This is a genomic window from Sphingomonas sp. PP-F2F-A104-K0414 (assembly GCF_004340945.1).
Lineage (GTDB): Bacteria > Pseudomonadota > Alphaproteobacteria > Sphingomonadales > Sphingomonadaceae > Sphingomonas.
The window spans coordinates 171,855-226,649 of sequence record NZ_SLYD01000003.1; the positions used below are offsets into that span (position 1 = coordinate 171,855).

The 54,795-nt window shown below is 65.8% G+C and carries 56 protein-coding genes and 1 tRNA gene (2 of these 57 running past the window's edge); 26 read left to right on the forward strand and 31 right to left on the reverse strand.

Features of this window, described 5'->3' with window-relative positions; genetic code table 11:
* The 3 genes from hisA to hisB all read right to left on the reverse strand — a co-directional run.
* Window positions 1-122, reverse strand: the 5' end (the start) of a protein-coding gene (hisA, locus tag C8J46_RS07905; RefSeq protein WP_120301399.1) for a 1-(5-phosphoribosyl)-5-[(5-phosphoribosylamino)methylideneamino]imidazole-4-carboxamide isomerase. It extends 613 nt beyond the left edge of the window; the window shows 122 of its 735 coding nt (coding positions 1-122); it begins with the start codon at window positions 120-122; its stop codon lies off the left edge, out of view.
* A complete protein-coding gene (gene hisH, locus C8J46_RS07910) occupies window positions 119-724 on the reverse strand; it encodes an imidazole glycerol phosphate synthase subunit HisH (protein ID WP_132737259.1) in 606 nt (201 codons plus the stop codon). Before hisH ends, hisA begins: the two co-directional genes overlap by 4 nt.
* Window positions 725-848: 124 nt before the next feature.
* Window positions 849-1,436 carry an imidazoleglycerol-phosphate dehydratase HisB gene (hisB, locus tag C8J46_RS07915; protein WP_120301289.1) on the reverse strand — a complete coding sequence of 196 codons (588 nt, stop codon included), beginning with the start codon at window positions 1,434-1,436 and terminating at the stop codon, window positions 849-851.
* Between the two features lie 71 nt (window positions 1,437-1,507).
* On the opposite strand from hisB, the gene C8J46_RS07920 reads away from it, so the two are divergent.
* The 5 genes from C8J46_RS07920 (at window position 1,508) to gmk (ending at window position 4,851) form a co-directional block, all read left to right on the forward strand.
* Window positions 1,508-1,993, forward strand: a complete 486-nt coding sequence (locus C8J46_RS07920) for a ClpXP protease specificity-enhancing factor SspB (RefSeq protein WP_056489744.1) — start codon at window positions 1,508-1,510, stop codon at window positions 1,991-1,993.
* Between the two features lie 189 nt (window positions 1,994-2,182).
* A complete protein-coding gene (gene fumC / locus C8J46_RS07925) occupies window positions 2,183-3,571 on the forward strand; it encodes a class II fumarate hydratase (RefSeq protein WP_132737262.1) in 1,389 nt (462 codons plus the stop codon).
* Between the two features lie 147 nt (window positions 3,572-3,718).
* Window positions 3,719-3,931, forward strand: coding sequence for a hypothetical protein (locus tag C8J46_RS07930; protein WP_132737264.1), 213 nt, complete (start codon window positions 3,719-3,721; stop codon window positions 3,929-3,931).
* Window positions 3,928-4,128 carry a hypothetical protein gene (locus tag C8J46_RS07935; RefSeq protein WP_132737267.1) on the forward strand — a complete coding sequence of 67 codons (201 nt, stop codon included), beginning with the start codon at window positions 3,928-3,930 and terminating at the stop codon, window positions 4,126-4,128. Before C8J46_RS07930 ends, C8J46_RS07935 begins: the two co-directional genes overlap by 4 nt.
* 72 nt (window positions 4,129-4,200) lie before the next feature.
* Entirely contained in the window at window positions 4,201-4,851 is a 651-nt protein-coding gene (gmk, locus tag C8J46_RS07940) for a guanylate kinase (RefSeq protein ID WP_132737269.1), read from the forward strand.
* A 127-nt stretch (window positions 4,852-4,978) separates the two neighbouring features.
* On the opposite strand, the gene C8J46_RS07945 is transcribed toward gmk, so the two are convergent.
* Genes C8J46_RS07945 through C8J46_RS07955 form a run of 3 tightly spaced genes read right to left on the reverse strand, consistent with a single transcriptional unit; the run spans window position 4,979 to window position 6,530 of the window.
* Window positions 4,979-5,659, reverse strand: a complete 681-nt coding sequence (locus C8J46_RS07945; RefSeq protein WP_132737272.1) for an ATP12 family protein — start codon at window positions 5,657-5,659, stop codon at window positions 4,979-4,981.
* Window positions 5,656-5,874 (reverse strand): hypothetical protein, encoded by a 219-nt coding sequence (locus C8J46_RS07950; RefSeq protein WP_056489735.1) that lies wholly within the window; start codon window positions 5,872-5,874, stop codon window positions 5,656-5,658. Before C8J46_RS07950 ends, C8J46_RS07945 begins: the two co-directional genes overlap by 4 nt.
* The gene (locus tag C8J46_RS07955) at window positions 5,871-6,530 is read right to left on the reverse strand and encodes an HAD-IA family hydrolase (protein ID WP_132737274.1); all 660 of its coding nucleotides are present in this window, start codon (window positions 6,528-6,530) and stop codon (window positions 5,871-5,873) included. The genes C8J46_RS07950 and C8J46_RS07955 overlap by 4 nt, the downstream gene beginning before the upstream one ends.
* Before the next feature lie 114 nt (window positions 6,531-6,644).
* Between C8J46_RS07955 and C8J46_RS07960 the strand changes: the two genes are divergently transcribed.
* Window positions 6,645-7,139: a DUF1440 domain-containing protein gene (locus tag C8J46_RS07960; RefSeq protein ID WP_165886488.1), complete on the forward strand. Its 495-nt coding sequence runs from the start codon at window positions 6,645-6,647 to the stop codon at window positions 7,137-7,139.
* A gap of 341 nt (window positions 7,140-7,480) precedes the next feature.
* On the opposite strand, the gene C8J46_RS07965 is transcribed toward C8J46_RS07960, so the two are convergent.
* The 3 genes from C8J46_RS07965 to C8J46_RS07975 form a co-directional block, all read right to left on the reverse strand.
* Entirely contained in the window at window positions 7,481-8,776 is a 1,296-nt protein-coding gene (locus C8J46_RS07965) for an RluA family pseudouridine synthase (protein ID WP_132737279.1), read from the reverse strand.
* Window positions 8,773-9,147, reverse strand: coding sequence for a fluoride efflux transporter CrcB (gene crcB / locus C8J46_RS07970; protein WP_056489728.1), 375 nt, complete (start codon window positions 9,145-9,147; stop codon window positions 8,773-8,775). The genes C8J46_RS07965 and crcB overlap by 4 nt, the downstream gene beginning before the upstream one ends.
* A 327-nt stretch (window positions 9,148-9,474) precedes the next feature.
* Window positions 9,475-10,203, reverse strand: coding sequence for a hypothetical protein (locus C8J46_RS07975; protein WP_243643280.1), 729 nt, complete (start codon window positions 10,201-10,203; stop codon window positions 9,475-9,477).
* Window positions 10,204-10,438: 235 nt separating this feature from the next.
* Between C8J46_RS07975 and C8J46_RS07980 the strand changes: the two genes are divergently transcribed.
* Window positions 10,439-10,660 (forward strand): hypothetical protein, encoded by a 222-nt coding sequence (locus C8J46_RS07980; RefSeq protein WP_132737284.1) that lies wholly within the window; start codon window positions 10,439-10,441, stop codon window positions 10,658-10,660.
* Window positions 10,661-10,715: 55 nt separating this feature from the next.
* Here C8J46_RS07980 and C8J46_RS07985 read toward each other — a convergent pair whose 3' ends face one another.
* From C8J46_RS07985 to C8J46_RS07995, 3 genes are all read right to left on the reverse strand, one after another.
* Window positions 10,716-11,315 carry a glycine zipper 2TM domain-containing protein gene (locus C8J46_RS07985; protein WP_132737287.1) on the reverse strand — a complete coding sequence of 200 codons (600 nt, stop codon included), beginning with the start codon at window positions 11,313-11,315 and terminating at the stop codon, window positions 10,716-10,718.
* A gap of 123 nt (window positions 11,316-11,438) precedes the next feature.
* Window positions 11,439-11,864, reverse strand: a complete 426-nt coding sequence (locus tag C8J46_RS07990; protein WP_132737289.1) for an OsmC family protein — start codon at window positions 11,862-11,864, stop codon at window positions 11,439-11,441.
* Window positions 11,865-11,970: 106 nt separating this feature from the next.
* The gene (locus C8J46_RS07995) at window positions 11,971-12,276 is read right to left on the reverse strand and encodes a glycine zipper 2TM domain-containing protein (protein ID WP_132737292.1); all 306 of its coding nucleotides are present in this window, start codon (window positions 12,274-12,276) and stop codon (window positions 11,971-11,973) included.
* A gap of 197 nt (window positions 12,277-12,473) precedes the next feature.
* On the opposite strand from C8J46_RS07995, the gene C8J46_RS08000 reads away from it, so the two are divergent.
* Window positions 12,474-13,112 carry a TRIC cation channel family protein gene (locus tag C8J46_RS08000; protein ID WP_132737295.1) on the forward strand — a complete coding sequence of 213 codons (639 nt, stop codon included), beginning with the start codon at window positions 12,474-12,476 and terminating at the stop codon, window positions 13,110-13,112.
* A gap of 339 nt (window positions 13,113-13,451) precedes the next feature.
* Here the strand turns inward: C8J46_RS08000 and C8J46_RS08005 are convergent, their stop codons facing one another.
* Window positions 13,452-14,039 (reverse strand): GNAT family N-acetyltransferase, encoded by a 588-nt coding sequence (locus tag C8J46_RS08005; protein ID WP_132737298.1) that lies wholly within the window; start codon window positions 14,037-14,039, stop codon window positions 13,452-13,454.
* Window positions 14,039-15,982, reverse strand: a complete 1,944-nt coding sequence (sppA, locus tag C8J46_RS08010) for a signal peptide peptidase SppA (protein WP_132737301.1) — start codon at window positions 15,980-15,982, stop codon at window positions 14,039-14,041. Before sppA ends, C8J46_RS08005 begins: the two co-directional genes overlap by 1 nt.
* Window positions 15,983-16,464: 482 nt before the next feature.
* Here sppA and groES point away from each other — a divergent pair, with 482 nt between their 5' ends.
* The 6 genes from groES (at window position 16,465) to C8J46_RS08040 (ending at window position 21,336) form a co-directional block, all read left to right on the forward strand.
* The gene (gene groES, locus C8J46_RS08015; protein ID WP_056052039.1) at window positions 16,465-16,752 is read left to right on the forward strand and encodes a co-chaperone GroES; all 288 of its coding nucleotides are present in this window, start codon (window positions 16,465-16,467) and stop codon (window positions 16,750-16,752) included.
* 99 nt (window positions 16,753-16,851) lie between these two features.
* Window positions 16,852-18,495, forward strand: coding sequence for a chaperonin GroEL (gene groL / locus C8J46_RS08020; protein ID WP_056052034.1), 1,644 nt, complete (start codon window positions 16,852-16,854; stop codon window positions 18,493-18,495).
* A 200-nt stretch (window positions 18,496-18,695) separates the two neighbouring features.
* A complete protein-coding gene (locus C8J46_RS08025) occupies window positions 18,696-19,265 on the forward strand; it encodes a Uma2 family endonuclease (RefSeq protein ID WP_132737304.1) in 570 nt (189 codons plus the stop codon).
* 172 nt (window positions 19,266-19,437) lie between these two features.
* Window positions 19,438-20,385, forward strand: a complete 948-nt coding sequence (locus C8J46_RS08030) for a sigma factor-like helix-turn-helix DNA-binding protein (protein ID WP_132737307.1) — start codon at window positions 19,438-19,440, stop codon at window positions 20,383-20,385.
* A gap of 34 nt (window positions 20,386-20,419) precedes the next feature.
* Complete coding sequence (locus C8J46_RS08035; RefSeq protein ID WP_132737310.1) at window positions 20,420-20,878, forward strand: hypothetical protein; 459 nt, start codon at window positions 20,420-20,422, stop codon at window positions 20,876-20,878.
* A gap of 20 nt (window positions 20,879-20,898) precedes the next feature.
* Entirely contained in the window at window positions 20,899-21,336 is a 438-nt protein-coding gene (locus C8J46_RS08040) for a winged helix DNA-binding protein (RefSeq protein WP_132737313.1), read from the forward strand.
* A 74-nt stretch (window positions 21,337-21,410) separates the two neighbouring features.
* Here the strand turns inward: C8J46_RS08040 and C8J46_RS08045 are convergent.
* A tRNA-Gly gene (locus C8J46_RS08045) sits at window positions 21,411-21,484 on the reverse strand.
* A 116-nt stretch (window positions 21,485-21,600) separates the two neighbouring features.
* Between C8J46_RS08045 and C8J46_RS08050 the strand changes: the two genes are divergently transcribed.
* Window positions 21,601-22,875, forward strand: a complete 1,275-nt coding sequence (locus C8J46_RS08050) for a DUF1295 domain-containing protein (protein ID WP_132737316.1) — start codon at window positions 21,601-21,603, stop codon at window positions 22,873-22,875.
* A gap of 110 nt (window positions 22,876-22,985) precedes the next feature.
* Here C8J46_RS08050 and C8J46_RS08055 read toward each other — a convergent pair whose 3' ends face one another.
* The 3 genes from C8J46_RS08055 to C8J46_RS20770 form a co-directional block, all read right to left on the reverse strand.
* Window positions 22,986-24,359, reverse strand: coding sequence for a glutamate--cysteine ligase (locus tag C8J46_RS08055; protein WP_132737319.1), 1,374 nt, complete (start codon window positions 24,357-24,359; stop codon window positions 22,986-22,988).
* A 78-nt stretch (window positions 24,360-24,437) separates the two neighbouring features.
* Window positions 24,438-25,208, reverse strand: coding sequence for a 16S rRNA (uracil(1498)-N(3))-methyltransferase (locus C8J46_RS08060; protein WP_132737322.1), 771 nt, complete (start codon window positions 25,206-25,208; stop codon window positions 24,438-24,440).
* Window positions 25,209-25,444: 236 nt separating this feature from the next.
* Complete coding sequence (locus C8J46_RS20770) at window positions 25,445-25,606, reverse strand: hypothetical protein (RefSeq protein WP_165886489.1); 162 nt, start codon at window positions 25,604-25,606, stop codon at window positions 25,445-25,447.
* Between the two features lie 83 nt (window positions 25,607-25,689).
* Between C8J46_RS20770 and ubiA the strand changes: the two genes are divergently transcribed.
* Genes ubiA through C8J46_RS08075 form a run of 3 tightly spaced genes read left to right on the forward strand, consistent with a single transcriptional unit; the run spans window position 25,690 to window position 28,798 of the window.
* Complete coding sequence (ubiA, locus tag C8J46_RS08065) at window positions 25,690-26,631, forward strand: 4-hydroxybenzoate octaprenyltransferase (RefSeq protein ID WP_132737326.1); 942 nt, start codon at window positions 25,690-25,692, stop codon at window positions 26,629-26,631.
* Window positions 26,632-26,640: 9 nt separating this feature from the next.
* Window positions 26,641-27,987 (forward strand): TldD/PmbA family protein, encoded by a 1,347-nt coding sequence (locus C8J46_RS08070; RefSeq protein WP_132737329.1) that lies wholly within the window; start codon window positions 26,641-26,643, stop codon window positions 27,985-27,987.
* A 46-nt stretch (window positions 27,988-28,033) separates the two neighbouring features.
* A complete protein-coding gene (locus C8J46_RS08075; RefSeq protein WP_132738213.1) occupies window positions 28,034-28,798 on the forward strand; it encodes a 3'(2'),5'-bisphosphate nucleotidase CysQ in 765 nt (254 codons plus the stop codon).
* A 9-nt stretch (window positions 28,799-28,807) separates the two neighbouring features.
* On the opposite strand, the gene C8J46_RS08080 is transcribed toward C8J46_RS08075, so the two are convergent.
* From C8J46_RS08080 to C8J46_RS08090, 4 genes are all read right to left on the reverse strand, one after another.
* Window positions 28,808-29,941, reverse strand: coding sequence for a hypothetical protein (locus tag C8J46_RS08080; RefSeq protein WP_132737332.1), 1,134 nt, complete (start codon window positions 29,939-29,941; stop codon window positions 28,808-28,810).
* 80 nt (window positions 29,942-30,021) lie between these two features.
* Window positions 30,022-30,189: a hypothetical protein gene (locus tag C8J46_RS20775; RefSeq protein WP_165886490.1), complete on the reverse strand. Its 168-nt coding sequence runs from the start codon at window positions 30,187-30,189 to the stop codon at window positions 30,022-30,024.
* Between the two features lie 4 nt (window positions 30,190-30,193).
* Window positions 30,194-30,901, reverse strand: coding sequence for a hypothetical protein (locus tag C8J46_RS08085; RefSeq protein ID WP_132737335.1), 708 nt, complete (start codon window positions 30,899-30,901; stop codon window positions 30,194-30,196).
* A gap of 5 nt (window positions 30,902-30,906) precedes the next feature.
* Window positions 30,907-32,118 (reverse strand): toxic anion resistance protein, encoded by a 1,212-nt coding sequence (locus C8J46_RS08090; RefSeq protein WP_056051998.1) that lies wholly within the window; start codon window positions 32,116-32,118, stop codon window positions 30,907-30,909.
* Window positions 32,119-32,270: 152 nt separating this feature from the next.
* On the opposite strand from C8J46_RS08090, the gene C8J46_RS08095 reads away from it, so the two are divergent.
* The 3 genes from C8J46_RS08095 (at window position 32,271) to typA (ending at window position 36,629) form a co-directional block, all read left to right on the forward strand.
* The gene (locus C8J46_RS08095) at window positions 32,271-33,284 is read left to right on the forward strand and encodes a zinc-binding alcohol dehydrogenase family protein (RefSeq protein ID WP_132737338.1); all 1,014 of its coding nucleotides are present in this window, start codon (window positions 32,271-32,273) and stop codon (window positions 33,282-33,284) included.
* Between the two features lie 432 nt (window positions 33,285-33,716).
* Window positions 33,717-34,694: a DUF2268 domain-containing putative Zn-dependent protease gene (locus C8J46_RS08100; RefSeq protein ID WP_132737341.1), complete on the forward strand. Its 978-nt coding sequence runs from the start codon at window positions 33,717-33,719 to the stop codon at window positions 34,692-34,694.
* Between the two features lie 90 nt (window positions 34,695-34,784).
* Window positions 34,785-36,629, forward strand: a complete 1,845-nt coding sequence (gene typA, locus C8J46_RS08105) for a translational GTPase TypA (RefSeq protein WP_056051990.1) — start codon at window positions 34,785-34,787, stop codon at window positions 36,627-36,629.
* 427 nt (window positions 36,630-37,056) lie between these two features.
* Here the strand turns inward: typA and C8J46_RS08110 are convergent, their stop codons facing one another.
* Window positions 37,057-37,722: a L,D-transpeptidase family protein gene (locus C8J46_RS08110; protein ID WP_243643281.1), complete on the reverse strand. Its 666-nt coding sequence runs from the start codon at window positions 37,720-37,722 to the stop codon at window positions 37,057-37,059.
* Window positions 37,723-37,944: 222 nt separating this feature from the next.
* On the opposite strand from C8J46_RS08110, the gene C8J46_RS08115 reads away from it, so the two are divergent.
* Both C8J46_RS08115 and C8J46_RS08120 read left to right on the forward strand, forming a co-directional pair.
* Complete coding sequence (locus C8J46_RS08115; protein ID WP_132737344.1) at window positions 37,945-38,349, forward strand: hypothetical protein; 405 nt, start codon at window positions 37,945-37,947, stop codon at window positions 38,347-38,349.
* A gap of 108 nt (window positions 38,350-38,457) precedes the next feature.
* Window positions 38,458-38,778, forward strand: a complete 321-nt coding sequence (locus C8J46_RS08120; protein WP_132737347.1) for a DUF3297 family protein — start codon at window positions 38,458-38,460, stop codon at window positions 38,776-38,778.
* Between the two features lie 278 nt (window positions 38,779-39,056).
* On the opposite strand, the gene C8J46_RS08125 is transcribed toward C8J46_RS08120, so the two are convergent.
* The 6 genes from C8J46_RS08125 to ligA form a co-directional block, all read right to left on the reverse strand.
* Complete coding sequence (locus C8J46_RS08125) at window positions 39,057-40,925, reverse strand: ABC-F family ATP-binding cassette domain-containing protein (RefSeq protein ID WP_132737350.1); 1,869 nt, start codon at window positions 40,923-40,925, stop codon at window positions 39,057-39,059.
* A 326-nt stretch (window positions 40,926-41,251) separates the two neighbouring features.
* Window positions 41,252-42,271 (reverse strand): cell wall hydrolase, encoded by a 1,020-nt coding sequence (locus C8J46_RS08130; RefSeq protein ID WP_132737354.1) that lies wholly within the window; start codon window positions 42,269-42,271, stop codon window positions 41,252-41,254.
* 219 nt (window positions 42,272-42,490) lie between these two features.
* Window positions 42,491-43,288 (reverse strand): LytTR family DNA-binding domain-containing protein, encoded by a 798-nt coding sequence (locus C8J46_RS08135; RefSeq protein WP_031393111.1) that lies wholly within the window; start codon window positions 43,286-43,288, stop codon window positions 42,491-42,493.
* Window positions 43,285-44,415 (reverse strand): histidine kinase, encoded by a 1,131-nt coding sequence (locus C8J46_RS08140; RefSeq protein ID WP_132737357.1) that lies wholly within the window; start codon window positions 44,413-44,415, stop codon window positions 43,285-43,287. The genes C8J46_RS08135 and C8J46_RS08140 overlap by 4 nt, the downstream gene beginning before the upstream one ends.
* Window positions 44,416-44,553: 138 nt before the next feature.
* Window positions 44,554-47,853: a carboxypeptidase regulatory-like domain-containing protein gene (locus C8J46_RS08145; RefSeq protein ID WP_132737360.1), complete on the reverse strand. Its 3,300-nt coding sequence runs from the start codon at window positions 47,851-47,853 to the stop codon at window positions 44,554-44,556.
* Window positions 47,854-48,062: 209 nt separating this feature from the next.
* The gene (ligA, locus tag C8J46_RS08150) at window positions 48,063-50,186 is read right to left on the reverse strand and encodes an NAD-dependent DNA ligase LigA (protein ID WP_132737363.1); all 2,124 of its coding nucleotides are present in this window, start codon (window positions 50,184-50,186) and stop codon (window positions 48,063-48,065) included.
* Between the two features lie 115 nt (window positions 50,187-50,301).
* Between ligA and C8J46_RS08155 the strand changes: the two genes are divergently transcribed.
* Window positions 50,302-51,273 (forward strand): SDR family oxidoreductase, encoded by a 972-nt coding sequence (locus C8J46_RS08155; RefSeq protein WP_132737366.1) that lies wholly within the window; start codon window positions 50,302-50,304, stop codon window positions 51,271-51,273.
* Window positions 51,274-51,432: 159 nt separating this feature from the next.
* Here C8J46_RS08155 and C8J46_RS08160 read toward each other — a convergent pair whose 3' ends face one another.
* Window positions 51,433-52,101: a Crp/Fnr family transcriptional regulator gene (locus C8J46_RS08160; protein WP_132737369.1), complete on the reverse strand. Its 669-nt coding sequence runs from the start codon at window positions 52,099-52,101 to the stop codon at window positions 51,433-51,435.
* A 97-nt stretch (window positions 52,102-52,198) separates the two neighbouring features.
* Between C8J46_RS08160 and C8J46_RS08165 the strand changes: the two genes are divergently transcribed.
* Both C8J46_RS08165 and C8J46_RS08170 read left to right on the forward strand, forming a co-directional pair.
* Complete coding sequence (locus C8J46_RS08165; RefSeq protein WP_132737372.1) at window positions 52,199-52,978, forward strand: class II aldolase/adducin family protein; 780 nt, start codon at window positions 52,199-52,201, stop codon at window positions 52,976-52,978.
* 199 nt (window positions 52,979-53,177) lie between these two features.
* Window positions 53,178-53,474: a hypothetical protein gene (locus C8J46_RS08170; RefSeq protein WP_165886491.1), complete on the forward strand. Its 297-nt coding sequence runs from the start codon at window positions 53,178-53,180 to the stop codon at window positions 53,472-53,474.
* A 91-nt stretch (window positions 53,475-53,565) separates the two neighbouring features.
* On the opposite strand, the gene recN is transcribed toward C8J46_RS08170, so the two are convergent.
* Window positions 53,566-54,795 carry the 3' portion of a DNA repair protein RecN gene (recN, locus tag C8J46_RS08175; protein ID WP_132737378.1) on the reverse strand. Its footprint extends 435 nt past the window's final position, so the window shows 1,230 of its 1,665 coding nt (coding positions 436-1,665); the start codon falls outside the window, past its right edge — the gene reads right to left on this strand; it ends in the stop codon at window positions 53,566-53,568.

Consider the following 54,795-nt stretch of genomic DNA (forward strand, 5'->3'; position numbering starts at 1 on the left):
AACAGCATCGCCTGCGCCGCGGGATCGTCGCCATAGACGGTTGCGCGGTCCATATCGCCCTCGGCGAGACGCACCACCTGACCCGCCTTGAGGTCGATCGCGGGGAAAATGATAAGGCTCACGGCCGCCACTCCAGGAATCGTTCGAGCAAGGCCAGGCCATAGCGCTGGCTCTTCTCAGGGTGAAACTGCACGCCGATCATCGTGTCGCGACCGATCGCCGCGGTGACGGGACCGGCATGGTCGGTGGTCGCGAGCACGTCGGCGCCCTCGAAGGCAAAGCTATGCAGGAAATACGCCTCGCCTGGCTCGATCAGCGGGTGCGCGACGGACAGAACGACGTCGTTCCAGCCCATATGCGGCACCTTGGCCTCCATCGTACCCGGCTCCAACCGCCGCACGCGCCCGGGCACCCAGCCGAGTCCGGCATGCGTTCCCATCTCCTCGCCGGCCTCGGCCATCAACTGCATGCCGACGCAGATCCCGAGAAACGGTGTACCCTCGTCGCGCACCCGCCGGTTCAAAGCCTCGACCATCCCCGGCACCGCGCGCAACGCCGCTGCGCAAGCACCGTACGCGCCGACTCCAGGCAGGACGATCCGGTCGGCCTTCGCGACGACGTCGGCGTCCGACGTCACGACCAGATCGACACACCCAGCCGTCCGCAGCGCGTTCTCGACCGAATGCAGGTTCCCTGCGCCGTAATCGATGAGCGCGAGCGTCATGCTGTATCCCCGCGACCCGGTACAAGAAGTCCGTCACCCCAGCGGAAGCTGGGGTCTCGTTGTAACGGGGATACCCCAGCTTTCGCTGGGGTGACGGGCTTTTGAGCTGACGGAGTCAACGCGCTCACAGCATCCCCTTGGTCGACGGGATCGCATCGGCCTTGCGCGGATCGATCTCGATCGCGGTGCGCAGCGCACGCGCGACGCCCTTGAACGCCGCCTCGGCGATGTGGTGGTTGTTCGACCCGTACAGCGTCTCGACGTGCAGCGTGATCCCCGCAGCCTGTGCAAAGCTGTGGAAGAAATGCTCGAACATCTCGGTGTCCATGCCGCCCAGGCGCTTCTGCGAGAACAGGTCCTTCCACACCAGCCAGGGCCGCCCGGAAATATCCAGCGCCACCCGCGTCAGCGTCTCGTCCATCGGCGACAGCGCATCGCCGTACCGCGCAATCCCGCGCTTATCGCCGAGCGCCTGCGCGAACGCCTGGCCGATCGCGATCCCGGTATCCTCGACGGTGTGATGCTCGTCGATGTGCAGGTCGCCCTTGGTCCGCACGCGGATGTCGATCAGCGAGTGGCGCGAGAGTTGCTCAAGCATGTGATCGAAGAAACCGACCCCGGTCTCGACGTCGTATACGCCGGTCCCATCGAGGTTCACGGTGACGTCGATCGCCGTCTCGGCGGTGGAGCGGGTGATCGTGGCGGTGCGCATGCCACCTCCCATAACGCGCTGACCGACGCATGCAATCTTGACCGGCATCCGAATGGCGCTACCCAAGGGATATGACCGATGGACTGCCCGATAGCCTGATTCCGTACGATGAGATCGTACAAGAAGCCCTGCGTGCCGTGGTCGGCCGCGTGCTCGGCTCGGTCGCGGAGGCCGGCGGGCTTCCCGGCGAGCATCATTTCTACATCACGTTCAAGACGCAGGCCCCCGGCGTCGACATCCCCAAGCGGCTGATCGAGCGCTTCCCGGACGAGATGACGATCGTCATGCAGAACCGCTACTGGGACCTGATCGTCGACGACGAGCGCTTCTCGATCGGGCTGTCGTTCAATCAGGTCCCGTCGAAGCTGGTGATCCCATATTCGGCGATCACCGCGTTCCAGGATCCCGCGGTCAGCTTCGAACTCCGCTTCCAGGCGCAGGAGGGTGCGGAAGACGCGCTCGGCGACCACGACGAAGCCGAAAACGACGGCCCGACTGCGGTGCCAATCGAAGACGGATCGAACGTCGTAGCTGTGGATTTCAAACGGAAGAAGTGAGCCGATAAACTCCCTCGCCCCTTCGGGGAGAGGGAAGGGGCCCGCCGCACTTGCGGTGGGAAGGGAGAGGGGCGTGAGGCTAAGGCCGCTTCCTCCCAAAGCCCCTCACCCTTCCGTCGCCTGCGGCTCCTCCCTCCCTCTCCCCGAAGGGGCGAGGGACCCACGCACGCCCCGGAAGGTTCTCCTCCCATGACCACTCGCACAGAAACCGACACGATCGGCCCGATCGAAGTCCCCGCCGACGCCTATTGGGGCGCCCAGACCGAACGCAGCATCGAGAATTTCCCCTTCGCCACCCGCGAACGGATGCCGATCGAGATCGTCCACGCGCTAGCCCTCGTCAAGCAAGCCGCCGCCCGCGTAAACCGCTCGCACGGCCTCGACCAAACCATCGCCACCGCGATCGACTCCGCCGCGCAGGAAGTCATCGACGGCAAGCTCGACGACCAGTTCCCGCTCGTCATCTGGCAGACCGGCAGCGGCACGCAGTCGAACATGAACGCGAACGAGGTCATCGCCGGCCGCGCCAACGAAGTCCTCACCGGCACGCGCGGCGGCAAGTCACCCGTCCACCCCAACGACCACGTCAACATGAGCCAGTCGTCCAACGACAGCTTCCCGACCGCGCTCCACATCGCCGCCGCGATCGCCACCACTAACCGACTCATCCCCGCGCTCGACAAGCTCCATGCGGCGCTCGACGCGAAGGCCAACGCCTGGGACGACATCGTCAAGATCGGCCGCACCCACCTCCAGGACGCGACGCCGCTGACGCTCGGCCAGGAATTCTCCGGCTATGCGAACCAGCTCTACCGCTGCCGTCACCGTATCGAGCCCGCGATCAGCCACGGCATGGTCATCCTCGCGCAGGGCGGCACCGCAGTCGGCACCGGCCTCAACGCCCCCGCCGGCTTCGGCGACGCGATCGCGCACGAACTGGCCGAGATCACCGGCCTGCCGTTCGTCAGCGCGCGCAACAAGTTCGAGGCGCTCGCGTCGAACGACCCGCTCGTCCACCTGTCCGGCACGCTCAACACGCTGGCGGTCGCGCTCACCAAGATCGCCAACGACATCCGGCTGCTCGGGTCTGGCCCCCGCTGCGGCTTCGGCGAGATCGACTTGCCCGCGAACGAGCCCGGCAGCTCGATCATGCCCGGCAAGGTCAACCCAACGCAGTGCGAGATGCTGACGATGGTCGCGGGGCAGGTGATGGGCAACCACGTCGCGGTCACCGTCGGCGGGATGCAGGGCCATCTCGAATTGAACGTTTTCAAGCCGCTGATCGGCGCCAACGTGCTGCGCTCGATCGACCTGCTCGCCACCGCGATGGAAGGGTTCGCTGAACGCTGCGTCAATGGCATCGAGCCTAATCGCGGCCGTATCGCGGAATTGCTCGACCGCTCGCTGATGCTGGTAACGGCACTGGCCCCCGAGATCGGCTACGACGCCGCCGCAAAGATCGCCAAATACGCGCACGCCGAAGGGCTGACGCTGAAGGAAGCCGGCCTCGCGCTAGGCCTCGTCGACGCCGAAACCTTCGACCGCGTCGTCAAACCCGAATCGATGCTCGGCCGCTAACCTTCCGTTCTCCTGCGAACGCAGGAGCCCAGGGTACCAACCGAACCGCCCGCGACCCTGGACTCCTGCGTGCGCAGGAGAACGCGAGCGCGCGGGAACCCAAACGCCCCTCGCGCGCTAACCCGCCACACGGACAGGAGAAATTACGTGGGCGCAACGACCATAGGCGCGCTGATCGGCGCAGGCATCGACTCGCTCAGCGGCGACGACGGCAACGCGGACGGCGCGATCATCGGTGCGATCACCGCCAACGTACTCAAGATCGTCGTGCCGCTAGCCGTGACCTACGCGATCGGCTGGGCAGTGCTGCGCGGTGCAGCGGAACTCAAGGACCAGGTTTTCGGGGAGCGAGAAGCATGATCGGACGTATTATCAGCGCATTGGTTGGCCGCGAGATGGGCCGTCGCGAAGGCAGCGGCGGTACGTCGGGTGCCATCAAGGGTGTCGTGGCGATGAGCCTGATGCGCCGCATGGGCCCGCTCGGCATGATCCTCGGCGGCGGTTATGCAGCAAAGAAGGCGTATGACCGCAACAAGGCCCGCAAGGCCGGCTATTAATCCGCCTTCGTAATACCACGCGCGGGCCGCGCATGGGTTGACGCCCATATGCGGTCCGCGGCAAGGGCGCGCATGCCCCACACACTTCCGTCCGACCCACATGGTTTCCGTCGTCGCGGAGTCCTGTTCGTCCTGTCCTCGCCGTCCGGTGCCGGCAAGTCGACGATCGCACGCAGATTGCTCGCGGACGAGCACGAACTCGAGATGTCGGTCTCGGTCACGACCCGGTCGATGCGACCCGGCGAAGTCGATGGGAAAGATTACCATTTCACCGACCTCGAGGGCTTTCGCGACATGGTCGCGAAGGACGAGTTCCTCGAATGGGCGCACGTCTTCAACCACCGCTACGGCACCCCGCGCGCGCAGGTCGAGGAGATGCTGGCCGCCGGCAAGGACGTGCTGTTCGACATCGACTGGCAGGGGGCGCAACAGCTGTTCCAGATCGCCGGTGGCGATGTCGTTCGCGTCTTCATCTTCCCGCCGTCGATGGAGGAGTTGCACCGCCGCCTCACCAGCCGCGGCACCGATTCGGAAGAGGTGATCGAAGCCCGCATGTCGCGCGCGGCGAACGAGGTCAGCCACTGGGACGGCTATGATTACGTGCTGGTCAACGACGATGTCGACAGCTGTATCCGCGGCGTGAAGACGATCCTGGCCGCGGAGCGCCTCAAGCGCTCGCGCCAGACCGGGCTGATCGGTTTCATCCGCAGGCTGACGCGCTAACCCATCCCAACCGTCATCCCAGCGAAAGCTGGGATCTCCCCGTTCCGGGTCGCGGCATTCGCCAACCGGGATACCCCAGCTTTCGCTGGGGCGACGGATGTGGAAGAGGGTAGGTAGGCTTCTAAAGCTAAAGCAGTCCCAGAAACTCTACCCCGACCCCGAACTCCTTGCGCTTCAGCTCGCGCAACTGAGTCGCCTGCCAATCCTCGCCCCACATCTCGACCGACCAGTCCTCGTCGATCCCCGCCGCGGCCCAGGCCGCATCGGCATCGATCTCGCCCTCGATCAGCGCCAGCCCGATCACCAGAGACCCGGTCAACGTCACCACCGGCGACAAGCCCGCCAGCCGGAAATCATCATACGCCGCGACCGCCTCATGCAGCCGCGCGATCGTCGCCGCCGGTTGCGCGACGTGCATCACGCCGGTGGTGACCGCGAACGTCACGTCATACCGCCCCCGCGCCCACGCCAGCAGCGGATCCCAAGACGCCGCCTGCCGCTCGACGAGCAAAGGCGGCCCCTCGGCGCGGTAGCAGAGCAGGTCGCTCTCGCCATACGCCGCCAGCCGCGCGGCGAACTGCGCAGGATCGTTCGCGATCGGATCGGTCGCCGCGTTCGCCAAGCCCGTCAGCGGCATCGTTCGCGGATCGATCGTTTCGCCGACCGCACGCCATTCCGCCGCGACCGCCTCGGCCAGCGCATCGCTCGGCAACGCCAGCGGCCGCCGCCCGGGCGTCCGCACCGGTTTGCCATCGAGTGTCACCACCCGGTCGGCATCGATCGCGACGTCTTTCCAGAACCGCTTCACGCGTCAGGACTCCGCCAGCGATGCGCCAGACTGCGCGGCACGATCGCGATCATCGCCATCGCCGACAGCACGATCGCCGTCCCCAGTATCTTCGGCCCGAGATCATGCGCGCGCGCGATCAGGATCAGCCCGAGCAGCGCACCCGCGACCCCCGCCAGCCGCACGCCGACCAGCACGAACCATCGCCGCTGCGCTAATTTGTCAGCATCGGTCATCGTGCAGCCACCATGTGCAGCAGGTCCGGCACGGTTGTCGCAACGACATCCGCCCCCGCATCGGAGAGTTCGTGCACGTCATGATACCCCCACGCGACCCCGACCGCGCGCACCCGCGCCGCGCGCGCCATCGCCATGTCGAAGCTCGTATCGCCGATCATCGCGGTCGTCTCCACGGCAGCACCTGCCTCGGCGATTGCCGCGAGCAGCATCGCCGGATCGGGCTTCGACGGATGCCGGTCAGCGGTCTGAAGCGTCACGAACCGATCGGTGATCCCGTGCGCGGCGAGGATATGCGCGAGACCCCGGTCCGACTTCCCCGTCGCCACGCCGAGCAGCCAGCCGTCTGCGGCGAGTGTCTCGATCACCTCGGCAATCCCCTCGAACAACGGCTCGTCGGCCAGTTCGCCACTCGCGCGCATCGCATGGAACGCGTTCTTGTAGTCGGTAGCGAGCGACCGGTGCAGTGCCTCGTCCGCTGTCGGCAGCAAGACCTGCATCGCCTCGACGAGACTCAAGCCGACGATCCGCCGAATGTCGGCGCGCGGCGGCGGGGTCAGTCCGGCCGCCTCGAACGCGCGTTCGCACGCGACGCAGATATTCGCCTGGCTGTCGACGAGCGTCCCGTCGCAATCGAACACGGCAAGACGGGTCATGAGATTTTCCAACGCATCGCCGCCTCGTAGATCAGGCGTGCATGCGAGGGAACGCCAAACCGGAACGTGCACGCCGGCGAACGGTTCGTGTCGGATACCTCTGGAGACTCAATGATGGCGCACGTACAGACCGACACCCCGAACATCTGGGCCGCCGCCGCTGCGGGTCTGGTCGCAGGTCTCGCCGCCTCGTTCGTGATGGACCGCTTCCAGGCCGGCGTCGCCGCGCTGTCCTCGTCGGAGAGTGATGCGGACCCGGCGACGGAGAAAGCGGCGGACAAGGTGTCGCAAATGGTGGTCGGTCACGACATCCCCGATGACCGCAAGCCGCTCGCCGGACAGGTCGTGCATTATGCGCTCGGGGCAGGGCTGGGGATCGCCTATGCGGTGGCGGCGGAATACCGGCCTTCGGTGACTGCGGGCTACGGCACCGCTTTCGCTGCCGCGACGACGGCGTTGCTCGACGAGGCGGCGGTGCCGGCGGCGGGGCTGGGCGATGCGCCGTGGAACACCGCGCCGACGACGCATCTGTATAGCGCGGCGTCGCATATCGTGTTCGGGACGGTGACGGAGGGCGTGCGGCGGTTGCTACTGGGGTGGCTGAAGTAGGGCGCGACTAGTTCCCCCGCGAAGGTGGGGGGCCAGGAATCAAGCAGCGTTACGATCGTGGCCCTGGACCCCCGCCTTCGCGGGGGAACAAGAGTTAGCGGAAGCCTCCAAACAAACCACACCACCCCGGCGAAGGCCGGGGCCCAATTGGGCGACGTCGCTAACGGAAGTCATCGCTCCGTTACCTCAACCTTTCCAATTGGGCCCCGGCCTTCGCCGGGGTGGGGTGAAAGGTAAGGGTCGTCTCCGACGTCTCACCCTCTCCCCTCGGGGGAGAGGGAAGGGCCCCGCGGCCGCTTGGCCGTGGAAAGGGTGAGGGCGCGTTAGACGACAGCCATAACTTACCGAGTTCCAGGCCCACTCCGAGGCCCAGGCTTCCCGGCCCCACCCGGACGCGCACGCCCAGCCGGCTTCGCCCCCTCAACCCGAGGCCCGCTCCGCGGCGCGCCGAACTTCGACCCAGCCCCGGTCCGAGGCCCACCCGTCTTCGGTGCAGGCTTGCCCGTCGCCTTTTCCTCGACAACCCCACGCCCACGCCGCTCACCCTTACGATCTTTCCGCACCGACTTCGCATGCGCCTTGGCCCGCGACTTCATCTGCTCGCGCGTCGGCGCGGTCTTCTCGTCGAGCACCAGATCGTCGCCCAGCTTCTCCTCGAAACCCAATTGCTTGAGGCTCTCGGCGAAATGCGTCGGCAGTTCGGCGGTCACGTCGATCGACCCACCATCCGGATGATCCACCTTGATCCGCCGCGCGTGCAGATGCATCTTCCGCGAGATCCCGCCGGTCAGGAACGCGGCCGCCCCGCCGTACTTCCCATCGCCGACGATCGGATGCCCGATCGCCGCCATGTGCACGCGCAACTGGTGAGTCCGCCCGGTAAACGGCTGCAACTCGACCCACGCCGCACGGTTGCCCGCGCGCTCGATCACCCGGTACCGCGTCCGCGCCGGCGCGCCCTCGGCCTCGTCGACGTGCATCTTCTCGCCGCCGGTGCCCGGCTGCTTCGCGATCGGCAGCTCGATCATGCCGTCCTCGATCGACGGCACGTCGACCACCAGCGCCCAATAGACTTTCCGCGCCGTCCGCCCCGAGAACGCCTTCGCAAAGAACGCCGCCGCGCGTGACGTCCGCGCCACCAGCAAGGCGCCGGACGTATCCTTGTCGAGCCGGTGGACCAGCTTCGGCCGACCCTCATTGTCGTACTGCAACCCGTCGAGCAGCCCGTCGACATGCTGCGTCGTCTTGGTCCCGCCCTGCGTCGCCAGGCCCGGCGGCTTGTTCAGCACGAACGCCTGGAAATCCTTGTGAATGACCATGGACTGCGCGAGTTCGGTTTCCTCGTCCGACAGGATCACGCGTTCGCGGACGCGCCGGGGCTTGTCGACGTCGGCGGCGGCCTTGTCGGCTTCGGGCGGCGGGACACGGAGCATCTGGCCCGCCGCGATCCGGTCGCCCGGCGTCGCCCGCGCGCCGTCGACGCGGAGCTGCCCGGTGCGCGCCCACATCGCCACCGTCGTGAAGCTCGTGTCGGGCAGATGCCGCTTGAACCACCGGTCAAGCCGGATGCCGTCATCGTCGAACCCGACGTTGAATTCACGGAAACCCGTATCGCTATCGCTTTTGCCCGCAGTCATGCGACGGCCCTTACTGCGGAGAGACCCGCGAACAACGCGGCGACCGAACCGATCACCGACACCAAAACATACCCGAACGCGACGCCGATCGCGCCGCGTTCGATCATCGTGACGACGTCCAGCGAGAACGCCGAAAACGTCGTGAATCCCCCCAGCACGCCCACGCCGAGCAACAGCCGCCACGTTTCCGAAGCGGTATTGCGGGCAAGCACGCCAACCAGCACACCCATCAGCAACCCACCGATCAGATTCACGGCAAGCGTACCAAAGGGATAGTCAGGCCCCAGCAACGACAGCATCGCGCGGCCAGTCAGATAGCGCGCGCCGGACCCGACCGCACCACCGACCATGACATAGAGAAGGGGAAGCATTCTCGCGCCCTAGCGTGAATCGGGCAAAACTGAAAGGTGGGGTTGGCGAGGGTGGAGTAGATGCTCGCCAAAGGGCTCAACCCAACGCTTGTTTCCCCGCGAAGGCGGGGACCCAGTCTGGGCTCCCGCCTTCGCGGGAGAACAAGGAGTGAGAGGCGTCGCCCCCCAACACGCCACCACGCCATACACCACCACCCCGGCGAAGGCCGGGGCCCAGTTGGAAAGGTGGCAATAACGAAGGACCGCGCTCGGTTAGCGACGTTCCCCAACTGGACCCCGGCCTCCGCCGGGGAGGGGAAGCTTACCGGAATGCGTCCAGTTCACCCTTCACCGCCCGGCGTTGGAAACCAAATCCACATCGCTCCCGCCACCAGCCCGCGTCGTCACATACACCACATAAGCGTCGTTCCCCCGAACCCCGCCCAGCACGTGCTGCGTGCCGTCGGTGCTATGCCCGGCCGAATACCCCGCCGCGCTAGCCTTCGTAAAATACCAGTCGAGCATCTTCTGCATCGGCGCAGCGCTCGCGAAACTCACCACGCGCAACCGACACCCGTCCCGATCCGCCCCAGCAGCCTCGGTCAACCGTGCCGCCGGATACAGCGGCAGGTCCGCCGGCAACCGGTTCGCCCACCCCGCTGAATACCCGATCTTCTGCGCACAAACCGCAGCATCCGGCGTCGTCTGCCGCTCCGCCAGTGCCCCCAGCGTCAGCGCACCATTCGCGGTCTTGCACTCCGGACAGTCGTTCGACGCAGCCGGCGCGCGCTTCAGCGTCCGCGGATCGACCGGATCGGCCTTGAGCGGACCTTCCGGCGGCACCGCTCCACTATCCGGCCGAGGCGGCGGGCGCACCGCGTCGGTGTTCGACGACTGCGCCAGCCGCGGATCGACCATGATCTGGCTCCCAAGCGACTCGGCAACGGCGGGATCGCGCACCGCGCCGTTGGTCAGCTCGGCATCGAGGCTGTTGAGATCCTGTTGGTCGGTCGACGACCGGTTGCAGGCGGCCAGCGCCAGCGGGAGGAGAAGTGCGGAGCGCAGGGAAAAAGTCATCACCCGCATCCTATGCGCGAAAGACGGTGAAGAAAGCGTTTTCCACACACGCTCGGTCCTCCCCCGGCAGGGGGAGGTGGCTGGCGTTTGCCAGACGGAGGGGGAGGCATGCGCCAACGCCGGGTCCGTGTCCGCCCCCTCCGTCCCCTGCGGCGACACCTCCCCCTGGCGGGGGAGGATCGTACGGATCCGCCCAAGTCTTGCCCGAACCCCCGCGACTCGCCATGTTCACCTCATGCTGAACATCGTCTCGATCCTCATCGGCCTCGTCACCCTGGTGCTCGGCCTCGTCGCGTTCATTCCGCTGCTCGGCTGGATGAACTGGCTGGTCATCCCGATCGGGATCGTCGGCGCCGCCGTCGGCGCGCTGTCGTCGAGCACCGGCGGGCGCAACCTCAACATCGTCCTGATCATCATCTTCGCGCTCCGCCTGAGTCTGGGCGGCGGTATCATCTGACGCAGATAGGGCCCGGTGTTTCCACCGGGCCCTATCGTCTCACGCCAACCGCGTCTTATCGGCAGCGCACGTTGCCGCGATCGATCGACGACCCGAGTACCGCGCCACCGCCCGCACCGATCAGCGTACCGAGCAGCCGCGAACCACCGCCCGCGATCACGTTGCCGAGCGCACCACCGGCAAGCCCGCCGACGATCAGCCCGGTCGTCCCGTCGTTGCGACGGCAGTAATAGCGCCCGTTGCCGCCTCGATAGATGCGGTCGTTACGACCCAGGCGGCGCTCCTGATAATAGCGACCGTCGCGGTAATAGCGGTCGGCGAGATAGCCGCGCTGGCCAGGCTCGTAGCGGTTGTAATCATAGCCGCGATATTGCTGCCAGTTGCGCCCGTCATTGCGGCGATCCTGGCGGATGTCGCGAATATCGCCGCGGCGGTCCTGGCGTGCGTCGCGCACCTCGTCGCGGTAATCGCGGCGCGCATCGCGGACGTCGCCACGTGAGTCGGCGTTGCGGAGATCGCGGCGATAGTCGCGCCGTGCATCGCGCACCTGGTCGTTATATTCCTGGTTGGCGCCGCGTACGGTCGATTGCGCGCCGGCGGGAATCGCGCCGATCGCGGTGGCGGCGAGGGCCGCCGAGAGAATGGCGATACGCATGTCTGGTCTCCTGACTGGATACGCAAACAACGGTCGGCCGAAGCGCGAGTTGCGTGAACCGCAAACTACGTCGCATTCAGCCGGCCGACAGACTTAGGTCATTGATAACAGGCGAGGTTGATATCAGGCGAGGGTGTGCTCCAGCGTGATCTCGGCGTTGAGCACCTTCGACACCGGGCAGTTCGCCTTGGCGTCCGCGGCGATCGCCTCGAATTCTTCCTTCGAGATGCCGTCGACCTTGGCGTTCAGCGTCAGCGCCGACCTGGTGATCTTGAAGCCGTCGCCGTCCTTGTCGAGCGTCACCTTGGCGGACGTCTCGAGCGTTCCCGCCTCATACCCCTTGCCGGCGAGCGCGAAGCTCAGCGCCATCGTGAAGCACGATGCATGCGCGGCCGCGATCAGCTCTTCGGGGTTGGTGCCGGGCTCGTTCTCGAACCGCGTGTTGAAGCCGTAGGGGCTGTCGGACAGCACGCCCGACTGGGTCGAGACATGGCCCTTGCCGCTCTTGCCGAGGCCTTCATACTTTGCCGAACCGCTGCGTGTGGTCATCGTTTTGATCCTTCATCGGACAAGAAAAAAGGCGTCGCGGTTTCCCACGACGCCCTTCCACAACGCGCAACTACCGAAATAGCGGCATTGATTTAGCCGATGAGTGTCAGCGGCAACGACGGTTGTTGTTGCTCGTGCCCTTGTCGATCGCGCGACCGGCGAGGCCACCGAGAACGGCGCCGCCCAGCGTGCCGACCGTGCGGTCACCGCGGGTGTCGACCGTACGGCCGAGCAGTGCGCCGCCGACGCCGCCGATGATCGTGCCGGTCGTGCCGTTGCTCTTCTTGCAGTAGACGCGGCCATCGCGACCACGCCATTCGCGACGATCGCGCGCGTCTGCCGCCGAGACGGGGACGAGCATGGTCGGCAGGACCATTGCGCTGAGGCCCATGGCCAGAACGAACTTACGCATGATGTAACTCCCTAGTGAATTGATCTGCTGGTGTAACGAAGTGACTATAGCGCCAGTTGCATGAACCAAAAACAACACCGCGTTCATACTGGCGTTCATCTTCGCGGCCGGTATTCGAGCCGCTGCGTTTTCGGCGCGAGAGAGGTCATTCCGCGGTCCCGCTTTACGCTGGAAGGCAGGCCAGTTACGCCGCCGCGATGTTGCCCGTGCCCTTGCCCGTCGAGATCCTGCCCGTCGCCGCGCCCTGGTTCGACTTGGCCGGGCTCGCGGTGTTCGCCGCGTCGGGTGCGCTAGCGGCCGCCAAGCGCGGCCAGACGTTCGTGACGCTCGTGTTCTTCGGGCTCATCACCGGCGTCGGCGGCGGCACGGTGCGCGACCTGCTGATCGGCGCGCCGGTGTTCTGGGTCCACGACGCACGCGCCGCCAGCGTGTGCCTGGGCGTGGCGCTGTTGATCTGGGTGACGCCCGAGCGGTGGTGGAAAGACGAAGCGCTCGGCTGGTTCGACGCGGTCGGGCTCGCGGCGTACGCGGTGTACGGCGCGGCCAAGGCGCTCGGCTACGGAGTGCCACCGGTGCCAGCGGCGCTGATGGGGGTGATGACCGCGTGCGTCGGCGGCATCATCCGCGATGTGTTGGCGGGGGAGCCGTCGATCCTGATGCGGCCGGAGTTGTACGTGACCGCGGCGGCGCTGGCGGCAGCGAGTTATGTCGGGCTGGTGCTCCTGGGCGTGCCGCTCGGGTTGTCGGCGGTCATTGCGGCGAGCGCCGGCTTTACACTCAGAGCTGCCGCGATCCGCTTTCATCTGGCGCTTCCGGCATACGGCGGCCGGCGCTGACCTTAACCCCGTGGTCGCTTATAGTCTTTTCGTGCAATCCGGGCCCATTCGGCACGTGTATGGCATTCCGTCACCTTGGTTGAATTGCGCACCAAACATTCTCGCGGTTCATGAAGAGACGATGTCATTCGCGTGGAGAGGCCCACGTTTCGCGTAGAAAGTACCGAATGTGTAGTTCCACTCGGCGTTCTGGCAGTCGTCTGATATGTCTGCGCAAAAGCACTTGAGGATATCATCAGTGCGGGTATCACGATCGACTTAATCATCACATTCATCCCAGTCGTCTGATCATTCAACGCTACGTTGGGCTCGAAGTTCATCCGCTGTACAATCGTCCGATTACCCCCGCACAACCCCGACATCCGCAAACCGCTTCGGCTCCACCGGTGGCACCGCAGGCTCGTTCAACTCACACTGCCAATGCCCGACATCGATCCACTGCCCATTCTTATACCCGACCTCCCGGTACACCCCCGCGCGTCGAAACCCGACCGCCTCGTGCAGCTTGATCGACGAATCGTTCGGCAGCGCAATCGCCCCGATCGCCTGCGTAAACCCCTGAGCCCGCAGCGTATCGATCAGCGCCTCGTACAACAGCCGCCCCGCGCCCTGGCGCTGCGCCGCATCCGCGACATACACCGTGGTCTCGCACGCGAACCGATACGCCTCACGCTTGTGGAACGCCGAGGCATAGGCATAGGCCAGCACGCCACCTTCGCTGCCGATCGTCGCGACCAGCCACGGGTACAGCCCGTCCGACGCCGCCATCCGCGCCCGCATCTGCCGCGCATCGGGCGCCTCGGTCTCGAACGACACTGTCCCGACCAGCACGTGCGGCGCGTAAATCGCCGCGATCGACGCCGCGTCCTCGGGGACCGCCGCCCGAATGACGATCCCGCCCCCATTGCCCGAAGCGGGGATCGCCATCAGAACCCGATCCGCGCCAGCAGCATATCGAGCAGCTTGGCATCGCCGATCCCCGCGGCCGTCGGCCCCATCCCGCCACACTCGAGGCAGCGCGCCTGGATCGACCCCGAGGTCGCCAGCCGCTTCATGTCACCCACCGCGCGCGCAAGCATCTGGCGCCGGTCCGCCGCGACGTGCGCGAATGCATCGCCGCCACCCGCATCATCATCGCCATCATTGCCGAAATCCTGCGCGATCGTCGCGAGGAAGCCCGGCTTCTTCTCCAGATACTCGGCATGGACCTTCGCCGGATCGAGCTTGGCGCGCTTGGCGGCCTCGTCGATCGCGTCCTGCAACGTGCCGAACCGGTCGACCAGCCCGATCTGGCGCGCGGTGCCGCCATCCCAGACACGGCCCTGGCCGATCTCGTCCACCCGCGCCGGCGTCATCTTCCGCGATGCCGCCACGCGCGAGACGAACTGGCGATACCCGTTCTCGATCCCTGCCTGCGCGATCGCATCGAACATCGGCGTGGTGCCGCCGGTGATGTCGGGCTGGCCCGACAATGGCGTGGTCTTCACGCCGTCGCTGGTCACGCCGATCTTGGCGAGCGCGTTCTCGAACGTCGGAATTACGCCGAAAATGCCGATCGAGCCGGTGATCGTGCCGGGCTCTGCGAAGATCACGTCGGCCGGCGTCGACACCCAGTATCCGCCGCTGGCCGCGAGGCCGCCCATCGACACGACGACGGGCAGCTTCTGACGCTTGGCTTCGAGGATCGCGAGCCGGATCTGCTCCGATGCCATCACCGACCCACCCGGTGAGTCGACGCGCACTACCAGTGCCTTGAGCGTCTTCTTGGCGAGCCCGTCGAGCACCGCCTTCTCGATCGTCTTGCCAGCCGCCTTGCCGGGGCCGCTCTCGCCGTCGACGATCTCGCCGGCGATCGTGAGCACGCCGATCGAATCGCCCGCCGTGTGGAGGGGGTTGGCCTTCACCCAGGCGTCGTATTTGATCGCATTGTAATTGCCCGCCGGCTTGTTGGCGTCGCTGCCCGCGATCTCCGCCACGCGCCGCCCGAAGCTGGTGCGATCGCCGAGCTTGTCGACGATGCCTGCGCGCAGGTTTGCATCGGCGATGTTGCCATTCGCCGCGAGGATGACCTTGTCGGGTGCGCTCATGAACTGCGCGATCTGCGCCTTGGGGCGTGCTTTCGCGACGGCCTCACGCCACTGCGCGAACAACGTGCCATACAGCGCGGTGCTGGCGGCGCGCGCGTCGTCGCTCTGGTCTGCGCGCGTGTAGGGCTCGACGAACGACTTGTAGCGGCCGACGCGGTAGACGTGCGCGTTGACCCCGAGCTTGTCGATCAGACCCTTGTAATAGAGCTGGTTGCCGCCCGGCCCCATAAAGATCGTTCCGCCCAACGGGTTGACCCAGATCTCGCTAGCATTCGCTGCGAGGCGATAGCCGCCATCGGTGTACGCAGTCGCGTAAGCCAGCACCGGCTTGCCGCTCGCGCGCACCCGCGCCAGCGCGTCGCCGACCTCGCCAAGTGCCGCCGGATACGCACCGCCGAAGCTGTCGAGATCGAGCACCACCACCTTCACGCGCGCATCGGTACGCGCGGTGTCGATCGAGCGCACCACGTCGCGCAGGCGGAACTGCCGCGTCCGGTTCTGCCCCGAGAGTGCTGCGAACGCGGCCTGTTCCTCGGGCTGCTCGACGATCGAGCCGTTCAGGTCGAGCACCAGGGCGCCATCCTTGATCGCCGTCGTGCTCTGCCGCGCATTGAGCGCCGCGAAGATCAGCCCGAAGAACAACAGCATCGCGATCAGGACGAGCGCGTCCTTGATCGCCACGAGGAACTTCCACACACCGCGCACGAGCCGCCATTTCTTCCGCGGCGGGCGGGCAGGGTCGACATAGGAGGGGGCGTAGGACGGCGCAGCGGTATCGGTCATGGGACGAGAGCTAGAGCAACGGGGCGCACAGGTAAATGCCCTGTATTACGCGTCCAACACAGGAAGCGTTCTAGCCCTTACATCTATCCCAATCACCACGCAGTCCCCCTCCCGCTTGCGGGAGGGGTTAGGGGAGGGGCGTCCCACGAGCACCCGGCCAAGAAACCCCTCCCCCGACCCCTCCCGCAAGCGGAAGGGGAGCAGAAGTCAGCATCCAACCGCCCAAGTGTTCTCCTGCGAATGCAGGAGCCCAGGATACCAGGCACCGCCCTCCGTCACCCTGGGCCCCTGCGTGCGCAGGAGAACGGCACTGCTGTCGTTCGACCCCCTCAGCCACGATGCCCGAATACCACGCCCGCCCGAAAAAATTTCACCCCCGGAACCTTTGACATGCCGCACCCCGAGGCACATATGCCGTCCGTTGGCACTCGATAACCTCGAGTGCCAGAAATCTGTCACAATCCCAAAAGGACATGGACCCCATGAACTTTCGTCCGTTGCATGATCGCGTGCTGGTGAAGCGCCTCGAAGCCGAAGAGAAGACGGCTGGCGGCATCATCATCCCCGACACCGCCAAGGAAAAGCCGCAGGAAGGCGAAGTCGTCGCCATCGGCACCGGCACTCGCGCCGAGAACGGCACGATCACCCCGCTCGACGTCAAGACCGGCGACAAGATCCTGTTCGGCAAATGGTCGGGCACCGAGGTCAAGGTCGACGGCGAAGACCTGTTGATCATGAAGGAATCCGACATCCTCGGGATCGTCGGCTAACCACCTTCTCGTCACCCCAGCGGAAGCTGGGGTCTCCCAATTACTGCAAGACCCCAGCGTCTGCTGGGGTGACGCAAAAAATCTGAAAGGGCAGCTGACATGGCTTCCAAGGACGTAAAATTCGGCCGCGACGCGCGTGAGCGCATCCTCCGCGGCGTCGACATCCTCGCCGACGCAGTCAAGGTGACCTTGGGCCCCAAGGGCCGCAACGTCGTCATCGACAAGAGCTTCGGCGCACCGCGCATCACCAAGGACGGCGTCACCGTCGCCAAGGAGATCGAGCTCAAGGACAAGTTCGAGAACATGGGTGCGCAGATGCTGCGCGAAGTGGCCTCGAAGACCAACGACATCGCCGGTGACGGCACGACCACCGCGACGGTTCTGGCGCAGGCCATCGTTCGCGAGGGCATGAAGTCGGTCGCAGCGGGCATGAACCCGATGGACCTGAAGCGCGGCATCGATCTCGCCGTCATCAAGGTCGTCGAGGACGTCAAGGCGCGTTCGAAGCCGGTTTCGGGTTCGAAGGAAGTGGCGCAGGTCGGCATCATCTCGGCCAACGGCGACCGTGAAGTCGGCGAGAAGATCGCCGAAGCCATGGAGAAAGTTGGCAAGGAAGGCGTGATCACCGTCGAGGAAGCGAAGGGTCTCGAATTCGAGCTCGACGTCGTCGAGGGCATGCAGTTCGACCGCGGCTATCTGTCGCCGTACTTCATCACCAACCCCGAGAAGATGACCGTCGAGCTTCAGGATCCCTACATCCTGATCCACGAGAAGAAGCTTTCGAACCTGCAGGCGATGCTCCCGATCCTGGAAGCCGTCGTTCAGTCGGGTCGTCCGCTCCTGATCATCGCCGAGGACATCGAGGGCGAGGCTCTGGCCACGCTCGTCGTCAACAAGCTGCGCGGCGGCCTGAAGGTCGCAGCGGTCAAGGCACCGGGCTTCGGCGATCGTCGCAAGGCGATGCTGGAGGACATCGCGATCCTGACCAAGGGCGAGATGATCTCGGAAGACCTCGGCATCAAGCTCGAGACCGTTACGCTCGGCATGCTTGGCACCGCCAAGCGCGTCACGATCGACAAGGACAACACCGTCATCGTCGACGGTGCCGGCGATCACGACACGATCAAGGGCCGCACCGAAGCGATCCGCCAGCAGATCGAGAACACGACCAGCGACTACGACAAGGAGAAGCTCCAGGAGCGTCTCGCCAAGCTTGCCGGCGGCGTTGCCGTGATCAAGGTCGGTGGCTCTTCGGAAGTCGAAGTCAAGGAGCGCAAGGACCGCGTCGACGACGCGCTGCACGCAACCCGCGCAGCCGTCGAAGAAGGCATCGTCCCCGGCGGCGGTACGGCTCTGCTGTACGCAACCAAGGCGCTTGATGGCCTCGAGGGTGCGAACGACGACCAGACCCGCGGTATCGACATCGTGCGGAAGTCGCTGACGGCTCTGGTTCGCCAGATCGCGCAGAACGCCGGTCATGACGGTGCGGTGGTTTCGGGCAAGTTGCTCGACGGCAACGACTCGAACATCGGCTTCAACGCCGCGACCGACACGTACGAGAACCTGGTGGAAGCCGGCGTGATCGATCCGACCAAGGTCGTCCGCACCGCGCTGCAGAACGCAGCATCGGTCGCAGGCCTCCTGATCACGACCGAAGCGGCCGTGAGCGAAATGGCCGAAGACAAGCCCGCCATGCCCATGGGCGGCGGCGGCATGGGCGGCATGGGCGGCATGGACTTCTGATTTTCGACCGGGGCAGGGCAACCTGCCCCGGACAGAAGATCAGAACGGCCGGCGGGCTGGGCGGCGAAGCCCCCAGGCCCGTCCGACGAAAAGGGCCGGCTTTGCCGGTCCTCCGTTCCGAACACACCGACCAAAGCAAAGGGCCGGGGAGCAATCCCCGGCCCTTTGTTTGTCCGCGCGAAAGGTATACCTTGTGGCGCATGACCGCGCTCCGCCTCGATCCCGCCTATCGCCGAGTCGAAGTCGACGAATTCCTCGACATGGATTTCGGCGGCGCGAAGGCCGAGCTCGAAGACGGACTGATCTACATGATGGCTGGCGGCAACGAGGCGCACGCCCGCATCGCCATGAACCTTGCAAATTATATCGGCCCCAAGTTGCGCGGCACGGGCTGCCGCCCCTATGGCTCCGACTTTGCCACTCGCACTGGCGAGCGGTCGGTACGATTTCCCGACCTCAGCATCTACTGCAACAACCCGTCGGCCCCCGGCAACGACCGCAAGAAGCTTCTCGGTGACCCACAGGTCGTGTTCGAGGTGCTCTCGCCGTCGACCTCCTCCTACGACCAGAAGGTCAAGCTCGAGGAGTATCGCGAGCTGGAAGGCACCCGCGAGATCATCCTCGTCGACCCGACCGACGAACGCATCCGCCTTGTCCGGCGCACGCCGAGCGGCGGATGGACCGACGACTGGCTGCGCGATCGTACCGATCTCCACATCCCATCGCTCGACCTGACCATCCCGCATGACGAGATCTTCGCCCGCGATTGAGGCGCTCGACGTCCCACGACTGCTTTCTGCAGGCAAGAGATCGGCAAAGGCTGGCCAATCCAGCGCCGGCAGTTTCTGGCAGTTCCAACGCGTTGCGCGGTCGTGCAACCAGAACGCCATCCTGATGTAAGTGAAGGGTGCAACCGCGCCGCGTTCGCGCTACCATCACGGCATGACCGCAGGACGCATCGAGCAGTTGACCGAAGCCCAGCGCGCCTGCCTGCGATTGGTGTTGACCCACCATAACTCGAAGGAGATTGCCGCGATCTTCGGCGTCTCGCCGTCGGCGATCGACAAGCGGATCGAGCGCGCCATCCAGATTCTCGGCGTCGGCACGCGGTTCGAAGCCGCGCGGCGCCTGCAGGAGCACGAGCAGGGCGTGACCGGCGACACCGTGCTGGTTCGTGAACCAACCGAGGCGGAAGAGCCTGCGCCCACATACGAACGGCTACCATCCGAACCATTCGACGTTCCCAATCCCCCCTCCAGCACTCCAGACAGAGCTCAGATCGAGCCGTGGGGGCTTGTTCGCCGCTTCTTCGGAATCTCCGGGGAAAGCGGATCGACGGGAGTGGCCCGCAATCGATTTTCGGTTGGCGACAGGATAATCAGACTTCTCGCTCTCATGGGCCTGATCGCCGTCACCTCGATGGCGCTTGTGAACATGGCGATGACGATGACCAGTCTGTTGCGATCGAACCGAGACCGTGGCGCTCCCGTACACGGCACCGCAACGACGGTGCCAACGGGGAGAACGACGATGCTGAAACAACGACGCGACGCGACCGACAAGGTCACGATCGATTTTCTGAAGGCCGAGGCGGCCGTCGATCACGCGGCGATGCTCGCGGCATCGTGCGTATCGACGTTGTTGCAGCAGCGTGTCGCCGCCAACCTGCCTGTCGGCACCGGCGTCGCGGCGTTGCAGATGGTATCGCAAGCCTCGCTCGATATCATCAACGCCCGCCAGCGCTTCGTCGAGGCGCATCGTGCGCTAGTCGACGTGCGCGCCGAAATCGGTCTTGGGCAGTTCTACGGGTATGGCGACACCGCGGAATGTCCGCCGAACGAAGGTGCGTTGCGCGCCGAGACGCCGGTTCGCCTCGCGGCAGTGGCCTGAACGGCCGGTTTCGGTCCTGCTTTGGAGGTAAGAGTTGGATCGGGTCTGGTTGTTCTACGCGATACAGGTGGCCGCGTCCGGCTATGCCCTTCTGCGGGGCGGGGCGCCGGAGCGATTGACGGGGTTGGCGCTGCTGCTCGCAGCGGTATCGACCGGCCTCGTCCAGCGGGATATTCCGGTCCTGTTCGTAGGACTGGAGGGAGGCGTGATGATCGTCGACCTCGTCCTGCTGGCGGTGATGATCGCGATCACGCTCAAGGCCGATCGGTTCTGGCCGGCTTGGGCAACCGCACTTCACGCGTTGGGGACGGGGGCTCATCTGGCTCGAGCGATGAGCCCTGACGTCATCCGGCTCGTCTACGCTGTCCTCTCCGCGGCCTGGAGCTATCCCATCGTCCTGCTTCTCGTGATCGGGACAGTCAGGCACTCGCGCAGGATCCGGGCACGTGGCTGGGATCTCGACTGGAGTCGCCAGGACCCGACCCTCCGCTGAAGCATATTCGGAAGACGTTTATGACTTACGCAATTGCTGTGGTGCCCATCACGGCCGCCAAGCGCGTGGCCTTTCTACCGGTCGGCGTGTCTATTGCCGATCCGGCGCCCGGTGGGGTCTCCTCGCCGGCACTGGTGGAGGTGGCCAAGCGCCTGTATACTATGAGAAAGGTTCGCGACGACCTGCTCGGCGAAACGCTGTTTTCGGAACCCGCATGGGACATCCTGCTGGATCTGTTCATTTCGGATCACGAGCGTCGCCAACTCAGCGTCTCGGCCGTCTGTATCGGTGCGCGTGCGCCTTCGGCCACCGCGCTGCGCTATTTGGCAATGTTGCAGGACGCCAATCTGGTCGAACGGACGCGCGACGAGCGCGATGGGCGCCGCTCGCACGTCCAACTGACCGTGCTCGGACGGCGACGGATGGCGAACCTATTGGCGCAGTTGGTCGCAAAATAACGACTGGAGGCTCGACCAGGGCGGTGGCTGACACGTCGTGGCAATGGTCGCGGGACGACGGGCGAGCCGTTTTTTGGAGCGGGTAACGGGAATCGAACCCGTGTATTCAGCTTGGAAGGCTGCTGTACTACCATTGTACTATACCCGCCCGACGCCTGAGCGAGCGGTTGGACTAGCGTCGCGATGCGCTCGGCGCAAGCGTCCGTATAGGTGCTGCCGAACATGCTTCACGCCTTGATTACCATATTGCGCTAGGCCGATGGGATGGACCACGACCCAGCGATTACCGTTCCCGCCACCATCGATCCCCGGCCGAAATCGGCGGTCAGCCACGGCGCTGGGCTGTCGGGACTGTTGGGCGTACTCGTCTGGATCGCCGTCGCCCGCCATTACGGCATGGACGGGCCGTATTCGGCGCTGATCAACGTCGCGGCGTGCGGCTTGCCGATGATCGCTTGGTCGCTACTGGTCGACAAGGTGCATTTGAGCCCGAGCACGGGAGTTGACTGGACGGCTGGCAAATCGTGGCGCGAGATGCTCGACACGAGTCTAACCAAGCTGGCCGGGCTATGGGCGACCTGGGCCGCGATCGCGGTGATCTATGGCGCCGGGCGCTTCTATTGGCAGGGTAATTTCGCGTTTGCGATGTGGTGCTTCACCAATGCCGCGCCGATCCTGTTCGTGGTCTCGATCCCCTATGTGCTTTGGATCGACCGCTATCTGGTCGAGCCGCGCGACGGTGCCTGGCATCTCGGCGCCTGGATGACCGGGCAGGCGGGTGTCGACCGCGAGGCGATCTACGGCCATCTCCGCGCCTGGGGGGTGAAGACGTTCTTCCTCGCCTTCATGCTGGCGATCGTGCCGCCGGGGTTCGGCGATTTTGTTCGCGGCGACGCCGCATCGGTGCTGCGCGATCCGGTTGCCTTGTCGAGCTGGCTGGTGACGTTGATGTTCCTGATCGACGTGGCGTTCGCGACGGTCGGCTATCTGCTGACCTTTCGTCCGCTCGATTCGCACATCCGCAGCGCCAACCCGTTCGCGGCGGCGTGGATGCCTGCACTGATGTGCTACCCGCCGTTCATCCTGATGACCCCCGGCGGACCGCTCGATTATCATCCGGGCACGTCGGACTGGGCGTACTGGTTCCAGGGGTATCCGATCCTGTTGGCGCTGATCGGCGCGGTGCTGGTCGGGCTGACCGCGATCTACGCCTGGGCGACGATGGCGTTCGGCTTTCGCTTCTCCAACCTCACCAACCGCGGGATCCTGACGCATGGGCCCTACGCGGTGTCGCGGCATCCTGCGTATCTGTCGAAGAACGTCTTCTGGTGGATCTCGACGATCCCCGTGCTGACGCTAGGCAGCGTCGTCGACGCGGCGCGTGCAACGCTGCTGATGGCGGCGGTCAGCGGGGTGTATTACTGGCGCGCCAAGACCGAGGAGCGGCACCTGAAGCTCGACCCGGACTACCGCGCGTATTTCGACTGGATGACGCGCAACGGCTTGGTGCCGCGGCTGTTCGCGAGACTACGCGGCTAATTCCCTTCCCGCTTGCGAGAGGGGTTAGGGGAGGGGCTGACTTGGGCCTCTAGCGCGACATCCGTGGCCAAGCCCTCCCCCGACCCCTCCCGCAAGTGGGAGGGGAGGAGTTAGAAACTCGCTTCGTCGTAGACCTTGGAGACGTCGCCGCCCCAGACGCCGTGATACTTTTCCAGCAGCACTTCGGCGGGCACCTTGCCGCTGCGGACGATCTCGCGCAGCGGGTCGAGGAAGCCCGTCTCGTTGTCGCCCGCCCGATTGAACCGCGCCCGCGCCGACAGGCCCGCACCGGCGATATCAAGCACTTGTCCCGCGATGTCACGTAGCTTGCCGCCACCCGCGATCGGAGCGTTCAGCCCCAGCTTCGGCACCGCATCGCGCAACGCCTGGCGCTCGTCGATCGTCCAGTCCTTGACCAAGTCCCACGCCGCATCGAGCGCGCCCTGATCGTACAGCAGACCGACCCACAGCGCTGGCAGCGCGCAGATCCGGTTCCATGGGCCACCATCCGCACCGCGCATCTCGAGAAACGTCTTCAGCCGCACCTCGGGGAACGCGGTTGAGAGATGATCGGTCCAGTCGTCGAGCGTCGGCTTCTCGCCCGGCAGCACCGACAATTCGCCCTTCAGGAAGTCGCGGAACGACAGCCCGGCGGCGTCGATATACTTGCCCTCGCGGTAGACGAAGTACATCGGCACATCGAGCGCGTACTCGGCGTACCGCTCATAGCCGAAGCCATCCTCGAACACGAACGGCAGCATGCCGGTGCGATGCGGATCGGTGTCGGACCAGATATGGCTGCGATACGACAGCATGCCGTTGGGCTTGCCTTCGGTGAACGGCGAGTTCGCGAACAGCGCGGTCGCGAGCGGCTGGAGCGCCAGCCCGACGCGGAACTTCTTCACCATGTCCGCCTCGGATGCGTAGTCCAGATTCACCTGGATCGTGCAGGTCCGCAGCATCATGTCGAGGCCCATGCTGCCGACGCGCGGCATGTGCCGCAGCATGATCGCATAACGCCCCTTGGGCATCGTCGGCAGTTCGGCACGCGTCTTGTCCGGCCACATGCCGAGCCCGAGGAAGCCGATGCCGAGTTTCTCGCCTGCCGCCTTCACCTGTTCCAGGTGACGCCCGGTCTCGGCGCAGGTCTCGTGCAACGAATCGAGTGGCGCGCCCGAAAGTTCGAACTGGCCTGCGGGCTCCAGGCTGATGCTGCCGTCCGGACCCGACATCGCGATGGCGTTTCCACCCTCCATGACCGGCTTCCAGCCATATTGCTCCAGCTCGCCGAGCAGCGCGCGGATGCCGCTCGGCTCGTCGTACGACGGCGCATGATGATCGCCGTTCGCATAGACGAACTTCTCGTGCTCGGTGCCGATCCGCCACGCGTCCTTCGGCTTTTCGCCGCCCGCGAAGCTGGCGATCAACTGGTCGCGCGACTCGATCGTCGGGCTGGTCTTTTTCGGAGCGGGAATCGTCGTCATCGCCGCGCCTTACGCGCCGATGAACGAGGGTGCTAGAGGGGATTCGGACCAATCGGTAGGTATTGCGCCCCGGTCCCGTTATCCGTCCCCGCGGCCCGCCTCGTTGCCGCACCAGTCGCCCGCCGCCGCCATCCACAACGCGACCGCAGCGCCCGCCGCGGTTTCCGCTCGCAGGATGCGCGGCCCCAACCCGATTCCTACCGCTTGCGGATGCGCGCGGATTGCCTCGCGCTCGTCGGCATCGAAGCCGCCCTCAGGCCCGATCAGGATCGCCGCCGGGCCGGGCCGCGCGCGCATCGCCTCCAGAGCGGCCACGCCGCCGGTCTCGTCGGCGAAGAACAGCGCGCGGTCTTCAGGCCAGTCGCGGAGCAGTGCGGCAAGCTTCACCGGCTCGGTCACCTCGGGCAGCGCGGTGCGCCCGCATTGCTCGGCCGCCTCGATCATCTGCGTCCGAAGCCGCTCGGTATTGGGTTTGTCGACGATCGTCCGCCGCGTGACGACGGGCTGCAGGCGCGCGACGCCCAATTCGCACGCCTTCTCCGCCATCCAGTCGACCCGGCCCTTCTTGAGAGGCGCGGCACAGAGCCACAGGTCGGGCACGTCCTCGCGCGGTCGCAGCAATTCGGTGACGTCGAGCACGAGGTCGCGCTTGCCGACGCTCGACGCGACGCCGAGCCATTCGCCGGTCCGATCATCGAACAGCTTCACCGGATCGCCGATCTTCATCCGCATTACACCGACGAGATAATGCGCGGCGGGGCCGTCGATGTGGAGCGGGCCAGGCGCGAGGAGCCGATCGACGAAAAGGCGCGGCGTGGATTGCGGCGGCCAGGCGGGAGTTGCGGGCATAACCCGCCTCTAGCAAATCCTCCCCGGCACGGGGAGGGGAACCAGCGCAGCTGGTGGAGGGGGGCTTCCGCGAAAGTAACGGCGGCGTCCGGGGCGTTGACAGAAGCGGTACTTGCGAGGCTCTCCGCTACCAGCGGAACGCTCGCGGTGATCCCCCTCCACCCTTCGCCAAGGCGAACGGTCCCCCTCCCCGTGCCGGGGAGGATTTGAGGGCGCGCTTCTGCGGGAAGGGACGTTCAGCGTTTCCGCCGCGCCCACATCTTCCGCGCAACCACCCACGCAACAACCAAAACCACGACGCCAAGGAGCAACACGCCCGCAACCGCGCCGGCGACGCGGAAAATACCCCAGAACAACGCCTCGACGAAGCGGCCGACCGCGACCGAAAGGCCGATCATGCGAGAGGGTCCGAACGCGCCACTCCTTCGACCCTAGCCGGCAAAGGCTTGCGCGCCAAACCCCGTCTTCCTACGCCTCCGCCATGCAGACCAAGCCGAGCCACGCGGAAATCGTCCCCGACAGCGAACACCGAGGACTGGTCGGCCGCCTCCCGCCAACCCTCCGCGGCATGGCGCTGCTCGCTCGCTTCGATCGCCCGATCGGCTGGTGGCTGCTGTTCTGGCCCGGCGCCTGGGGCGTCGCGCTCGCCGGTGGCGCGGTGGAACACTGGGATCTGCTCCTCTGGCTCCTCCTTGGTAGCATCGCGATGCGCGGCGCGGGCTGCGTGTTCAACGACATTGTCGACCGCGACCTCGACGCGCAGGTCGCGCGTACCCGCGCCCGCCCGATCCCCAGCGGGCTCGTTTCGATCAAGCTCGCCTGGGTCTGGCTCGTCGCGCTGTGCCTGATCGGCTTTGTGATTCTCCTGCAACTCACCTTCTTCGCCGCGATCGTCGCGCTCGCGAGTCTCGCGCCGGTCGCCGCCTATCCGTTCATGAAGCGCATCACCTGGTGGCCGCAGGCGTGGCTCGGCATCGTCTTCTCCTGGGCGCTGCTGGTCGGCTGGAGCGACATCGCTGGCACCCTCGATACGCCGATGTGGCTGCTCTACGCCGGTTCGATCTCGTGGGTGATCGGCTACGACACGATCTACGCGCTGCAGGACCGCGAGGACGACGCGATGATCGGCATCCGTTCGTCCGCGCTTCGCATGGGCAGCCACGTAAAGGCGGGCGTCGGCGTCTTCTACATCGCCGCCGTCGCTCTATGGGCCGCAGCTTTCTGGCAAGTCCGCCCCGACCCGCTCGCGATTACCGCGCTCGTCCCCGTCGCGCTCCACCTCGCGTGGCAGGTCGTAACGCTCAAACCCGACACGCACGAAGGTGCCGGCACCGCCGCGCTCGCCCGCTTTCGCGCGAACCGTTTCGCCGGACTGTTCATGTTCCTCGCCTGCGTGGTTGTCGGCACGAGCCTGCATCCTTAAGTCGCTGATATGCTGACCCCAGACCAAGCCCGCGACCGCGCCCACGACATCGTCCAGCGCGCGAGGGCGGCGGGCGCCGACGCCGCCGATGCGGTCTTCGCCGCCGACGCCGCGCTCGACGTGTCGATCCGCCTCGGCAAGCTGGAGGATATCGGCCGCTCCGAAAGCGAGGATCTGGGCCTGCGCGTGTTCGTCGGCCAGCGTTCCGCCAGCGTTTCCACCTCCGACCTGTCGACCGCAGCGATGGACGCGTTGGTCGAACGCGCGGTGGCGATGGCGCGCGAAGCCCCCGAGGACCCATGGGCCGGCCTTGCCCCCGCAGACCGCCTCCTCCACGGCATCACCCCGATGCTCGGCCTCGACGACGGCGGCGAAGTCAGCCCCGAGCAACTCCGCGACGCCGCACTCGAAGCCGAAGACGCCGCCCGCGCCGTCCCCGGCGTCTCGAACAGCGAAGGCGGCGGCGCCAGCGCCTCGCGCAGCGTCTGGGCATTAGCCACTAGCCACGGGTTCGCGGGCGCCTATGCGGCGACAGGCTACGGCGTGTCGGCCAGCGTGCTTGCGGGTGAAGGCGGCAACATGCAGCGCGACTACGCGCACAGCAGTGCCCGCCTCCGCGCACACCTCGAATCGCCCGAAGCGATCGGTCGCCGCGCTGGCGAACAAGCCGTCGCGCGGCTCAACCCCGGCCGTCTCGTCAGCGGCCCCACCACGATCGTCTACGACCGCCGCGTCGGCGGATCGCTGGTCGGCCACATGCTCGGCGCGATCTCCGGCCAGGCGATCACGCGGAAAACCAGCTTCCTGCTCGATTCGCTCGGCAGCCAGGTGTTCGCGCACGGCATCACCATCCGCGACGATCCGCACCGTCCGCACGGCCTGCGCTCGCGCCCGTTCGACGGCGAAGGCCTGCCCGTCTCGCCGAGCGACATCATCGAGGACGGCATGCTCGAACGCTGGCTGCTCGACTCCGCCTCGGCACGCCAGCTCGGCCTCGAACCGACCGGCCACGCCGCGCGCGGTGTCGGTGGCGGGCCCGGCGTATCGACGAGCAACGTCTTCATGGAGCCGGGCCATGTGCCGCTCGAAACGCTGATCGCCGACATCGAATCGGGCGTTTACGTCACCGAACTCATGGGCGGCGGCGCGAACGGCGTGACCGGCGATTACAGCCGTGGCGCCGCCGGCTTCCGCATCGAGAACGGCCAGATCACCACGCCGGTCGCGGAGTTCACGATCGCCGGCAACGTGAAGGACATGTTCCTCGCAATGACGCCCGCCAACGATCTCGAATTCCGTTACGGCGTCAACGTGCCGACCCTCCGCGTGGAGGGCATGACGGTGGCGAGTGGCTGACCGGCGCCGCCGCGGGCCGGAACGGTCGCCCGAATGGCTGCGCGCGATGGCCGACGCCGTCGCGACGATCGCCATGGAGGCCGGCGCGATGGCGCACGACCGCTTCGACACCGATTTCCAGCGCTGGGAAAAGACCCCCGGCAGCCCGGTCTGCGAACTCGACATCGCGATCGACCGCATGCTCAAGGCGCGGCTGTCGACGCTGCTCCCCGAAGCCGGCTGGCTGTCCGAGGAAACCGCCGACAACGCCGACCGCCTCGCGCACGACCTGCTCTGGGTGGTCGACCCGATCGACGGAACGCGAGACTATATCCGCGCCAGGCCCGGCTGGTGCGTCTCGATCGCGCTGGTCGACCGCGGCAAGCCGGTGATCGGCATCCTCGAAGCGCCGTCCCGCGACGAACGCTGGCATGCGGTCGCAGGGCAGGGCGCCACCCGCAACGGCGTGCCGCTAAAGGCCGGCAATCGCACCGACTTCCCCGGCAGCCGCACGCCCGTAGACGCCCTCCCCAAAGCCGACCGCGACCTCATCATGGTCCACAAACCCAACTCGATCGCCCTACGCATAGCAATGGTAGCCGCCGACGAAGCCGACCTCGTCGCCACCCTCCGCTGGGGCAACGAATGGGACATCGCCGCCGCGGTCCTGGTCGCGAGCGAGGCCGGCGCGGTAGTTAGCGATGCATTGGGTGCGCCGCTGGTATTCAACAAACCTCGCCCGCAGGCGTTTGGTGTGCTGACGTCGACCCCCGGCATTCATCCCGCTGCGGTCGCGCGCCTGGCGGACCGGGCTCGCGCGATCGGCGGTTGATCGACTCGGTCAGCGGCTTGCCGTCATCGTTTTATCCGGCTGGGTCAGGTCGAGCACCTCCAACTCGGAGGGGCCGCTCCGCCGACGGATATTACTGTCGACGGGCGTTTGATACGTACCGCGCAGCGAGAACCGCTCGATCCGGTAGACGCCGTGACTGCCTGCCGCGGCGAGTGTGCCGGTGTAGCGGCGTTCGGATACCTGCTTGAGCAGATACCCAGCCCATCCAGTCGATCGCGATCCGCGGAGGATCTCGGCGTCGTCGGTCTTGCCGTCGGGCTTGATCCAGAACCCGATATCGACCCACTGAATTGGGTTTAGGTCGGACGATCTGGGCGGCACCGGATTGAGGAAGTCGAATTTGGCGGCTGCGTCCCTTGCTGCTGCCTGTGCCGTCGGCTCGTACGGCGGCCCCCAGATCAATACCGGGCGGGTCGCAGTATCGTGGCCGATCTCGCGGACCAGGCGGTCGACCTGGTCGTCATCGGCCCGCTGCGCCGCGATCCGCAAGCGGACCACCTGCAACACCGATCGGAGCGCGGGATCGGCGGCGGCGGACCTTGCCTCCGCTTCCGCTAGTAGCCGTGCCGCGCCCGCGGGATCGTTGCGCGCATTAGCAAGGCCGACTCGCCGCAGCGTCGCCAGCATCGCCAGCGTCGCATTGCCATCCGCCATCGCTTGGCGCTCGACTGCCCGGTACGAACTCTCGGCCGCGCGTCCGTTGCCGAGTGACACCCACATATCGCCGGTGGCGAATGCCGCGGCCATCACCGCTGGGTCGTTCGCCGGCAAGTTCTCGCGCAAGGTCCGGACCTGCCCGGCAACGGCCCTTTTGAACACGTCCATCTCGCCATCGTGCAGCGAGACCGTCGCATAGGCCTCGTACAGCGCGGCGACCGGTTTCGGATCGGTCGCGGCATTCTGTTTGTTGCGGGCAACCGCCGCGGCCAGCGTCTTTCGCGCCTGCTGATACGCGCCTTGGCGGAATTGCTGCTCGGCATACGCGATTGAAACTTGCGCATCGCGTAGGGGCGGACAAGTCTGCTCGACGCAGGATTTGTACGCGGCTGCCAAACGCTTGCCGGACACGACGATATCTGGAGTGGCAGCTTGCATCGTCAACGCGAACAGCAACGCGATCATGATTTAGTCCTCCGATACTCGTCGGTAGTTTGCCCCATTATACAAGCGCGCAAAAGCAGGATATGATCCGTTTCCGATGTCTAGCGCGCGTTCTTGCCCTTCGTCCGGCTGGTCAGGTGGAACTGTAGGCACCGGTCGCACCGATACACTCTGAGCGGCACGCGGCCGGTCTGCGCTACCACCAGCGCGTCGGCTTCGGAGACGAAGCGCGCTTTTCGGCGGCAGACGCTGAGGCGGGTGCGCTTCACTCTCTCAGTCCTTGTACTTCATCTCCAGGAAGCGGCCGCGGGTTGAGAGGTTGTCGAGGTCGCTTTGGGCAAGGCGCGCGGTCATCTCGCCGATCTCCTGTTCGATCAGCTTCAGCCCGTCGACCAACTCGGCGTCGGGTGAGCGACCGTTGCGCGGGGTGGTGCGGAGCGACGCTGGCACCTTCTCGTAATCCTTGACGAAGGCAGGGAGCTGTTCACCGATCAGTTTGCGCACGTCGACCGCTTCCTGCGTGTTCGCATCCAGCGTCGCGAGTTGCGGGGTCAGCGTTTCGAGGCGCAGACCGATCCGGTCGACCAAAGTCATCGCCGGTGCGGGGAGGGCGGGGCGTTGCGCTTCCAGCCAGCGCTCGGTCTGCGCGGGGAGGGCACGGATGTCGACCGCCGCGAGCCGCTCGGGCGTCGGCGCGCGTTCCGCCGGCCAGACCGCGAACAGCACCGTGGCCGCGACCAGCAGCGCCATGACCAGCATCGCGCCGCCGATCCCGAGCGGTACGATCCAGCCGATCACCATCGCCGCGATCAGGATCGACACGTCGGCGACCGCGATCCGGGTCAGCCGCTTGCCGATCGCCTGCGTCTGCCGTGCCCGCCCTCGCGATGGCGAGCGTGCGATGACGGCGCCCGTCCGGTCGTCGGAAATGCGCGACCAGGAGGCGCGGGCGCTGGCGATGGCGTCGTCGACTTCGCTCACGAGGGTTACATCGCCTCCAGCTTGAACGGGCTGGCGGACGGTCCGCCGAGTTGGCCCTGCGTCGCGCCTTCAGCCCGCGCGATATACCCACGGGACTTGTCGACCTCGTTCGACAGCGCACCGACCGTGACCTTCATCGAATCGAGCGCCTTCAGCTTGAACACGTCGATCGCGTCCATCGTGTCGTAGATGTTCTGGAATGCGCGTTGCAGCGTCTCCAGCGGGATCGTCGCTGACGCCGCCTGTTCGTGGATCTGCGCGGTCTGCGATTTGAGCAGCTTGCCGGTCGAATCGATGATGTTCGCGGTCGTCGTGTTGAGCGCGGTGATCTGCTCCAGCACCAGCTTCTGGTTGGTCAGCGCCTGCGCCACCGTCACCGCGGTCCGCAGCGCCGAGACGGTCGTGGTCGAGGCGCGATCGACGCCCTTCACCAGCTCGACATTGTTCTTCTTGACCAGGTCGAGCGCGAGATAGCCCTGCACGGTTACCGCCATCTGCGTCAGCAAATCCTGCGTGCGCTGGCGCGTGTAGAACAGCGCGGTCTCGCGGATTGCCTTCGCCTTGGCGGGATCGGTATGGTCGAGATCGTTCGCGACGTCCTCCAGCTTGGCGTCCATCGTCTTCGACAGGTGGATCATCTGCTCGAGCCGACCCATCGCCGCCCACAAATTCGCGCGCTCGGTATCGATCGCGGCATTGTCCATCAGCAGCTCGTCCTTGCCGGAGCCGAGGCTCTTCAGGATCTGCGCGATGTGCGTCTGCGACGACTTATAGCCGTCGAAATAATTGCGCATCTTGCCACCGAACGGGATGATCCCGAACAGCTTCTGCGGCGCGGTCAGGTTGCCCTTCTTGCCGGGATCGAGATCCTCGACGACGCGGCGCAGCTCGGCGAGATCCTTGCCGACGCCGGTCTCCTGATCCATCGCCTTGACCGGGCGATCGAGGAAGCGGTTCGACTGGCCGGCGGCTTCGCGGATTTCCTTCGCGCCCATCGCGGTGATCGCATCGACGCGCTTGCCGAATTCGGGCGAATTGACGTCCTGCGCGACGAGATCGGTGACGAAGCCCGACACGCGCTCCTCCAGCTGCGACTTCACGCCGGCATCGACGGGCACCAGCCCGGACGCCTTCGCGGCGGCAACGGTCGGCACCGGATCGGGCGGGGTCAGCACCAGGCCCGGCTCTTCCGTCAGCGTGTTCGGGGTCGTCGCCATGCTCGTGTCTCCGTTCGGTGGGGCATCGTGGCTGCAACCCGCCCCGCGTTCAAGTGGCGTATATAGATAATACACTCAGGCTTGCCAACAGCTCTCCTTGAAACCGGCAGGTTGCGTGGACAGCTTGGTCGCGAAATCACAGGAGTTCCAGCATGCGCGCCATCGGCTATACCAAGTCGTTCCCGATCGACGATCCGCAGTCGCTCGTCGACCTCGACCTCCCTAAGCCCGAAGCGGCGGGGCGCGATCTGCTGGTCGAGGTGAAGGCGGTTTCGGTCAACCCGGTCGACACCAAGATCCGCCAGCGTCGCGAAGATCCGGACGGCAAGCCGCAGGTGCTGGGCTGGGACGCATCGGGCGTCGTCGTCGCGGTCGGTGCGGACGTGACCGGGTTCAAGGTCGGCGATGAGGTGTTCTACGCGGGTGCGATCGACCGGCCGGGTACCAACTCGGAGTATCACCTCGTCGACGAGCGTATCGTCGGCCACAAGCCGCATTCGCTCGATTGGGCGCAGGCGGCGGCGTTTCCGCTGACGTCGGTCACCGCTTGGGAGACGCTGTTCGACCGGCTCGACGTGCGCAAGCCCGTCCCCGGCGCGGCGAACGCGATCCTGATCATCGGCGGGGCCGGCGGGGTCGGCTCGATCACGATCCAGCTCGCGCGGCAGCTCACCGACCTGACGGTGATCGCCACTGCGTCGCGCGAGGAGACGCGGGGCTGGGTCGAGGATCTCGGCGCGCATCACGTGATCGACCACCGCAAGCCGCTCGCCGCGCAGGTCGAGGCGCTCGGGCTCGGCGCGCCGGGGTTCGTGTTCTCCACGACGCATACCGACGAGCACATCGCCGAGATCGGGGAGCTGCTGTCGCCGCAGGGCCGGCTGGCGCTGATCGACGATCCGAAGACGCTCGACATCGTGCCGCTCAAGCAGAAGTCGATCTCGGTCCACTGGGAGCTGATGTACACGCGCTCGCTGTTCCAGACCGTGGACATGGGCGAGCAGGGCAAGTTGCTCGACGAGGTCGCGCGGCTGGTGGATGCGGGGACGATCCGGACGACGCTGGCGGAGAATTTCGGGCGGATCGATGCGGCGAATTTGCGGAGGGCGCACGAGCGGATCGAGAGCCATACGGCGAAGGGGAAGATCGTGCTGGAGGGGTTCTGACACCACCCTCGTCATCCCCGCGCATGCGGGGATCCCTACTGGCAAGCCGAGAGATAAAGTCGCCAGCCTCCTGAGAATATGGGTCCCCGCCTCCCCGGGGATGACTTGCGGTTGATCGCACCACCCCGGCGAAGGCCGGGGCCCAATTGGGGGCAGCTGCTAACGGATGGAAGTTCTTCGTTATTGCCACCTTTCCAATTGGACCCCGGCCTTCGCCGGGGTGGGGCGTAAGTGGGCGTTCTGGTCGCCGCCACCTCACGATCCTCCCCCGCAAGGGGGAGGTGGCAGGCGTCAGCCTGACGGAGGGGGAGGCACGCGCCAACCTCTGCTCCGTGTCCTCCCCCTCCGTCCCCTTCGGCGACACCTCCCCCTGGCGGGGGAGGGTTGCAATATCTGCTCTGGCGCCCCGGCGAACACGCGATACTCTGCACCATGCTCCGCCCGCTGATCCTCGCGCTCGCGCTCCTCCCCGCGACGGCCACGAATCGCCCTCCGCCAGCCGACCCGCTAACCGCCACGATCCACACCGAAGACGCAGACCGCTTCGCGACCCTCTTCGCCAAGACCAAAGGCAAGCCCACCGCCGCGCAACTCAAGCGCGACTATCTCGACAAGGGCAGTTTCGGGATCGGCGTCTTCACCCCCGGCCGCATCGTCGACGAGGACACGCTAGCGCGCGCCATCGCCGCCAACCCCACCCGCTACGCGCAGGCGATCAAGACCTGCCTCCCCGCCGCCAAGGCCGCCACCGCCGATCTCCGCGCGATCTATCTCGGCCTCCACGGCGCGCTCCCCGACGTGAAGCTACCGCAGGTCTATATAGTCTTCGGCGCGAACACGTCCGGCGGCACCGCCAAGCCAGGCGCGCAGGTGCTCGGGCTCGAAGTGCTGTGCCGCATGTCGCCGACGCCTGAGAAACTCCGCCAGACGCTCCGCCATTTCTTCGCACACGAGACGGTGCATTCCTTCCAGCAGGACGCCGGCATGACGCTCGCCCGCGATCCCCTGCTCACCGCGATCCTGGTCGAGGGGGCCGCCGACTTCATCGCGCAACTCGTCACCGGCGAGGAGCCCGATGCCCCCCGCGCCACCTGGGCTACCCCTCGCGAGGCGGAACTCTGGCGCCAGATGCAGGCCGACATCGCGCTCACCCGCAAGCTCACCGACAAGGACGACCCCGAGGAAGGCTCGCCCGAAGCCAAGGCATACGCCCGCTGGATCGGCAACTACTCCACGCCGCCCGCCGGCTGGCCACCCGAACTCGGCTATTGGATGGGGCTGCGGATCTGGCAGCGTTACTATGCTGCCGCCCCTGACAAGCACGCCGCGCTGAGGGCAATGCTGGCGGTCCGCGATCCCCGTGCTATTCTCGCCGCCGGAACATACAAGCGCCGCGGAGGTTCCCTCTAAAGGCGACGAAATGCCGCTGCATCTTCCCGCGGCGCAACAATTACGCTATGGCGCGCGCCAACCCCGTTCCTCGATCAAGAGAATACATTCATGAGCCTCCGCAACGTGGCGATCATTGCGCACGTCGATCACGGCAAGACGACGCTGGTCGACCAGCTCTTCCGCCAGTCCGGCACCTTCCGCGACAACCAGCGCGTCGAAGAGCGCGCAATGGATTCGAACGACCTCGAAAAAGAGCGTGGCATCACCATTCTCGCCAAGCCGACCTCGGTCGACTGGACCCCTCCCGGCGAGTCCGAGAGCATCCGCATCAACATCGTCGACACGCCCGGCCACGCCGATTTCGGCGGCGAAGTCGAGCGCATCCTGTCGATGGTCGACGGCGTCGTCCTGCTGGTCGATTCGTCGGAAGGCGCGATGCCGCAGACCAAGTTCGTCACCGGCAAGGCGCTGGCACTCGGCCTGAAGCCGATCGTCGTCGTCAACAAGGTCGATCGTAACGACGCGCGCATCCAGGAAGTGCTCGACGAAGTGTTCGACCTGTTCGTGTCGCTCGACGCGAACGACGACCAGCTCGACTTCCCCGTGCTCTACGCATCGGGTCGCAACGGCTATGCCTCGACCGACATGGACGCGCGCGAAGGCACGCTGATCCCGATGTTCGAGACGATCGTGAAGCACGTGCCCCCGCCCGCCGTGGAAGTCGCCGGCGTGCCGTTCACCTTCCTCGTCACGCTGCTCGACCGCGATCCGTTCCTCGGCCGCGTCCTCACGGGTCGCGTCAATTCGGGTACCGTGAAGACCAACCAGGCGATCCACGCACTCGATAACGACGGCAAGATCATCGAGACCGGTCGTGCGTCCAAGATCATGTCGTTCCGTGGCCTCGAGCGCGTTCCGGTCGACGAAGCCAAGGCCGGCGACATCATCTCGCTCGCAGGTCTCTCGGTCGCGACCGTGGCCGACACGATCGCCGACATCACGGTGACCGAGCCGCTGCACGCGCAGCCGATCGATCCCCCCACGCTGTCGATGCGTTTTGCCGTGAACGATTCGCCGATGGCGGGCCGTGAGGGCAGCAAGGTGACGAGCCGCATGATCCGCGAGCGCCTGTTCCGCGAAGCCGAATCGAACGTCGCCGTGAAGGTGACCGAGGCGGCCGACAAGGACAGCTTCGAAGTCGCCGGTCGCGGCGAGCTTCAGCTGGGCGTGCTGATCGAGACGATGCGCCGCGAAGGCTTCGAGCTGGGCATCTCGCGTCCGCGCGTGCTGTTCGGCGAGGACGAGAACGGCAAGAAGACCGAGCCGTACGAGACCGTCATCATCGACGTCGACGAAGAGCATTCGGGCACCGTCGTCGAGAAGATGAACACCCGTAAGGCCGAACTGACCGACATGCGTCCGTCGACCGGCGGCAAGACCCGCATCACCTTCTCGGCGCCGTCGCGCGGGATGATCGGTTATCATGGCGAATTCCTGTCCGACACGCGCGGTACCGGGATCATGAACCGGCTGTTCGAGAAGTACGGTCCGCACAAGGGCGCGATCGAGGGTCGCAAGAACGGCGTGCTGATCTCGAACGGTTCGGGCGAGGCGAATAACTACGCACTGGGTCCGCTCGAAGAGCGCGGCATCCTGTTCGTGGGCCACGGCGAGGCTCTCTATGAAGGCATGATCGTCGGCGAGAACGCCAAGCCGGACGACCTCGAGGTCAACCCGATGAAGACCAAGGCGCTGACCAACTTCCGTGCCTCGGGCGGCAAGGACGACCAGGTCCGCCTGTCCCCGCCGAAGCGCGCGACGCTGGAGCAGGCGATCGCGTACATCGACGACGACGAGATGGTCGAAGTCACGCCGAAGTCGATCCGCCTGCGCAAGCGCTTCCTCGATGCCAACGAGCGCAAGCGCGCGAGCCGGGCTAAGCAGAGCGCGTAAGCCTGGCTCGGCGGAGCCGGCCAAGCTTACAAGCTCGGCCGGCCTCGCTCAGGCGAGGTCCGACGACGCGGCTTTGCCGTGTCGCGCTGGGCGAGAAAATGCAGAAGGGCCGGAGGGAAACCTCCGGCCCTTTTTGTTTGTGCGAGAAAGCCGAAAGGCAGCATTCACGCTGGCGGCAACGCGAGCGGGCAGGACCAAACCGACGTACCTCCCCGGCGAAGGCCGGGGCCCAGGTGGAAAGGTCGCAGTAACTCGGCGCTGCCCTTCGTCAGCGAGGTCCCCCAACTGGACCCCGGCCTTCGCCGGGGAGGTGCCTGCTGCTAGGACTTTAGGTTGTTCCCAAAATCCTCGCCCACCGGGAGAGGAAGAGACGCCGAAGGTTGCGAAGGTGAGGGCACGGTGCGCTACCGTCCGAAACCGCCCACCCTCAAGCAGCAGTAATCCGCCCACCCCGCGCCAACATCTCGCCACTCGTTACAATAACCCGATCCCCCAGCTTAACCTGCTCGAAGATCAGCTTAGCAAACGCAGTCGGCACCCCCACGCACCCGTGCGTGGCGTATTTCCCATCCATCAGCTTACTGCCGTGGATCGAGACGCCGTCGTTGGTCAGCCGCAGCATGTACGGCATCGGCGCCCCGTAAAGGTTCGACACATGATGCGCGTCCTTCTGCGTGATCTTGAACACGCCTAGCGGTGTCGGTTTCTCGTCAGCGCCATAAATCACCGCAGCCGTCCCGATCTCGTAGCCCGCGCGAAAAATCGACAAGGTTTGCGCGACGAGGTCGACGGTAATCACGATAGGTCCCTCGGGCACGCCCTCAGTATCCCAGTAATAGGCGCCGTGCCGGAGCGGCTCAGGCACGTCCAGCACGCGCTTGACGACATACCCCTCGGCAGGGTCCGGCGCTGCGTTCGCCGGCGGCGGCGCTGGTACGGGCTTTGACGCTACGGCCACGGGTTTGGCGACCGACGTCGGTTCTGTTGCGCGCACGCGAACGGGCGATCCGGATAACGCTAGCCCGCCGATCAGCACGGCACTGCCACCCAGAACGGCAAAGGCTATCGCCTGCATCGGCATGATCGTGCGCATCCCGCCACCCTATCCCATATTCGTAAACGAAGCCCAGTGTCGCGGCACAACGCCGAGTCCCCTCGCGGGACCGACCGCAGCAGGGGTGGGCAGCTATACCGTGGGTTAACAGCCCGTTCCGAACCAGTTCAGACCGAATCGCCTAAACCCTGAAACACGGTCGGACACTTATGCGTTTGTCCCAAGCGGACCGGGCGTAACTAGTAACGGAGTTCGGAAGAGATGAACGGATTTTTCAAGAAAGCAGGCCTCGGCGTAGCACTCGCCGCAACGGCTCTGACGGCAGCAGCACCAGCCGACGCGCAGCGTTGGGGACGCGGCGGCTATGGGCGCGGCTATGGCGGCGGCTGGCACGGCCATCGTGGCGGCGGCAATGCAGCCGGCGCAGCGGTGCTCGGCGGCATCCTCGGCCTGGGTGTCGGCGCGGCGATCGCCAGCAGCAACAACCGCAATCGGTATTACGACCGCGGGTATTACAATGGCGGCTATTACGCGCAGCCACCGGTGGCCTATTACAGCCCGCCGGTCCGCACCTACTACCGCGAGGATTACCGTCCGCGGTGCTGGAACGAGTGGCGGGTCGACCCCTATTACGGCGACCGGGTCGCGGTTCAGGTTTGCAGCTGATCCGATCATGAGGTTGCGGAGAGGCGTCGGGAGCAATCCCGGCGCCTCTTTTGCGTCCAGTGCCTTTTTTCTGGCGCGTCCCCGGTGCTTGCCGCTAGACGCGCGACCATGACCGACACGCCAAACACCCCCGAGACCGAAGCCGCCGCTACCCCGGCCGCAACCGGCGACACGCCCCCCGATCGCCTGTCGATCAACCAGCGCAGCCCGTTCTTCCAGCAGGACCTGCTCGAACGCGGCATCGGCATCCGCTTCAAGGACAAGGTCCGCCACGACGTCGAGGAATATTGCATCTCGGAAGGCTGGATCCGAGTCGCGCTCGGCAAGAAGGTCGACCGCAACGGCAACCCGCTGACGCTGAAGCTGGTCGGGCCGGTCGAGGCCTGGTTCGAGCGGCCGGCAGCCGGCGCGGACACCGACGAGGGCTGAGCCTGAAGAGCGCGGAGTCTGCCTCCGAACCAAGGCAAGCATGTTTCCCCGCGAAGGCGGGGACCCAGACTGGGCTCCCGCCTTCGCGGGAGAACATGGAAGCGCGGAACGTCGCGGCAATATAGCCGCAACCCAAAGTCCGTCACCCCAGCGAAAGCTGGGGTATCCCGCTTGGCGGACGCCGGGCCCCGAACGGGGAGATCCCAGCTTTCGCTGGGATGACGGTGGTGGCAGGGCGGTGGCGGTGCAGTGAGATGCGAAGCCGGAAGCGGGGGGCCTTAAGCCTCCACGCCCTCCAGAGCCTCGCTAGCCTCCAGCCACTTCGCCTCGCTAGCCTCGAGCTTCGCATTCACCTCGGCGCGACGCTTGCTTAGATCCCCCATCGACATCCGCGAGAACCGCGGCTCCGCGTTCGCCGGATCCACCATCGCGCGATCCAGAGCATTCCGCTCCTTGGTGAACTTCGCGGTCTGCTCCTCGATCTCGCGCAAAGCCTTCCGAAGCGCCGCATCGTTGCTCTTTGCCTCAGCCGCAGCCTTCTTCCCCGCCTTCTTGTCGGCCTTCGACGCCGCATCGCCCTTGCCGCCATCGCCCTTCAGGACGAATGCGATGTAATCGTCGAGGCTGCCGTCGAATTCCTTCGCCGTCCCGTCGTCGACCAGCACCAGCCGGTCCGCGGTCAGCTCCAGCATGTGCCGATCATGGCTGACCAGCACCACCGCGCCGGTATAGGCGTTGAGCGCCTGCACCAGAGCCTCACGCGCATCGACGTCCAGATGGTTGGTAGGCTCATCGAGGATCAGCAGATGCGGCGCATCGCGCGTGATCAGCGCCAGCGCCAGACGCGCCCGCTCGCCACCCGACAACTTGCCGACCCGCGTCGTCGCCTTGTCGCCGGAGAAGCCGAAGCGCCCCAACTGCGCGCGCACGGCAGCCGGCGTCGCGCCCTTCATCAGATGCGACATATGCTCGATCGGCGAATCGGTCGGATCGAGTTCCTCGACCTGATACTGGGTGAAATACCCGACCTTCATCTTGCCCGACGACGACATCTCGCCGTCCATCGGCGTCAGCTGCGCCGCCAGCAGCCGCGCGAGCGTGGTCTTGCCGTTGCCGTTGCGCCCGAGCAGCGCGACCCGGTCGTCGGGATCGAGCCGCATGTTGAGCCGCTTCAGGATCGGCACGTCGGCATAGCCCACCGTTGCCATATCGAGCGTGATCAGAGGCGGCCGCAGTTCGGTCGGGTTGGGGAAGCCGAACGACAGCGTCGGATCGTTGTAGCTCTCGGCGATCGGCTGCATCTTCGACAGCATCTTCTGCCGCGACTGCGCCTGCTTCGCGGTCGAGGCGCGCGCGGAATTCTTGGCGATATATTCCTGCAGCTTCTCGCGCTGCACCGCCTGGTTCGCGCGTGCCGCTTCGATCTGCGCAAGCCGCTCGGCGCGCTGCCGCTCGAACGCGTCGTAGCCGCCCGGATACAGCGTGATCTTGCCGCCCTGCAGATGCAGGATGTGATCGACCACGTTGTTGAGGAAATCGCGCTCGTGGCTGACCACCACGATCGTCGCCTTGTAGCCCTTGAGGAAGTCCTCCAGCCACATCACCGCTTCGAGATCGAGATGGTTCGAAGGCTCGTCGAGCAGCAGCAGGTCCGGCTGCGAGAACAGCAGAGCGGCGAGCGCGACACGCATCTTCCAGCCACCCGAGAAGCTGTCGAGCGTCCGCGCCTGCATGTCCTCGTCGAACCCGAGGCCGAGCAGGATCTGCGCGGCGCGGGCGGGCGCGGTGTAGGCGTCGATCGCGATCAGCCGCTCGTACACGTCGCCGAGCCGGTCGGGGTCCTCGCTCGTCTCGCTCTCGATCATCAGCGCGGCGCGCTCCAGATCGGCTTCGAGCACAGTCTCGAACGGGGTCTTCACGCCGTGCGGCGCTTCCTGCGCGAGGTAACCGATCCGCGCACCCTTCGGCATGTCGGCCGAACCGTCGTCGGGCTCGAGCTGTCCTGCGATCACGCGCACCATCGTCGACTTGCCTGCACCGTTGCGCCCGATCAGCCCGACGCGCGAGCCCGGCGGCAACGCGGCGGTGGCGCCATCGAGGATAACCCGTCCGCCCAGGCGCACCGTGATATTGTTCAGGTTCAGCATGCGCGTGCCGTTAGCAGATGCAGCATGGTTTTGCGAGGGGAGGGGTGTCTCTCGCGATGGAGCGGCGAGAGCTCCTTTGGAAGAAGCTGTTCCCCCGCGAAGGCGGGGGCCCAGGACCACAAACGCCACCGCCCGATACCCTGGACCCCCGCCTCCGCGGGGGAACAAGAAGGGGCAGTCCCGCCACCAAAACTATCCCGCATTACTACCACCCCGGCGAAGGCCGGGGCCCAAGTGGAAAGGTGGTCGTAACGGAGCGCCATCCGCCGTTAGCAACGTTCCCCAATTGGGCCCCGGCCTCCGCCGGGGTGGTATCCTCGGAGTGGTTAGATTTCGTCTGAAACGACCGCGGCGCCCCCGGTACCACTACCGATCATCGCAGCTGCCCGCCCACCAACGTGAACCCGCACCCCCGAAACCAACCGCGTCTGCACGACCGCAGCGCCGGCCATTGTCGAGCCGGAGCGCGGCAAACCCCGGTGCACCGTCACCCCATGCAGCGCATCGGCCGGCTCCGCACCCGAGTCCGCAACGTCGTCCCGGTTGCCGTAATGCACCGAAACGCCAGCAACCGGCGCCGCGGCTACCGCCACACCACCATCGCTCGCCAAACCAACACTCCGGACCCCAGGCTCCACCCCAGCATAAGCCTGCCGAAACGTCAGAGCCCGCTCCAACGCCCCCTGCCAGCGATAGAACACATGCGCCCCAACCGTCGTGATCCGCGCAAGACTTGACGCCCACCAAGGCAAAATGCTGGTCGTATGAAACGACGTCGCCGCCCCGACTGGCGCATAAACGCTCCCCTCAAGCGCTGCCGCCGCAACCGCCCGCGCGCGATTCCAAGCCCCCGGCTCGCGCACACGGTTCATCGAGCCGTCGCAGGTAAAGCTGAACTGGCACCCGGTCCGCCGCTCTGCCCCCTGGTACACCACCCCGCAAACGCTGTTCGGAAAGGCCCGGTCGCGCACGCGGTTCAGCACGACCTGCGCCACTGCACGCTGGCCGTCCTCCGACTGCGACCGTGCCTCGTAATATACAGCAGCGGTCAGGCAGTCGGCCGCGCGCGAGGCATCGTCGGTCGATTGCGCGACGGTCGAGAATGGTGGCGCGACGACCGGGGCGGCCCCGGCAAACGCGGTATCCGTAGCGGCCTGTGCCGCCTTCGCCGAAATGTCGTCAGGCACATGCAGCGCCATTCGCGCCAACAACGCGCGAGAGTTCCGCTCCGGCTGGGCCCGGGCGATCGCCGCAGGGCGGTCCGCCGGCACGCACGACGTCGCCATCACCAAAGCGGGCAGGCTGATCAGCGCATGGGGATAAAGGCCGTAACCCGACGTCTTCATCCCCCCGCTCTAAGCCGCGGGGTTTAGGGACTGGTTAATGGCCACGGGAAACGGGGGAACCGCCCGCTAAGGGAGCGCACCCCCGTCATCCCGACGAAAGTCGGGACCTCGATCGGCAAGGACGGAGGTGGAAGAGCACGCTCCCGAAAGCTCGCCCCGACCACACCCCCCCGCGTTCGTCAGGATGACGGGGACGCGGCTAGGACGACGGGCTCGAACTCAGTGAACGAACCGCGCAACCACATCGCGGTACGACCGGGACACCTTCACGCTCGCCCCGGAATTCAGCACTAGGAAGCATTCCCCGTTCGTATGCGGCTTGACCTGCTTGACCAGATCCAGGTTCACGATAGTCGACCGATGCACCCGCTGGAACCGCCGCGGATCCAACCGCTTCTCCAGATCCTTCATAGTCTCGCGCAAAATCAGCGTATTATCGCCAGTATAGATGCACATGTAATCGCCGGCCGCATCGATCCGCTCGATCGTATCCACATCGACGCGGAAGATCTGCCCGCGATCCTTGATGTTGATGAGCTTCTCGAACCGGTTCGCCGACACAGCGTCCCCATCCGGCATGTCCGCCGCCGCATCCGGCGCGACATCGGCGAGCACTTCGCGCAACCGATCGACCTCCTCGACGCCGCGCTTCTCGCTCAAACGCTGCCGAACCCGCTCGATCGTATCGGCCAGCCGCGATTCCTCGACCGGCTTCATCAGATAATCGACCGCTTGAGCCTCGAACGCGCGCAGAGCATGGTCCGAATACGCGGTGACGAACACGAACAGCGGCGGCTCGACCTCCATCAGGCCCTGTACGACGGAGAACCCGTCGAACCCCGGCATCTGGATATCGAGGAAGACCAGGTCGGGCTTGTGCGTCTTGATCGCGCGAATCGCTTCGCGGCCGTTCGAGCATTTTTCGATGATCTCGACGTCTTCATGGGCCTGGAGTCGGAGTTCCAGCCCCTGGATCGCCAGCGGCTCGTCGTCGACGAGAATGGTACGGATGGTCATGCGGCCTCTCTGTTCACGTCTTCAAGCTGATACGGAATCTCGATCTCGACCGAGAAGCCGCCAGCGGGCGTGGAGCGGGTTTCGAAACGATGGTCGGGCCCATATGCCTGAGCCAACCTGTCTCTAATATTAGCGAGCCCCACGCCTGTGGATTGGCTTGAACCGATCCGGCCCTCGATCAAGCCCGGACCGGTATCGGATACGGCGATCTGCACGCGTTCCCCGGCGAGCCGCACTTCGACGCAGATTTCGGCGCCTTCCTCCTGCGGCGTGACGGCGTATTTGATCGCGTTTTCGACCAGCGGTTGCAGCAGCAGCGACGGCAGCCGGGCGCGTTCGGCGCGCGGATCGATGTCGAACTTCGGCCGCATCCGATCCTCGAAGCGCATCTTCTCGATCTCCAGATACAGCTTCAGCTGGTCCACCTCCTGCGCGACGGTGACGTGCGCGGTCGGCTCGTTCGCCAGCGTATAGCGCAGGAACGACGACAACCGGCTGAGCATCGCGTTCGCCCGCTCGGTCTGCTTGAGCAGCACCAGCGTCGAGATCGAGTTTAGCGTGTTGAACAGGAAATGCGGGTTGAGCTGATACCGCAGCATCGCCAGCTGCGCCGACGACGCCTGGTTCTCCAGATGCTCCATCTGGTCGATCTGCTGCTCGACGATCAGGTAGAAGTTGATCCCGAAATACAGCGCCGACCATCCGAACAGCACGGTGAAGGTGACGTACACCGATCCGAGCAGCCGCGTCAGAGTCACGCCCGGCGTCGCGGTCGCGATGAACGAGAAGGTGAACGCGTCGAGCACCGCATACAGGAACGTCGCGGCGGCGAGCGTCGCGATCGTCAGGAAGATGCCGACCAGCCGGTTCATCTGCCGATACTGGCCGTACATCGTCGAGAGCAGCAGCGTGATGCAATATCCGACGATCGCCTCGACGATCACCGGGATCACCCCGTCGAGCGACAGCCCGTTCGAGATCGACACCACCCCGCGCAGCAACAGATACCCGCTCCAGCCAACCGCTTGGAGGATCCAGAACGCCCGCGCCTTGTTCTCGAAGAACGGTCGCGCGGTGAAGGGCAGCCGCCGGGTTTGGCCGGGGGACGGGGCGGAGGAAATAGCCATTGGCCCGCGGTCTTACACGCGGCGCAACGGACACGCAAAACCCGTGAGCCGCGTATCTTTAGTGATGCTGTAACGAAAAGGGCCGCCGCTCCCCTAGAGGAACGGCGGCCCGGTTCGACCGATTACGTCAAGCGTAGCTTAGAAGGTAAAGCGTGCGCCGATACGGATCAGGTACAGCGAACCGTTGAATACCGGCGCGCGAGCCGTCGCCGGCTCAATGAACGACGAGTAGCGATACTGCGTACACGTCTGGTTTGCGGCAGTGTTGACGACGCCCGGAGCGCCGGTCGCGGTTGCGACAGCAAGGCACTGAACCTGAACGACCGACGCGGTCGACGGGAAGGCGAGCTGACGCAGACCGCCCCACTTGCTGTTGAGCAGGTTCGGAAGGTTCTCGATATCGCCGAAGATCGTCACGCGCGATCCGCCGATGAAGGTCGGAACCTGCTGTTCGAGATGGAGATCGATACGCGTGAAGGCACGGCTGCGGGCGATGTTGCGGCCTGCGATCTTGCCGCGATAGTCCTTCAGCTCGGTTTTGTTGATCAGGTTATCGAGCGCAGTCTGCGTTCCCGGCGTGTCGTAGCTGACGAGCGGATCGTTTGCGCCGGTCGGCACGTACAGCAGGTAGCGACCGTTGTTCGACAGCGTGCCGAACACCGGGCTGCGGTTGCTGGTACCGCCACTCTGGTCGATCATCGTGAAGCTGTAGTTACGGCCTGCGCGCGTCTCGCCGAACAGCTGGATCGCGGTACGATAGTCGCCGAAGAACGCATGATCGAAGCCGATGTTGTACTTGAATGCCCACCGTGTTTCGTCGTTCGACCGGCCATACGCCGCGAAGTTCGGATCGACCATCGCCGCGTTGCCATAGTTGGACAGTGCGGTCGACGACGTGGCCGGCGTTGCATCCTTCACGTCCTGCCACGTGTAGCTGCCGCCGAGCGACAGACCCCAGTCGAACGTCTTGGAGGCACGGACATCCCACACATGACCGCGGCCGCGGTTGGTGTTCCCCAGCACGATATCCGTGTTCGGATCGGTAACACTGATGCCGCCGGCGTTGGTCCGTGCGGCATAGCGTGGGCGGCCATCGGGCAGGCGCCCGATCACCACCGAGCGGGCGTCGCTGAACTGAACCTGCTGGATGACCTTGGAATAGATATAGTCGGCGCCGAACTCGATGCCGAACAGGTCATAATCGGCGGAGAAGGTCGCCTTCAACGTCGACGGGATGTCGAAGCTCGGATCGATCGCATTGACCGGCGCGGTGCTGAGCGAGCCCGTGCTGGTCGACAGATAGTTTGCGAGTGCCGCCGGAATGGCGGCACCATTGACGTTGTTGAGCGCGGCATCGCCGACGGCGACCGGCTGGTTATAGGCCGACGCGCCGCTGGTGATCCGGTTGACGGTCACCGAGTTGGTGACCACGCCGGTGTTCGAGAAGCTGTTCGACAGGTACACGTCGGGTGCGCCGCCAGCGAAGATGCCGGCACCGCCGCGCAGCTTCAGGCGCGCGACCGGCGGCTTGAAGTCGAAGCTGATGCGCGGCTGGAACGCGCCCAGACCCTTGAAGTTCTTGGTGTTCGCAAAACCGACGCGGTTCTGGAAGTTGGCGTTGTACGGGATGCGGCTCTGCATGTCGTACAGGTCGTAGCGTGCGCCGTAGGTCAGGTTCAGCGTATCGCTGACGCGCCAGCTGTCCTGTGCGCCGAAGGTATATTGCTGATACCCGAAGTCTGCCGCTGCATCGTCCGTGTTGAGCGAGACGGCGTCTTGGTAGGTCACCTGGTTAGCGCGCCGCGCCTGGAAATCGGCAAGCGAGTCGAAATAATACGAGCCGGCGGAATTCTGAAGGAACAGGTTCTTGATCGTCACGCGCGAGAATTCGCCGAGCAGGCGAATGCTGTGGTCGCCGACCGTGACGTTGGCCAACGCCGATCCGCCGAACGTTTCCGTGGCGAAGGTGTTCGACTGGCTGGAAGCGTCCGGCCCGAATGCGATGACCGGGGTGCCGGTGCTGCACGACTGAGCCTGGCCGCCGGTGCCGACCGAGGTCGGATCGAGGCAGACGCGGAACTGGGCGAAATCGTTGCCGCGCAGCGGATCGCGGGTGCGGGTGTACTTCTTGTACGTGCCGCGGACTTCGGTCGAGAACGTGTCGGACCAATCCGAGTTCAGCTGTGCGATGCCGGCGCGGAGCAGTTCACCCAGCTTGTAGCCGTTGGAGTCGAGCGAGAAGCCCGGCGACGCGGCCGACTGCGAGTTGCTGCCGCTGACGACGAACGAGTCGAACGCGTTCACGTAGGACAATGCGAGCTTCTGGCCATCGGTGATGTTCCAGTCGAGCTTGCCGACGATCTTCTCGTCCTTCTGCTGCGCGATCGAGAGGATCTCGCCCGCGTCATAGCCATAGACCGACTGAGCGATGGCGGCGACGTTGTCGACCTGGGCGGTCGTCAGGAAGTTACCCGTGCCGAACGGCACCTGCGACGGCGATGCGATCGTCAGCGGGCGGGCTTCGGTGTTGCGCTCGGCCGAGACCATGAAGAACAGCTTGTCCTTGATGATCGGGCCCGACAACGTCGCGCCATAGGTTTCCGACTTGAAGTTCGTGTCGGGGCGCGTGAACGAGCCGATCTTTTTGCCGTACAGGCCGTCGGTGTTCTGCGAGTAGAAGCCGGTGCCGTGGAAGTCGTTGGTGCCGGACGCAAGCGTCGCGTCGATTGCGCCGCCCTGGAAATTGCCCTGGCGGAAATCATACGGCGCGATCGAGACCGACACCTGCGCGATGGCGTCGAAGGGAATCGGACCGCGCGCGGTAGGGCTGGCATCGGGGTTCAGGCCGAAATTGTCGCTGACCGACACGCCGTTGATCGAGAAGCGGTTGAAGCGTGGGTTGCTACCGGCGAACGACACGGCGCGATTGTTCGACAGATCGAGAGTGGCGAACGGATCGCGACGCTGGATGTCGCGGATGTCGCGGTTGACCGAGGCGACCTTGCTGATGTCGCGTGCACTGAGCACGGTCTGCGGGCCATCCGACGACGTGCCGGCGCCGCGGATCGACGATGCGGTGACGACGATCTCGTCACTGGATGCGGTGCCCCCTGCGGCCAGTTCGATCGGCAAATCGAACGGCTGGCCGATGACGGTGAAGATGTCGGTGACGCTGGTGCTGCCCTGCGCCGACGCGATGTCGACGGTGAACGGGCCGCCGGCGCGCAGGCCGGTGACGATGAACGTCCCGCTCGCATCGGTCGTCGCGGTCGAGCGCGTGCCTGACGGGACGTTGGTGATGACCACCGTGGCGCCGTTGACGGGTACGCCGGCAGACTGGACCGAACCGCGGATCGTCGCCGTCGTGTCCTGCGCCATGGCGGCGGCAGGTGCGACGAGCGCAACGACTGCCACACCCAGGAAAAGGTTGTTCCGCATCAGTAATTACCCCTTTGAGAGCCCGCGGCTCCGAATTTCGCGACTTCATGTCGTGTTAATCCGGCCCTGCACTTCGAATATTTCGGATATGTGACATTGGCGAGTCGGGAAGTGTCATGGACACACTCGGTCATACCGCGTTGCAAAAAAGCCACGCAGTGGAACCGTTTCGGCCAGGATGGAACCGCCGACCAGCAGTGTCGCGCGCCTCAGCTGGCGGCGACGATCTCCGCCCATTCGGCTTCTGTGATGACGCGGATGCCGAGGTCTGTGGCTTTCTTCAGCTTGGAGCCCGCCCCCATACCCGCGATCACGAGGCCGGTCTTGCTCGACACCGACGCCGCGACTCGCGCGCCGAGCGCTTCCGCCTGCGCCTTCGCCTCGTCGCGACTGAGCGTCTCGAGGCTGCCGGTGAAGACCAGGATCTGGCCGGTGACCGGTGACTCGCGGGTCTCGTGGACGACGTCTGCGGGCTTCACTTCGCGCAACAGGTCGAACACCACGTGGCGATTATGCGGCTCGGCGCAGAAGCCGACCAGCGCGCTCGCAACCTCCGGGCCGATGCCGGCGGTTTCGATCGCGCCGACCAGCAGCTTGTCGCGGCGGAGCACGAACTTCCGCTCGGGTTCGCCGATCACCGGCTCGATTTGTTTGCGCAGGAAGACGGCGTGACGCAGCACCGCGCCGAGCGCTTTCGCCGACACATAGCGTCGCGCAAGGTCACGCGCGGTAATCTCGCCGACGTGGCGGATGCCGAGCGAGAACAGGAACCGGTCGAGCGGGATCGTCCGCTTCGTCTCGATCGCGGCGATGACTTTGGCCGCCCACACGCGCCCGTCTTTCTTCCTCGCCGCTAGCTGTTCCTCGGTCAGGCGGAAGATGTCGGCGGGCGATTCGATCAGGCCGTCGCGGAAGAACGCCTCGATCAGCGTCTGGCCGAGACCGCCGATGTCGAAGGCATGGCGCGAGGCGAAGTGGATCAGCCGCTCGACTCGCTGTGCGGGGCAGATCAGTCCGCCTGTGCAGCGATAGACGACCTCGCCCTCCTCGCGCTCGGCGGCCGACCCGCATTCGGGGCAAATGTGGGGGAAAACGTAAGCCTCGCGCTCTGCTTCAGGCGTAAGGTTTTCGACGATCTGTGGGATGACGTCGCCGGCGCGCTGGACGAGCACGCGGTCGCCAGGCCGAACGCCGAGTCGCTCGATCTCGTCGGCATTGTGGAGGGTCGCGTTAGTTACGACGACGCCGCCGACCGTCACGGGAGAGAGGCGCGCAACGGGGGTCATCGCGCCGGTGCGGCCGACCTGGATGTCGATCCGCTCAAGCAAGGTCTGCGCACGCTCGGCGGGGAATTTGTGCGCGATCGCCCAGCGGGGGGCTTTGGCGACCTGACCCAGCCGCGCCTGCCAGTCGAGCCGGTCGACCTTGTAGACCACGCCGTCGATATCGAACGGCAGATCGGCGCGCTCGGCTTCGATTTTGCGGTAGACGTCGAGCGCCGCCGCCGTTCCCTCGACCCGTGCGAACCCCTCGGCGATCGGGAAGCCCCAGCCGCGTAGCGTGTCGACGACTGCGGCCTGGGTATCACCCGGCACGACGCTGGCTTCGCCCCAGCCGTGCGCGAGGAACCGGAGCGTCCGGCTCGCGGTCACGCTCGCGTCCTTCTGGCGCAGCGATCCCGCGGCGGCGTTGCGCGGGTTGGCGAACTGCCGTGCGTCCTTGCCGGTCTCCTCCGCCTCGGCGAGCAGGCGCGCGTTGAGCGCAGCGAAGTCGTCCTTCGCCATATACACCTCGCCGCGAACCTCGAAGATCGCGGGGGCTTCACCCTGCAAGGTTTGCGGAATGTCGCTGATGGTACGGACGTTCGCCGTCACGTCCTCGCCGACCTGCCCGTCACCTCGGGTCAACGCCTGCACGAGGCGCCCCTCTTCATACCGCAGCGAACACGACAGCCCGTCGATCTTCGGCTCTGCGGTCAGCGCGACCGTCGCGTCGTCCGCGAGCTTCAGGAATCGGCGCACGCGCGCGACGAACTCCTCGACCTCCTCGTCGGCGAACGCGTTGTCGAGGCTCATCATCGCCTTGGCATGCGCGACCTTCGCCAGATGCCCCGCCGGCGCCGCCCCCACCGTCCGGCTCGGGGAATCGCTCCGCACGGCGCCCGGAAACGCGGCTTCGATCGCCGAATTGCGCCGCACCAGCGCGTCATAGTCGGCGTCGCTGATCTCGGGCGCGTCGTCGGTATGATAGCGGGCGTTATGATACGCGATCTGCGCGGCGAGCGTCTCCAGCTCGGCGGCGGCTTCGGTCTCGGTCGCGGGAAGGTCGGTCATTGCGCCGGGTTAGGGGAGGGGGGCGTCTTTCGACAAGACCTGGATCAACATGGCGTGAACATTCGCGTGACTTAAACGCTGACATCGCAAGGTAATTTTTCCGGGAAGCGCAATCATGACAGACACCAGCCGCCGAGACCTGTTCAAGGGCGCCGCCGTCACCGGCCTCGCCGCCGCCGCCGCACCGGCCTTTGCGCAAGGGCAGGCGCCACTCGCCGATCCGCAGACGCGCTTCGTTTCCACGCCCTTCCCCGAACAGCGCCAGAAATGGCCCGCGCTTCAGCGCGACATGCGCCCCGTCCCCGATTGCGGCGAGGCGAGCTACCGCGGCTCTGGGCGTCTCGCGGGGCGGAAAGCACTGGTCACCGGCGGCGACTCCGGGATCGGCCGCGCGGCGGTCATCGCGTTCTCGCGCGAAGGTGCCGATGTCGCGATCAACTATTATCCCACCGAGGAGCCCGATGCGCAGGATGTCGCCAAGCTGCTCCGTGCCGAGGGGCGGAAGGTCGTCCTGATCCCCGGCGACCTGACCGATGCGAAATTCTGCAACGACCTGATCGCACGCGCCGCGCGTGAACTCGGCGGGCTCGACATCCTCGTCAACAACGCCGCGTACCAGCAGTCGAAGGCCTCGATCGCAGAGATCAGTTTCGAACAGTTCGATCGCACGATGAAGACCAACGTCTATGCGATGTTCCACCTGTGCAAGGCGGCGATCCCGCTGATGAAGCCGGGTGCGTCGATCATCAACACGGGGTCGGTGAACTCGGTTAGCCCGGGCGAGGAACTGCTCGATTATGCGACGACCAAGGGCGCGATCCTGATCTTCACCAAGGGGCTGGCGAAGCAGCTCGGCAAGAAAGGCATTCGTGTCAACATGATCGCGCCGGGCCCGGTGTGGACGCCGCTGCAGGTCGCGGGTGGACAGCTGCCGGGCAAGATGGGCGAGTTCGGACAGGACACGCCGCTGGGTCGCGCGGGTCAGCCGGCGGAGCTGGCGTCGTTGTTCGTGACGCTGGCGGAGACGGGGACGAGCTTTACGAGTGGCAGCGCGTTTGCGGCCACGGGCGGCAGCGGGGTGCTGTAAGGGGGCGCCACTATCGCTCCATCCTTCCAACTCCACCCCGGCGAAGGCCGGGGCCCAAGTGGAAAGGCCGCAGTAACGGAGCGATGCGCATCGTTATCACCGTCCCCCAATTGGGCCCCGGCCTCCGCCGGGGTGGTGCTATTCATGAGGCGCGACGACTCACCCCGCACCCAACCGACGCAACCCTTCCGCATCCACGACCCTGATCCGCGCATATTCGACAGCAATCACTCCTTCGCGTTCCATCGCCTTCAACGCCTTGTTGAGCGTCTGTCGCGACACGCCGATCATCGCGGCGATATCCTCCTGGCGGAGCGCGACGCTGCTCCCGCCCGCGGCGCGCGCGAGGCCGGCCAACGTCCGTGCCAATCGCACCGGGATCGGTTGCGCCAGCGTATTCATCATGAACGCCAGCGACGCACGCTGGTGCGCGCACGCCAGCAGCGCGATGTCCCACCACAGTTCGGGCGTGGCGCCCGCCAGCCGCCGGAACGCGTCGATCCCGATATGCAGCACGCGCGCCGGCCCGAATGCGACCGCATCATGCGGCCTCGGCCCGGCATCGAGCGTCGACAGCTCGCCGAACCACGTGCCCGGCCCCATCATCAACACCACCAGTTCGGCACCGACCGCGGGATAGCCGATCAGCCGGACCTGCCCGTCGAGCACCGCCCATAGCCCATCGGGCGGGTCGCCGACGCCGTACAACCGCGTCCCCGCCGCGACAGAACGCACGCTCGCCCGCGCCAGCAACAGCGCGCGCCGCTCGGCCGGCACCGCACCGAACCAGGAGTCCGATTCGAGCTGCGCGTGATCGATCGACGACATCGCAGAAGTGTCGGCCGATCGCCGGGATTGTCAATCTGGTGACATTTCAGGGGCCTGCGCCATGCTATGCTAAGCCCATAAAAACAGGAGATGGATGATGGCGACCGCACTCAGGACCGAACCGACCGTACGCGATCTCGTTTCGCCCGAGGAATGGGCGCTGCGCGTCGATCTTGCCGCCGCATACCGTCTGGTGGCGCATTATGGCTGGGACGATCTGATCTTCACGCATCTGTCCGCGCGCGTGCCGGGGCCCGAGCATCATTTCCTGATCAACCCCTATACGCACATGTTCGAGGAGATCACCGCGTCGTCGCTCGTCAAGATCGACGTGAACGGCGACAAGGTCATGGACACGCCCGCGCCGGTCAACCGTGCGGGCTTCGTGATCCATTCGGCGGTCCATGCCGCGCGCGAGGATGCGGTCGCGGTGCTGCATCTGCATACGCCGCATGGCCAGGCGGTGTCGGCGATGGTGGAGGGGCTGCTTCCGCACACGCAGACCGCGATGATCGCCGGGCACGACGTGGCGTATCACGACTTCGAAGGCATCGCGACCGAGCTCGAGGAGCGCGAGCGGCTGGTCGAGGATCTCGGCACCAAGCACAGCATGATCTTGCGCAACCACGGCACGCTGACCGTCGGCGAGTCGATCCCGCAGGCGTTCCTGCGGATGTATTTCCTCGAGCGCGCGTGCGAGGCGCAGGTGCTGATGCTGAGCGCGGGGCGGGAGAATCTCAACACCCCGAACCAGGGCGTGGCGGAGAAGGTCGAGGGCCAATCGAGCGGTCCCGGGATGCGGATGTTGGCGGATGGGCTGGCGTGGCCGGCGTTGCTGCGGAAACTCGACCGGATCGACCCGAGCTATCGCGATTGAGTTAAGGGGCGGGCTGCTTGGGGGCTGCCACCCCGGCGGAGGCCGGGGCCCAGTAGGCAAGGTCGTTGTAACGGTTCGTAGCATTCGCCAAATACTGTTTCCCAGCTGGGCCCTGGCCTCCGCCGGGGTGGAAGGAGAGACGCGTGTGATGCAAACGACGTCCGTTGTTTTGTCGGCGCTGTGTCTCGCCACCCCCGCCATGGCGCAGCAAACCCATGTCTCGCCAAAGCCTGCCCCGGCGATCGGCTATGATTGGAACGATGATTCGTCGGCCGACGACCGCGTCCAGCAGACGCTATGGCCGCGCTCGGACGCCAGCGCGACGGGGCTCGACGACATGATCCACACCGAGCAGACGCCCATCCACGCCGCGATCCGCGAAGACGGCGGCTTCGGCAGTCGCGCGCTGCACGGCATCCGCAAGGTGGGTGGTGACTATATCGTCGTGCCGGTGTTGAAGATTCATCTGGGGCATCCGCGGCAAGCGACGCCTTGATTTCAAACGTCGGTCGAGAGATTCGCCGTAAGATCTCGGCCAATGGGGCGCTCGAAGTGGATACGCGGCCAGCAGTCTAGGGCCCGAAACCTCAGGCCCGCTCGAGCAACCGCTCCGCCTGCGCGCGCGCCTCGTCGGTGATCTGCGCGCCGGACAGCATCCGGGCGATTTCCTCACGCCGTTCGTCTTCGGACAAGGCGCGTACACCCGTTCGCGTGACCGTGCCGTCGCTACTTTTCGCGATCAGCAGGTGCTTGGCGCCGCGTGCTGCAACCTGCGGGCTGTGCGTCACCACCAGCAGCTGCGTGCTCTGCGCGAGCCGCGCCAAGCGTTCGCCGATCGCGCTGGCCACCGCACCACCGACGCCGCGGTCGATCTCGTCGAACACCATCGTCGACGCGCCGCCCTCTTCCGCCAGCGCCACCTTCAGCGCGAGGATGAAGCGCGACAATTCGCCGCCCGATGCGATCTTGGTCAGCGCCGCGAACGGTGCGCCCGGATTGGTCGAGATCTCGAACTCGACGCGGTCCTTGCCCGCCGCCGACCAGCCCTCTTCGCCAAGCGGCGCGACCACGGTCTGGAACCGCGCCGCGTCGAGCTTCAAGGGTGCCAGTTCGCCCGCAACCGCAACGTCGAGCCGCTTGGCCGCCGCCAGCCGCCGCTTCGTTAGCGCGTCCGAGGCCGTGTCATACGCCTTGCGCGCGGAAGCAACGCGAGCCTCCAGCACGGCAATGCCGCCTTCGCCCGCATCGAGGCGCTCCAGCCGCGCGCGCATCTCGTCCGCCAGCGCGGCGAGATCATCCGGTTGCACACGGTGTTTGCGCGCCATTGCCCGCAACTCGAACAGGCGCGCCTCGTCATCCTCCAGCGCACGCGGATCATAGGCGAGTTCCGCCCGCGCATCGCGCAACTGTTCTTCGGCGACCGACGCTTCGATCACCGCGCGGTCGACCGCTGCCAGTGCCTCGCCCAGCGCGATATGATCCTCCGCGATCCGCTCCAGCACGCGCGCCGCCTGGCGCAGCTTTCCCAGGCCGCCGTCTTTGCCCTCGAGAAAATCGTCGATAGCCGCCAGATCGTCTGCGATCTTTTCCGCGCGCTGCATCGACCGTCGCGTATCTGCCAACGTCTCTTCCTCGCCAGCGACCGGCGCCAGCGCATCGAGTTCGGCGACGGTATGCTCGAGCCATTCGCGATCGCGCGCCGCCGTCTCGATATCCGCGCGCGCCGCCGCCAGTTCGGCCTCGGCCGCACGGAACCCGGCATAGGCCTTGCCCGTAGCGCCTGGCTCGGTCCGTCCGAAGATGTCGAGAAGCGCGCG

What these genes read in the sequence shown, in the direction of transcription:
- hisH (WP_132737259.1), bottom strand. Translation starts at nt 724, where the DNA reads ATGACGCTCGCGCTCATCGATTACGGCGCAGGGAACCTGCATTCGGTC.
- hisB (WP_120301289.1), bottom strand. Translation starts at nt 1,436, where the DNA reads ATGCGCACCGCCACGATCACCCGCTCCACCGCCGAGACGGCGATCGAC.
- C8J46_RS07920 (WP_056489744.1), top strand. Translation starts at nt 1,508, where the DNA reads ATGACCGATGGACTGCCCGATAGCCTGATTCCGTACGATGAGATCGTA.
- fumC (WP_132737262.1), top strand. Translation starts at nt 2,183, where the DNA reads ATGACCACTCGCACAGAAACCGACACGATCGGCCCGATCGAAGTCCCC.
- C8J46_RS07935 (WP_132737267.1), top strand. Translation starts at nt 3,928, where the DNA reads ATGATCGGACGTATTATCAGCGCATTGGTTGGCCGCGAGATGGGCCGT.
- gmk (WP_132737269.1), top strand. Translation starts at nt 4,201, where the DNA reads ATGCCCCACACACTTCCGTCCGACCCACATGGTTTCCGTCGTCGCGGA.
- C8J46_RS07950 (WP_056489735.1), bottom strand. Translation starts at nt 5,874, where the DNA reads ATGACCGATGCTGACAAATTAGCGCAGCGGCGATGGTTCGTGCTGGTC.
- C8J46_RS07955 (WP_132737274.1), bottom strand. Translation starts at nt 6,530, where the DNA reads ATGACCCGTCTTGCCGTGTTCGATTGCGACGGGACGCTCGTCGACAGC.
- C8J46_RS07960 (WP_165886488.1), top strand. Translation starts at nt 6,645, where the DNA reads ATGGCGCACGTACAGACCGACACCCCGAACATCTGGGCCGCCGCCGCT.
- C8J46_RS07965 (WP_132737279.1), bottom strand. Translation starts at nt 8,776, where the DNA reads ATGACTGCGGGCAAAAGCGATAGCGATACGGGTTTCCGTGAATTCAAC.
- crcB (WP_056489728.1), bottom strand. Translation starts at nt 9,147, where the DNA reads ATGCTTCCCCTTCTCTATGTCATGGTCGGTGGTGCGGTCGGGTCCGGC.
- C8J46_RS07975 (WP_243643280.1), bottom strand. Translation starts at nt 10,203, where the DNA reads ATGACTTTTTCCCTGCGCTCCGCACTTCTCCTCCCGCTGGCGCTGGCC.
- C8J46_RS07980 (WP_132737284.1), top strand. Translation starts at nt 10,439, where the DNA reads ATGCTGAACATCGTCTCGATCCTCATCGGCCTCGTCACCCTGGTGCTC.
- C8J46_RS07985 (WP_132737287.1), bottom strand. Translation starts at nt 11,315, where the DNA reads ATGCGTATCGCCATTCTCTCGGCGGCCCTCGCCGCCACCGCGATCGGC.
- C8J46_RS07990 (WP_132737289.1), bottom strand. Translation starts at nt 11,864, where the DNA reads ATGACCACACGCAGCGGTTCGGCAAAGTATGAAGGCCTCGGCAAGAGC.
- C8J46_RS07995 (WP_132737292.1), bottom strand. Translation starts at nt 12,276, where the DNA reads ATGCGTAAGTTCGTTCTGGCCATGGGCCTCAGCGCAATGGTCCTGCCG.
- C8J46_RS08000 (WP_132737295.1), top strand. Translation starts at nt 12,474, where the DNA reads ATGTTGCCCGTGCCCTTGCCCGTCGAGATCCTGCCCGTCGCCGCGCCC.
- C8J46_RS08005 (WP_132737298.1), bottom strand. Translation starts at nt 14,039, where the DNA reads ATGGCGATCCCCGCTTCGGGCAATGGGGGCGGGATCGTCATTCGGGCG.
- sppA (WP_132737301.1), bottom strand. Translation starts at nt 15,982, where the DNA reads ATGACCGATACCGCTGCGCCGTCCTACGCCCCCTCCTATGTCGACCCT.
- groES (WP_056052039.1), top strand. Translation starts at nt 16,465, where the DNA reads ATGAACTTTCGTCCGTTGCATGATCGCGTGCTGGTGAAGCGCCTCGAA.
- groL (WP_056052034.1), top strand. Translation starts at nt 16,852, where the DNA reads ATGGCTTCCAAGGACGTAAAATTCGGCCGCGACGCGCGTGAGCGCATC.
- C8J46_RS08025 (WP_132737304.1), top strand. Translation starts at nt 18,696, where the DNA reads ATGACCGCGCTCCGCCTCGATCCCGCCTATCGCCGAGTCGAAGTCGAC.
- C8J46_RS08030 (WP_132737307.1), top strand. Translation starts at nt 19,438, where the DNA reads ATGACCGCAGGACGCATCGAGCAGTTGACCGAAGCCCAGCGCGCCTGC.
- C8J46_RS08040 (WP_132737313.1), top strand. Translation starts at nt 20,899, where the DNA reads ATGACTTACGCAATTGCTGTGGTGCCCATCACGGCCGCCAAGCGCGTG.
- C8J46_RS08050 (WP_132737316.1), top strand. Translation starts at nt 21,601, where the DNA reads ATGGACCACGACCCAGCGATTACCGTTCCCGCCACCATCGATCCCCGG.
- C8J46_RS08055 (WP_132737319.1), bottom strand. Translation starts at nt 24,359, where the DNA reads ATGACGACGATTCCCGCTCCGAAAAAGACCAGCCCGACGATCGAGTCG.
- C8J46_RS08060 (WP_132737322.1), bottom strand. Translation starts at nt 25,208, where the DNA reads ATGCCCGCAACTCCCGCCTGGCCGCCGCAATCCACGCCGCGCCTTTTC.
- C8J46_RS20770 (WP_165886489.1), bottom strand. Translation starts at nt 25,606, where the DNA reads ATGATCGGCCTTTCGGTCGCGGTCGGCCGCTTCGTCGAGGCGTTGTTC.
- ubiA (WP_132737326.1), top strand. Translation starts at nt 25,690, where the DNA reads ATGCAGACCAAGCCGAGCCACGCGGAAATCGTCCCCGACAGCGAACAC.
- C8J46_RS08070 (WP_132737329.1), top strand. Translation starts at nt 26,641, where the DNA reads ATGCTGACCCCAGACCAAGCCCGCGACCGCGCCCACGACATCGTCCAG.
- C8J46_RS08075 (WP_132738213.1), top strand. Translation starts at nt 28,034, where the DNA reads ATGGCCGACGCCGTCGCGACGATCGCCATGGAGGCCGGCGCGATGGCG.
- C8J46_RS08080 (WP_132737332.1), bottom strand. Translation starts at nt 29,941, where the DNA reads ATGATCGCGTTGCTGTTCGCGTTGACGATGCAAGCTGCCACTCCAGAT.
- C8J46_RS08090 (WP_056051998.1), bottom strand. Translation starts at nt 32,118, where the DNA reads ATGGCGACGACCCCGAACACGCTGACGGAAGAGCCGGGCCTGGTGCTG.
- C8J46_RS08095 (WP_132737338.1), top strand. Translation starts at nt 32,271, where the DNA reads ATGCGCGCCATCGGCTATACCAAGTCGTTCCCGATCGACGATCCGCAG.
- C8J46_RS08100 (WP_132737341.1), top strand. Translation starts at nt 33,717, where the DNA reads ATGCTCCGCCCGCTGATCCTCGCGCTCGCGCTCCTCCCCGCGACGGCC.
- typA (WP_056051990.1), top strand. Translation starts at nt 34,785, where the DNA reads ATGAGCCTCCGCAACGTGGCGATCATTGCGCACGTCGATCACGGCAAG.
- C8J46_RS08110 (WP_243643281.1), bottom strand. Translation starts at nt 37,722, where the DNA reads ATGCGCACGATCATGCCGATGCAGGCGATAGCCTTTGCCGTTCTGGGT.
- C8J46_RS08115 (WP_132737344.1), top strand. Translation starts at nt 37,945, where the DNA reads ATGAACGGATTTTTCAAGAAAGCAGGCCTCGGCGTAGCACTCGCCGCA.
- C8J46_RS08120 (WP_132737347.1), top strand. Translation starts at nt 38,458, where the DNA reads ATGACCGACACGCCAAACACCCCCGAGACCGAAGCCGCCGCTACCCCG.
- C8J46_RS08125 (WP_132737350.1), bottom strand. Translation starts at nt 40,925, where the DNA reads ATGCTGAACCTGAACAATATCACGGTGCGCCTGGGCGGACGGGTTATC.
- C8J46_RS08130 (WP_132737354.1), bottom strand. Translation starts at nt 42,271, where the DNA reads ATGAAGACGTCGGGTTACGGCCTTTATCCCCATGCGCTGATCAGCCTG.
- C8J46_RS08135 (WP_031393111.1), bottom strand. Translation starts at nt 43,288, where the DNA reads ATGACCATCCGTACCATTCTCGTCGACGACGAGCCGCTGGCGATCCAG.
- C8J46_RS08140 (WP_132737357.1), bottom strand. Translation starts at nt 44,415, where the DNA reads ATGGCTATTTCCTCCGCCCCGTCCCCCGGCCAAACCCGGCGGCTGCCC.
- C8J46_RS08145 (WP_132737360.1), bottom strand. Translation starts at nt 47,853, where the DNA reads ATGCGGAACAACCTTTTCCTGGGTGTGGCAGTCGTTGCGCTCGTCGCA.
- ligA (WP_132737363.1), bottom strand. Translation starts at nt 50,186, where the DNA reads ATGACCGACCTTCCCGCGACCGAGACCGAAGCCGCCGCCGAGCTGGAG.
- C8J46_RS08155 (WP_132737366.1), top strand. Translation starts at nt 50,302, where the DNA reads ATGACAGACACCAGCCGCCGAGACCTGTTCAAGGGCGCCGCCGTCACC.
- C8J46_RS08160 (WP_132737369.1), bottom strand. Translation starts at nt 52,101, where the DNA reads ATGTCGTCGATCGATCACGCGCAGCTCGAATCGGACTCCTGGTTCGGT.
- C8J46_RS08165 (WP_132737372.1), top strand. Translation starts at nt 52,199, where the DNA reads ATGGCGACCGCACTCAGGACCGAACCGACCGTACGCGATCTCGTTTCG.
- C8J46_RS08170 (WP_165886491.1), top strand. Translation starts at nt 53,178, where the DNA reads ATGGCGCAGCAAACCCATGTCTCGCCAAAGCCTGCCCCGGCGATCGGC.